The organism is Micromonospora sp. NPDC048843 (assembly GCF_040649965.1).
GTDB lineage: Bacteria > Actinomycetota > Actinomycetes > Mycobacteriales > Micromonosporaceae > Micromonospora > Micromonospora hortensis.
In genome coordinates this window covers 1-57,671 of the sequence record NZ_JBEZGJ010000003.1, presented here as the reverse complement: position 1 = coordinate 57,671, position 57,671 = coordinate 1, and the positions used below count along the sequence as shown (strand labels likewise).

51 protein-coding genes (1 of these 51 running past the window's edge) are annotated in these 57,671 nt (G+C 72.3%); 4 read left to right on the top strand and 47 right to left on the bottom strand.

Features of this window, described 5'->3' with window-relative positions; genetic code table 11:
- The 17 genes from def to pyrR all read right to left on the bottom strand — a co-directional run.
- Positions 1-138, bottom strand: the beginning of a protein-coding gene (gene def, locus AB0C20_RS01440) for a peptide deformylase (protein ID WP_357189739.1). Its footprint begins 420 nt before the window's first position; the window shows 138 of its 558 coding nt (coding positions 1-138); the start codon lies at positions 136-138; its stop codon lies off the left edge, out of view.
- Positions 139-223: 85 nt separating this feature from the next.
- Positions 224-2,707, bottom strand: coding sequence for a tetratricopeptide repeat protein (locus AB0C20_RS01435; protein ID WP_357566989.1), 2,484 nt, complete (start codon positions 2,705-2,707; stop codon positions 224-226).
- Between the two features lie 295 nt (positions 2,708-3,002).
- Complete coding sequence (locus AB0C20_RS01430; RefSeq protein ID WP_357189743.1) at positions 3,003-3,986, bottom strand: AAA family ATPase; 984 nt, start codon at positions 3,984-3,986, stop codon at positions 3,003-3,005.
- 257 nt (positions 3,987-4,243) lie between these two features.
- Positions 4,244-6,154 (bottom strand): primosomal protein N', encoded by a 1,911-nt coding sequence (locus tag AB0C20_RS01425; RefSeq protein WP_357189745.1) that lies wholly within the window; start codon positions 6,152-6,154, stop codon positions 4,244-4,246.
- Positions 6,155-6,213: 59 nt separating this feature from the next.
- Positions 6,214-7,407 carry a methionine adenosyltransferase gene (gene metK, locus AB0C20_RS01420; protein ID WP_091401916.1) on the bottom strand — a complete coding sequence of 398 codons (1,194 nt, stop codon included), beginning with the start codon at positions 7,405-7,407 and terminating at the stop codon, positions 6,214-6,216.
- Positions 7,408-7,494: 87 nt separating this feature from the next.
- Complete coding sequence (gene coaBC / locus AB0C20_RS01415) at positions 7,495-8,703, bottom strand: bifunctional phosphopantothenoylcysteine decarboxylase/phosphopantothenate--cysteine ligase CoaBC (RefSeq protein ID WP_112641759.1); 1,209 nt, start codon at positions 8,701-8,703, stop codon at positions 7,495-7,497.
- 14 nt (positions 8,704-8,717) lie between these two features.
- Positions 8,718-8,981, bottom strand: coding sequence for a DNA-directed RNA polymerase subunit omega (gene rpoZ, locus AB0C20_RS01410; protein WP_030335666.1), 264 nt, complete (start codon positions 8,979-8,981; stop codon positions 8,718-8,720).
- A 64-nt stretch (positions 8,982-9,045) separates the two neighbouring features.
- Positions 9,046-9,579, bottom strand: a complete 534-nt coding sequence (locus AB0C20_RS01405; protein WP_357189748.1) for a guanylate kinase — start codon at positions 9,577-9,579, stop codon at positions 9,046-9,048.
- 25 nt (positions 9,580-9,604) lie between these two features.
- The gene (gene mihF, locus AB0C20_RS01400) at positions 9,605-9,922 is read right to left on the bottom strand and encodes an integration host factor, actinobacterial type (protein ID WP_030335662.1); all 318 of its coding nucleotides are present in this window, start codon (positions 9,920-9,922) and stop codon (positions 9,605-9,607) included.
- 178 nt (positions 9,923-10,100) lie between these two features.
- Complete coding sequence (pyrF, locus tag AB0C20_RS01395; protein WP_357189750.1) at positions 10,101-10,937, bottom strand: orotidine-5'-phosphate decarboxylase; 837 nt, start codon at positions 10,935-10,937, stop codon at positions 10,101-10,103.
- 73 nt (positions 10,938-11,010) lie between these two features.
- Complete coding sequence (locus AB0C20_RS01390; protein WP_357189752.1) at positions 11,011-12,285, bottom strand: adenosylmethionine--8-amino-7-oxononanoate transaminase; 1,275 nt, start codon at positions 12,283-12,285, stop codon at positions 11,011-11,013.
- 247 nt (positions 12,286-12,532) lie between these two features.
- Positions 12,533-13,579 (bottom strand): quinone-dependent dihydroorotate dehydrogenase, encoded by a 1,047-nt coding sequence (locus AB0C20_RS01385; RefSeq protein ID WP_357189754.1) that lies wholly within the window; start codon positions 13,577-13,579, stop codon positions 12,533-12,535.
- On the bottom strand, positions 13,576-16,923 hold the full coding sequence (gene carB, locus AB0C20_RS01380) for a carbamoyl-phosphate synthase large subunit (protein ID WP_357566988.1): 3,348 nt from the start codon (positions 16,921-16,923) through the stop codon (positions 13,576-13,578). The genes AB0C20_RS01385 and carB overlap by 4 nt, the downstream gene beginning before the upstream one ends.
- Entirely contained in the window at positions 16,916-18,079 is a 1,164-nt protein-coding gene (carA, locus tag AB0C20_RS01375; protein ID WP_357189756.1) for a glutamine-hydrolyzing carbamoyl-phosphate synthase small subunit, read from the bottom strand. The genes carB and carA overlap by 8 nt, the downstream gene beginning before the upstream one ends.
- A complete protein-coding gene (locus AB0C20_RS01370; RefSeq protein WP_357566987.1) occupies positions 18,079-19,356 on the bottom strand; it encodes a dihydroorotase in 1,278 nt (425 codons plus the stop codon). Before AB0C20_RS01370 ends, carA begins: the two co-directional genes overlap by 1 nt.
- Positions 19,353-20,279 carry an aspartate carbamoyltransferase catalytic subunit gene (locus AB0C20_RS01365; RefSeq protein WP_238686211.1) on the bottom strand — a complete coding sequence of 309 codons (927 nt, stop codon included), beginning with the start codon at positions 20,277-20,279 and terminating at the stop codon, positions 19,353-19,355. Before AB0C20_RS01365 ends, AB0C20_RS01370 begins: the two co-directional genes overlap by 4 nt.
- A complete protein-coding gene (gene pyrR / locus AB0C20_RS01360) occupies positions 20,276-20,860 on the bottom strand; it encodes a bifunctional pyr operon transcriptional regulator/uracil phosphoribosyltransferase PyrR (RefSeq protein ID WP_357566986.1) in 585 nt (194 codons plus the stop codon). The genes AB0C20_RS01365 and pyrR overlap by 4 nt, the downstream gene beginning before the upstream one ends.
- A 288-nt stretch (positions 20,861-21,148) precedes the next feature.
- Here pyrR and AB0C20_RS01355 point away from each other — a divergent pair, with 288 nt between their 5' ends.
- Positions 21,149-21,637, top strand: coding sequence for a transcriptional regulator (locus AB0C20_RS01355; protein WP_007458348.1), 489 nt, complete (start codon positions 21,149-21,151; stop codon positions 21,635-21,637).
- A 91-nt stretch (positions 21,638-21,728) separates the two neighbouring features.
- On the opposite strand, the gene nusB is transcribed toward AB0C20_RS01355, so the two are convergent.
- The 5 genes from nusB to AB0C20_RS01330 all read right to left on the bottom strand — a co-directional run bounded on the left by nusB (position 21,729) and on the right by AB0C20_RS01330 (position 25,329).
- Positions 21,729-22,139: a transcription antitermination factor NusB gene (nusB, locus tag AB0C20_RS01350; RefSeq protein ID WP_184188983.1), complete on the bottom strand. Its 411-nt coding sequence runs from the start codon at positions 22,137-22,139 to the stop codon at positions 21,729-21,731.
- Between the two features lie 23 nt (positions 22,140-22,162).
- Positions 22,163-22,720 (bottom strand): elongation factor P, encoded by a 558-nt coding sequence (efp, locus tag AB0C20_RS01345; protein ID WP_007458344.1) that lies wholly within the window; start codon positions 22,718-22,720, stop codon positions 22,163-22,165.
- A 98-nt stretch (positions 22,721-22,818) separates the two neighbouring features.
- Complete coding sequence (gene aroQ, locus AB0C20_RS01340) at positions 22,819-23,244, bottom strand: type II 3-dehydroquinate dehydratase (RefSeq protein ID WP_357566985.1); 426 nt, start codon at positions 23,242-23,244, stop codon at positions 22,819-22,821.
- Positions 23,241-24,320, bottom strand: coding sequence for a 3-dehydroquinate synthase (aroB, locus tag AB0C20_RS01335; RefSeq protein WP_357566984.1), 1,080 nt, complete (start codon positions 24,318-24,320; stop codon positions 23,241-23,243). The genes aroQ and aroB overlap by 4 nt, the downstream gene beginning before the upstream one ends.
- A gap of 10 nt (positions 24,321-24,330) precedes the next feature.
- A complete protein-coding gene (locus tag AB0C20_RS01330; protein ID WP_357566983.1) occupies positions 24,331-25,329 on the bottom strand; it encodes a YafY family protein in 999 nt (332 codons plus the stop codon).
- Between the two features lie 79 nt (positions 25,330-25,408).
- Here AB0C20_RS01330 and AB0C20_RS01325 point away from each other — a divergent pair, with 79 nt between their 5' ends.
- The gene (locus AB0C20_RS01325) at positions 25,409-26,137 is read left to right on the top strand and encodes an alpha/beta hydrolase (protein WP_238686216.1); all 729 of its coding nucleotides are present in this window, start codon (positions 25,409-25,411) and stop codon (positions 26,135-26,137) included.
- Between the two features lie 103 nt (positions 26,138-26,240).
- On the opposite strand, the gene AB0C20_RS01320 is transcribed toward AB0C20_RS01325, so the two are convergent.
- From AB0C20_RS01320 to AB0C20_RS01255, 14 genes are all read right to left on the bottom strand, one after another.
- On the bottom strand, positions 26,241-26,744 hold the full coding sequence (locus AB0C20_RS01320) for a shikimate kinase (protein WP_238686217.1): 504 nt from the start codon (positions 26,742-26,744) through the stop codon (positions 26,241-26,243).
- Positions 26,744-27,922, bottom strand: a complete 1,179-nt coding sequence (gene aroC, locus AB0C20_RS01315; protein WP_091401884.1) for a chorismate synthase — start codon at positions 27,920-27,922, stop codon at positions 26,744-26,746. The genes AB0C20_RS01320 and aroC overlap by 1 nt, the downstream gene beginning before the upstream one ends.
- A gap of 94 nt (positions 27,923-28,016) precedes the next feature.
- Positions 28,017-28,940 carry a glycosyltransferase gene (locus AB0C20_RS01310; protein WP_330440866.1) on the bottom strand — a complete coding sequence of 308 codons (924 nt, stop codon included), beginning with the start codon at positions 28,938-28,940 and terminating at the stop codon, positions 28,017-28,019.
- On the bottom strand, positions 28,937-29,611 hold the full coding sequence (locus AB0C20_RS01305; RefSeq protein WP_357566982.1) for a glycosyltransferase: 675 nt from the start codon (positions 29,609-29,611) through the stop codon (positions 28,937-28,939). The genes AB0C20_RS01310 and AB0C20_RS01305 overlap by 4 nt, the downstream gene beginning before the upstream one ends.
- Positions 29,608-30,087 carry a UDP-N-acetylglucosamine--LPS N-acetylglucosamine transferase gene (locus tag AB0C20_RS01300; protein ID WP_124821238.1) on the bottom strand — a complete coding sequence of 160 codons (480 nt, stop codon included), beginning with the start codon at positions 30,085-30,087 and terminating at the stop codon, positions 29,608-29,610. The genes AB0C20_RS01305 and AB0C20_RS01300 overlap by 4 nt, the downstream gene beginning before the upstream one ends.
- A gap of 214 nt (positions 30,088-30,301) precedes the next feature.
- Entirely contained in the window at positions 30,302-31,564 is a 1,263-nt protein-coding gene (locus AB0C20_RS01295; RefSeq protein ID WP_357566981.1) for a hypothetical protein, read from the bottom strand.
- Positions 31,561-32,463 (bottom strand): sulfotransferase domain-containing protein, encoded by a 903-nt coding sequence (locus tag AB0C20_RS01290; protein ID WP_357189803.1) that lies wholly within the window; start codon positions 32,461-32,463, stop codon positions 31,561-31,563. Before AB0C20_RS01290 ends, AB0C20_RS01295 begins: the two co-directional genes overlap by 4 nt.
- Before the next feature lie 8 nt (positions 32,464-32,471).
- Complete coding sequence (locus AB0C20_RS01285; protein WP_357189780.1) at positions 32,472-34,109, bottom strand: lipopolysaccharide biosynthesis protein; 1,638 nt, start codon at positions 34,107-34,109, stop codon at positions 32,472-32,474.
- Positions 34,106-35,401, bottom strand: a complete 1,296-nt coding sequence (locus AB0C20_RS01280) for an O-antigen ligase family protein (protein WP_357189804.1) — start codon at positions 35,399-35,401, stop codon at positions 34,106-34,108. The genes AB0C20_RS01285 and AB0C20_RS01280 overlap by 4 nt, the downstream gene beginning before the upstream one ends.
- A 68-nt stretch (positions 35,402-35,469) precedes the next feature.
- Entirely contained in the window at positions 35,470-37,068 is a 1,599-nt protein-coding gene (locus AB0C20_RS01275) for a lipopolysaccharide biosynthesis protein (protein WP_357189782.1), read from the bottom strand.
- A complete protein-coding gene (locus AB0C20_RS01270) occupies positions 37,061-37,579 on the bottom strand; it encodes a DapH/DapD/GlmU-related protein (RefSeq protein WP_181518689.1) in 519 nt (172 codons plus the stop codon). Before AB0C20_RS01270 ends, AB0C20_RS01275 begins: the two co-directional genes overlap by 8 nt.
- A gap of 128 nt (positions 37,580-37,707) precedes the next feature.
- Positions 37,708-39,645, bottom strand: coding sequence for a hypothetical protein (locus AB0C20_RS01265; protein WP_357189784.1), 1,938 nt, complete (start codon positions 39,643-39,645; stop codon positions 37,708-37,710).
- Positions 39,646-39,867: 222 nt separating this feature from the next.
- Entirely contained in the window at positions 39,868-41,574 is a 1,707-nt protein-coding gene (locus AB0C20_RS01260; protein WP_357189786.1) for a glycosyl hydrolase, read from the bottom strand.
- A 248-nt stretch (positions 41,575-41,822) separates the two neighbouring features.
- A complete protein-coding gene (locus AB0C20_RS01255) occupies positions 41,823-42,650 on the bottom strand; it encodes a shikimate dehydrogenase (protein WP_357189806.1) in 828 nt (275 codons plus the stop codon).
- A 271-nt stretch (positions 42,651-42,921) separates the two neighbouring features.
- Between AB0C20_RS01255 and AB0C20_RS01250 the strand changes: the two genes are divergently transcribed.
- Positions 42,922-43,353 (top strand): hypothetical protein, encoded by a 432-nt coding sequence (locus tag AB0C20_RS01250; protein WP_357189788.1) that lies wholly within the window; start codon positions 42,922-42,924, stop codon positions 43,351-43,353.
- A 112-nt stretch (positions 43,354-43,465) separates the two neighbouring features.
- On the opposite strand, the gene mltG is transcribed toward AB0C20_RS01250, so the two are convergent.
- The 8 genes from mltG to AB0C20_RS01210 all read right to left on the bottom strand — a co-directional run bounded on the left by mltG (position 43,466) and on the right by AB0C20_RS01210 (position 53,837).
- Positions 43,466-44,665 (bottom strand): endolytic transglycosylase MltG, encoded by a 1,200-nt coding sequence (gene mltG / locus AB0C20_RS01245; RefSeq protein WP_357566980.1) that lies wholly within the window; start codon positions 44,663-44,665, stop codon positions 43,466-43,468.
- A complete protein-coding gene (gene ruvX / locus AB0C20_RS01240) occupies positions 44,665-45,123 on the bottom strand; it encodes a Holliday junction resolvase RuvX (RefSeq protein WP_112677948.1) in 459 nt (152 codons plus the stop codon). Before ruvX ends, mltG begins: the two co-directional genes overlap by 1 nt.
- 72 nt (positions 45,124-45,195) lie before the next feature.
- Positions 45,196-47,874, bottom strand: coding sequence for an alanine--tRNA ligase (gene alaS, locus AB0C20_RS01235; RefSeq protein ID WP_357189793.1), 2,679 nt, complete (start codon positions 47,872-47,874; stop codon positions 45,196-45,198).
- Positions 47,871-48,176: a hypothetical protein gene (locus tag AB0C20_RS01230; protein WP_091401860.1), complete on the bottom strand. Its 306-nt coding sequence runs from the start codon at positions 48,174-48,176 to the stop codon at positions 47,871-47,873. Before AB0C20_RS01230 ends, alaS begins: the two co-directional genes overlap by 4 nt.
- Before the next feature lie 30 nt (positions 48,177-48,206).
- The gene (locus AB0C20_RS01225; protein ID WP_091401858.1) at positions 48,207-48,671 is read right to left on the bottom strand and encodes a DUF948 domain-containing protein; all 465 of its coding nucleotides are present in this window, start codon (positions 48,669-48,671) and stop codon (positions 48,207-48,209) included.
- Positions 48,672-48,820: 149 nt separating this feature from the next.
- Positions 48,821-49,516, bottom strand: coding sequence for a hypothetical protein (locus AB0C20_RS01220; protein WP_357189808.1), 696 nt, complete (start codon positions 49,514-49,516; stop codon positions 48,821-48,823).
- Between the two features lie 2,486 nt (positions 49,517-52,002).
- On the bottom strand, positions 52,003-53,541 hold the full coding sequence (locus tag AB0C20_RS01215; protein ID WP_357191765.1) for a replication-associated recombination protein A: 1,539 nt from the start codon (positions 53,539-53,541) through the stop codon (positions 52,003-52,005).
- Between the two features lie 74 nt (positions 53,542-53,615).
- A complete protein-coding gene (locus tag AB0C20_RS01210; protein WP_210784931.1) occupies positions 53,616-53,837 on the bottom strand; it encodes a hypothetical protein in 222 nt (73 codons plus the stop codon).
- 140 nt (positions 53,838-53,977) lie between these two features.
- Between AB0C20_RS01210 and AB0C20_RS01205 the strand changes: the two genes are divergently transcribed.
- Entirely contained in the window at positions 53,978-54,718 is a 741-nt protein-coding gene (locus AB0C20_RS01205; protein ID WP_357191762.1) for a GNAT family N-acetyltransferase, read from the top strand.
- A gap of 39 nt (positions 54,719-54,757) precedes the next feature.
- Here AB0C20_RS01205 and AB0C20_RS01200 read toward each other — a convergent pair whose 3' ends face one another.
- The 3 genes from AB0C20_RS01200 to AB0C20_RS01190 form a co-directional block, all read right to left on the bottom strand.
- Positions 54,758-56,044, bottom strand: coding sequence for an MFS transporter (locus tag AB0C20_RS01200; RefSeq protein ID WP_357191760.1), 1,287 nt, complete (start codon positions 56,042-56,044; stop codon positions 54,758-54,760).
- Positions 56,041-56,649 (bottom strand): helix-turn-helix domain-containing protein, encoded by a 609-nt coding sequence (locus AB0C20_RS01195; RefSeq protein WP_357191758.1) that lies wholly within the window; start codon positions 56,647-56,649, stop codon positions 56,041-56,043. The genes AB0C20_RS01200 and AB0C20_RS01195 overlap by 4 nt, the downstream gene beginning before the upstream one ends.
- A 65-nt stretch (positions 56,650-56,714) precedes the next feature.
- Positions 56,715-57,527, bottom strand: a complete 813-nt coding sequence (locus AB0C20_RS01190) for a sugar nucleotide-binding protein (protein WP_357566979.1) — start codon at positions 57,525-57,527, stop codon at positions 56,715-56,717.
- Between the last annotated feature and the right edge of the window lie 144 nt (positions 57,528-57,671).

Sequence of the window (57,671 nt, the reverse complement as noted above, 5' to 3'; positions counted from 1 at the left end):
GCCGGCGCCGTTCTGCTCACGCATCGTGTCGGTGAGGTCGGCGACGAGCCGACGTAGCTCGGCGTCGAAGTCGACGACCGGATCGGCCGGCGTGCGCAGCACCGGATCCCCAAACAGACGGATGGGCTGGACGGTCACGCGGGACGGCTCCTTCTTCGGGTGGACGAGCGGTGCCGTACCAGTCTACGGAGTGCCCGGCCGGGCGTCGGGCGGCGCACCTCGCTCAACCACCGCGGGTGTGCCCAGGGTCACCGCCGGGCTCCCCGGCAAACAGCTCCCGCACCCGCTCGGCGTCCGGGTGGCCGAGATCGTCGAGGATGACCAGGGCCCGCCGCCAGGTGCGCGCGGCCCCGGCCGTGTCCCCCACCGCCTGCCGGCTCTCGCCGAGCCGGGAGAGGGTGTCCGCCTCGTCGTAGCGGTCGCTGACCCGCCGGTACAGCCCGATCGCCCGCTGGAAACAGCGGATCGCCGCTCGATGGTCGGCCAGTCGGGCGTGGATGAAGCCGAGGCTGTCCCAGGTGTTCGCCTCGCCGTGCCGATCGCCTGTCGTCCTCAGCAGCGCCAACGCCTCCCGGCAGTGCCCGAGCGCGGGCTCGTACCGGCCGAGCTGGGCGTACGCCCACCCCACCGCGTTGCGGGCGCTGGCCTCCCCGGCGACGTGCCCGGCGGCCCGGTACAGCGCCAGGGCCCGCTCGCTCTGCTCCAGCGACTCGGCGTGCCGACCGAGCCCGTCGAGCATCGCCCCGAACGCCCGGTGGGTGCGCGCCTGCCCGGTGTGGTCGCCCAGCTCCGCGAAGATCACCAGGGCTTGCCGGTAGTTCCTCGCCGCCTCGTTCACCCGACCCAGCCGGGACAGCACCCGGGCGAGATCGCGGTGGGCGTTCGCCTGCCCGGGTCGGTCACCGGCCCGCTGTGCCCCGGCCAGGGCGTTGCGCTGGGCCACGGCCAGGTCCGGCCACCGCCCCCGGCGTTGCAGGAAGTCCACCAGTGTCCAGGCCAGCTGCCACGCGTGGCCGTCGAACCCGGCCCGCCTCGCGTGCGCGACCGCCGCCAGCAGCACCGGGTACTCGACACTGAACCAGGCGAGCGCCTGACCGAGGTCGGTGATCTCCTCGGGCAGCACACCCGGCGCGGCGGCGGCGAGGGTGACCGGGTCCCGTCCCGGTTGCAGCAGCAGCGCCGCCGCGTGCGCGGTGTGCAGGTAGTGGTCCAGCCCACGCCGGATCGCGGCCCGCCGGGCCTGCTCCGGTTCGAGACGTTCGACCTGCTCGGCCGCGTACGCCCGCAGCAGGTCGTGAGCACCGAACCGGCCGGGGGTGTGCTCGGTGACGAGGTGCGCGTGGGCCAGCTCAGCCAGCAGTCGGGGCACCTGGGCCGGGGGTAGCCCGGCCAGACTGGCCGCCGCGGCGAACCCGATGTCCGGTCCGGGATGACAGCCGAAGAGCCGGAACAGGCGGGCCGCTGCCGGGGTCAGGTTCCGGTACGACCAGGAGAAGACGGCCTGCACGTCGGTGCCGGCGTCCCCTCCGTCGAACGAGTCGAGTGGTCGCGGCGCCGCCCGCAGTTCGGCCGCGAGGGTGGCCAGCGGGAACGTCGGCTTCTCCGCACCTCTCGCGGCGAGCACGGCCAGCGCCAGCGGCAGCCGCGCACACCGCTCGATGATCTCGTCCACCGCCTGCGGCTCGGCCGCCAGCCGGTCCGCGCCGAGCCGCCGCGCCAACAGTTGCCAGGCCTCAGCGGTGCTGAGCAGGTCGACGCCGATCGGCCGGGCGCCTTCGGCGGCGATCAGCCCGGCGAGCCGACTGCGGCTGGTCACCAGGACCAGGCAGTGCGGGCTGCCGACCAGCAGGGGTCGGATCTGGTCGGCGTTGCGGGCGTTGTCCAGCAGCACCAGCATCCGGCGGCCGGCGAGCAGGCTGCGGTAGAGGCCCACCTGCGCGGGCAGGTGGGTGGGGATGCGTTCGGGCGGTACCTCGAGGGCCTCCAGGAAACCTCGGACCGCCTCGACGGCCGTCACCACAGTCCCGGTGGCGTCGAACCCGCGCAGGTCGACGTAGAGCTGCCCGTCCGGGAAGCGATCGGCGACCCGGTGCGCGAAGGTGACCGCGAGGGTCGTCTTGCCGACCCCGGCCGTACCCGACAACGTCATGACGGTGACCGACGCCACGCCGTCGTCCCCGGGCGCCACGGCGCGAGCGCATTCGGCATCGAGCTGGGCGAGTTGGGCCGCCCGCCCGACGAAGCCGGGCAGCGCCGGGGGCAGTTGGCGGGGTATCGGAAACCGTGGGGACGGGGCGCCGGCGCGTGGGCCGCCGGCCCTGGCCCGCGCCACCACCCGCCCGGTGGTGGCGTGGTCGCGGTTCGGGCGTCGACGTCGCTCCTCGACCCGGTCCCGCGCGGTGGCCAGCACTCCCTGTTCGGCGGGAGTGGCCCCGAGCAGTCGAATGAGGGCGTCGAACCGCTCCGGCGGCGGCAGGATGTTGCCGGCGAAGTACTCCCCGATGATCCCGCGCGACCAGCCGGTCTTCGCAGCCAACTGCCGGTACGTCAGCAGGGTCTCGCCCTGCTGCCGGGCTTCGCGGCGGCGTAGCTGGCGCAGCAACCCGGCCAACTCGGACAGTGTCTGCGCCTCGGTGCCGGCGCGGGCCAGCTCGGGTGACCCGTGTGACGTCTGATGAGTGCCGGAAGGTATCCACTGCTCAGACATGCGACCCCCACCCCGGTCATCCGGCCCCCCGGATGCGCACGGGCAGGGTAATTCCGGCCCCTCGCCGCTCGATAGACGGCTGCCAATGTATGACAGTTCCACGTCGCCCGTACCGGCTACGTGACCACCGGTCGGGTCCGCGCCTGGCGGATGCCCTACGAGGACATCTTCTCCGGCACGGCGGAGTGGGCGCCTCAGGCGTCATCCTCGGCTGAGCCGTTCCGCGACCGCCGTGCGACCCGGTGACCCGGGCCGGCGCGCGTACCCCGCGCGTCGGTCCGGCCGCACGCTGGGTTCAGACGCTGGCGCCCGGGTCCCCCGCGAGCACCGCGTCGCCGCGGAGCAGAGCGGGCTCGGGCAGCGGCAGTTGGATCTTGTGAGCCGCCTCCCAGTCGTAGATCAGACCGGGGCGCACCTGGGCGGCGAAGTAGTCGATAGCTGTCATCCCACCCACTACCGGCTCGTCGACCTCCGCGACCAGCTGGGCGGGGACCATCGAGAACCCGTTCTGCAGGGCGGCGCTGAGGCGACGGTGGCCGTCGACGACGAAGAAGTATTCGCCGGTGAACCCGATCTTCAGCGGTTCGAGGGCCTCGTCGCCGGCCTCGGCCACCCCACCGACGAAGTCGGTGTCCCACAGACCACGCAGGGTGGCGATGTCCTCGGTCGGGTAGACCCGGGCCGGGTCCAGCAGCAGCAGCGGCGGCGCGTCGCGCAGCACCTCGGCGCCGAGCGTGCCCTCGTACGCGGCCACGATGTGCTCGATCACCTCGGTGGCGGACGCCCGGGTGGTGTCGCAGATCAGGTCATAGTTGCGCAGCCGGGCCTTGTCCACCCCGTAACGGATGATGAACCGGCTGCGCTCGCTCGCGCTGCGCTCCCGGAGCTTGGCCTTGGCCTCGTCCAGGGAGGCGTAGCTCTCCGCCGGCCCGGAGGGGCGGGCGAGCACCCGGCGGGCCGCCTCGCCCGGCTCGGTGATCATGTGCACCTTGAGCGCGTCGGTGAAGAAATGCCAGGCCAGCCGGGAGTCCATGATGAGGCGCTCACCGGAGGCGGCGATGTCCCGCTGAAGCTGGTCGACGTAGCCGTCGACGGCCTGGTCGAGCTCGGCGTGCAGGTTGAGCTGCAGCGCGGTCATCTGCCGCTGCTGCGCCATCTCCCGGTAGAGGTCCCCCACGCTGACCCGGCGCATGCCGAGCCGCTTGGCGATCTCGACCGACACGGTGCTCTTGCCACTGCCGAGGTCGCCGTTGAAGACGATCGATTGTCCAACGGTCACGACTGGTCCACCCCTGATCACCGGCTCATTGACATCATCGACCTCGCGCCCGACCGACGCGTTCCCGCCATCGTCGCGCCATCCCGCGACGGCTCCAGCTCGGCGCGGCTGACGCCCCCTCGAAACCTGGAGCCCGTCGTACGCCTTGGCATGACGGGCGATGCTACCACTCGGGCGCCACCGCTTTGCCGGACGCGGTGTGCGAGGGCCCCTGGTAGCGGGCGAGGTCCGTGACGGTCGGCACCGGCCGAAACGCCTCAGAAAAGGCTCAGCGGATCGACCTGGAGACGAACCGGATCGGCGGCCTTGCGAGCGGCCCGGACGCCAGCGGCCGAGTGCAAAGCCTCGGCGAGCGCGGCGGCCCGGGCCCGGGGCACCCGGACCAACATCCGCTCCCGGCCCTCCTCGGCCGGCACCGGCCCGAGCACCTCGGCATCGTCCGGCAGCCGGGCCGCCGCCAGCAGGTCCGCCACCGCCTCGGCCGCCCCGGTGACGCTCGCCATCCGCACTGCGGGCGGGAAGCCCAACTCGCGGCGCTCGGCCAGCTCCCGACCGGCGAACCAGCCGGCGTCCCAGCGCAGCAGCGCCTGCACGGGGGCGAGCGCGCCGTCGGCAACCACCACCACCCGACCGGCCGGCGCCGGGCGGGCCAGCGCCGCAGCCGCCAGCCAGCGGCGCAGCGCCTCCTCGCCGGCGCGCAGGTCGGCCCGGGTCAGCAGGGCCCACGAGTCGAGCAGCAGCACCGCGCCGTAGCCACCCTCGGCGACCGGCTCGGCGCCCGGGGTGGCCACCACCAGGGCCGCGCCGCCGGGAACGTCGGTCAGCACCTCCTCGCGCCCCGAGGTGCGCACCGGCACGTCGGGGAACGCCCGGCCCAGCTCCTCGGCGGTCCGCCGAGCGCCGGTCACCGCGGCCCGCAGCCGCCGCCCACCGCACTCCGGGCAGGCGTACGCGGCCGCCACCCGGGCGCACCACCGGCAGGCCGGGGTACCACCGGCCGAGGGCAGCGCGAGCGGGCCGGCGCAGTGCGCGCAGCGGGCCGGAGTGCGGCACTCGGCGCAGGAGATCGACGGGAGGTAGCCGCGGCGGGGCACCTGCACCAGCACCGGCAGGTCCTGGCGGAGCGCGTCGCGGGCGGCCGTCCAGGCCAGGCTGGGCAGCCGGGCCGTGGCGGCCCCGGGGTCGCGGGCCAGTTGTGGGTCGTCCCCGGTCGGCGCGATGGCCGGGATCCGCGCCCGCACTGTGACCCGGTCGGCGACCACCTCCGGGGCCCAGCCGGTCTCCACCAACAGCTGCGCCTCGGCCGTCCGGGCGTACCCGCCGACGAGCGCGCCGGCCTCGGCGAGGTGGGCGCGGGTGAGCAGCACGTCGCGGGCGTGCGGGTAGGGCGCCCGGGGCTCGGAGTGCAGGTCGTCACCGTCGTCCCAGACGGCGACGAGGCCGAGCCGGGCCACCGGGGCGAACATCGCCGCCCGGGTGCCGATCACCACAGGCACCTGGCCACGGCGAGCGGCGAGGAACGCCCGGTACCGCCGGGCCGGGCCGAGCGCGGCGGAGAGGCTGACGTGCCGCCCCGGGCCGAGCACACCGGTGAGCGCTGCGTCGAGGCGGTCGAGGTCACGCGCGTCGGGCACCACGACCACCGCGCCGCGCCCACCGGCGACGGTGGCCGCCACCGCGTCGGCGTAACGGGCCGCCCAGTCCTCACCGGGCAGCGCCGACCAGACCGCGCGGGGCGCCCGGCCGTCGGCGAGCGCCCGCAGCAGCGCCGGGCCGGTCGGGTAGTCGCGCCACCCGCGCGGGTCGACCGCCCCGGTGGGGGCCGCCGGGGCGGGTGGCTCGTCGTAGGGCTCCTTCTCCACCCGCGCGTGCCGGGGCGGCACGGCGAGCCGGAGTACGTCGGCGAGGCTGCCCGCGTACCGGTCGGCGACCGCCCGGGCCAGCCGGGCGACCTCGGGGGCCAGCACCGGCTCCGGGGAGACCACCTTCTCCAGGTACGCGAGGCGGCCGGTGTGCCCGGAGTCGTCGGCGCGCGACAGCAACCACCCGTCGACGAGTTGCCCGGCGAAGCGCACCTTCACCCGGGTACCGGGCACCGCCACCTCGTCCAGCTCCGCCGGCACCAGGTAGTCGAACGGCCGGTCCAGGTGCGCCAGTGGAACATCCACGCAGACGCGCGCGACCGGCGACCCGTCCGCGGGTCGCCGGTCGCTGCGCTTGGTGGCGGTCAGGCTCCCGCGGCCGACTTGAGGTCGGCGGCCCGGTCGGTGCTCTCCCAGGTCAGGTCCGGCAACTCCCGGCCGAAGTGGCCGTACGCGGCGGTCTGCTGGTAGATCGGGCGGAGCAGGTTGAGGTCCCGGATGATCGCGGCCGGACGCAGGTCGAACACCTCGGTGACGGCCTTCTCGATCGAGGAGACGGGCACGGTCTCGGTGCCGAACGTCTCGATGAACAGGCTCACCGGGTGCGCCTTGCCGATCGCGTAGGCGACCTGCGCCTCGCACCGCTCGGCCAGACCGGCGGCGACCACGTTCTTGGCCACCCAGCGCATCGCGTACGCGGCCGAGCGGTCCACCTTCGACGGGTCCTTACCGGAGAACGCGCCGCCACCGTGGCGGGCGTACCCGCCGTAGGTGTCGACGATGATCTTGCGGCCGGTCAGTCCGGCGTCGCCCATCGGGCCGCCGATCTCGAACCGGCCGGTCGGGTTGACCAGCAGCCGGTAGCCGTCGGTGTCCAGGCCGAGGCTCTCCAGCTCCGGGGCGATCACGTGGTCGCGCACGTCCGGGGTGAGCAGCGAGTCCAGCGAGATGTCGGCGGCGTGCTGGCTCGACACCACAACGGTGTTCAGCCGGACCGGGCGCAGCCCCTCGTACTCGATGGTGACCTGGGTCTTGCCGTCCGGCCGCAGGTACGGGATCGTGCCGTCCTTGCGCACCGCCGAGAGGCGACGGGCCAGCCGGTGCGCGAGCGCGATCGGCAGCGGCATCAGCTCGGGCGTCTCCGAGCAGGCGAAGCCGAACATCATGCCCTGGTCGCCGGCGCCCTGCGCGTCCAGCGCGCTCTCCGATGCCCCGGTGCGCAGCTCGAAGGCGTTGTCCACACCCTGCGCGATGTCCTCGGACTGCGCGCCGATGGAGACGCTGACCCCGCAGGAGGCGCCGTCGAAGCCCTTCTTCGACGAGTCGTAACCGATGTCGAGGATGGTCCGGCGGACGATCGTCGGGATGTCGGCGTACGCCTTGGTGGTCACCTCACCGGCGATGTGCACCTGACCGGTGGTGATCATGGTCTCCACTGCCACGCGGCTGTGGGGATCCTCGGTCAGCAGCGCGTCGAGGATGCCATCGCTGATCTGGTCAGCGATCTTGTCCGGGTGGCCTTCCGTGACCGATTCGGACGTGAAGAGACGGCGTGTCACGGCACTCCTAAGCGTATGAGGTCGTTCCGCGGCAGTCTAATCACCACTGCGGCCGGTGTCGGGATCGGTCGCGCCCTGTTCCACCCGTCAGGAGCGGCCGGGTAGCCGCGCCACGACGAGATCCCAGACGGCGTCGGCCACGGCTTCCTTGGCCTGCTCGGGCAGCCGGCTGACCGAGCCGTCCGCGCCGATGACCGTCACCGTGTTGGTGTCGGCGCCGAAGACCAGGTCCGGACCGACCTCGTTGACAACGATCAGGTCGGCCCGCTTCCGGGCGAGTTTCGCCCGGCCGTTGGCCTCGGCATCGCCGGTCTCGGCGGCGAACACCACCAGCACCTGCCCTGGTCGTTTGCGCTGGCCGAGCTCCGCCGCGATGTCCGGGTTCGTGACGAGCTCGATGGTGGGTGCGACACCGTCGTCCGACTTCTTGATTTTGCCAGTCGCGTACGTCGCGGGCCGGAAATCGGCCGGAGCCGCCGCCATCACCACCGCGTCGGCCTCGACGGCGGCCTTGACTGTCGCCTCCCGCAACTCGGCGGTGGTGCCCACCCGGATCAGGTCGACCCCGGCCGGGTCGGCGAGGCCGACGTTGGCCGAGATGACCGTGACCCGGGCACCCCTGGCGACCGCCGCGCGGGCGAACGCGTACCCCTGCTTGCCCGACGAGCGGTTGCCCAGGAAACGCACCGGGTCGAGGGGCTCGCGGGTGCCACCGGCGGTGACCACCACCCGGCGACCGGCCAGGTCGGCGGGGGCGGAGTCGCCGCGGGCCAGGAGCCGACCGGCGACGGCGAAGATCTCCGCCGGGTCGGGCAGCCGACCCTTGCCGGTGTCGGCGCCGGTGAGCCGGCCGACGGCGGGCTCGATGACCCGGACCCCCCGGGAGCGCAACGTGGCCACGTTGGCCACAGTGGCGGGGTGCTCCCACATCTCGGTGTGCATGGCCGGGGCCAGCAGGACCGGGCAGCGGGCGGTCAGCAGGGTGTTGGTCAGCAGGTCGTCGGCGAGGCCGTGGGCGGCCTTGGCGAGCAGGTCGGTGGTGGTCGGCGCGACCACCACCAGGTCGGCCTGCTTACCGAGCCGGACGTGCGGCACCTCGTGGACGTCGGTCCAGACGTCGTCGGCGACCGGTTGACCGGAGAGCGCGGCCCAGGTCGGCGCTCCAACGAAGCGGAGCGCCGACGCGGTTGGCACGACCCGAACCCGGTGACCCGATTCGGTGAAGAGTCGCAGCAGCTCGCACGCCTTGTAGGCGGCGATGCCGCCACCGACCCCGAGGACGATCGAGGCGGACATCGGCCAGCGGGGGCTTACGGCTGGTCGGTCGGCTCGGCGGTGAGCAGGCCCGAGTTGATCTCGCGCATGGCGATGGAGAGGGGCTTCTCCTGCGGGGTGGTCTCGACGAGCGGGCCGACGTACTCCAGCAGACCCTCACCGAGCTGGCTGTAGTAGGCGTTGACCTGGCGCGCGCGCTTGGCGGCGAAGATGACCAGCGCGTACTTCGACGTCGTCTTCTCGAGGAGCTCGTCGATCGGCGGGTTGGTGATGCCTTCGGGGTTGGCGATGGATCCCACGAATTAACCTCTGCGTCTTTCGAGCCGCGCGGACGCGGTGCTGAGTCTCAACGGCGGCCGGCCGTCAGCCACGCACGCGCGACCAGGCCGGATCCGGATAAGAAGAACCGAGTAAGCCTACCAGCTCCTCGACCACCCGTTCGGTGAGGTCGTGGGTCAGCGTGTGCTCGACGGTGGCGGCCACCGTGGCGTCGGGCGCGTACCCGGGTGGGCTCAGCAACACCAGCCGGGCATCGGGCAGGCGCGCCCGGACCAGTGGGACGCCGCGCAGGTCGAGCGGGAGCAGCACCGGCTGCCCGGCGTCGAGCCGGGCGCGCAACGGTGGGTACGGGGTGCCCCGGCGGTGCGAACCGATCCGGGACCACTCCAGCAGCTCGCCGTCGACGATCCGTCGATCGAACTCGGCGGGGGCGAGGAAGACGCGGTCCACCCCGTCGATCTCCGACTCCCGGCGCGGCCTGGTGGTTGCCGCGACCGGGATCCACACGGACGGAGAACGCGCCCGGACGAGCTCGACGACACTCTCCCTGCCGGAACCCGAAGGTCCAGCCAGGACAGTGAGCCGAGCCGCCGGGCGCGCCTCGTCATCCGTGCTCACTGCTTGTTTCTACACGCTGCCAGGTTCAGTTGGCGGCGAACTCTCCAAGCAGTGCCTTGCGCTGCTGCTCGCCGAGGCCACGCAGGCGACGGCTGTCGGCGATCTTGAGCTTCTCCATGATCTGGGTAGCCCGGATCTTGCCGATGCCCGGCATGGCCTGCAGGACGGCCGACACCTTGAGCTTGCCAACGACGTCGTCGCTCTCGGCCCGCTCGAGGACGGCACCGAGGGTGGTCTTGCCCTGCTTGAGCTGCTCCTTCAGCTGAGCACGGGCCTTGCGGATCTCCGCGGCCTTCTCGAGCGCGGCAGCGCGTTGTTCGGGGGTCAGTGACGGGAGCGGCACCAGTTCTCCTCAGGTCCCTATCGCGGCGGGCGGGGCGCACCGCCGCATCTGTGAAACGTGGTGTCGCTGTGAACCAAGGGGTCCATGGTTCCCAGCGCGGGGAAAACTAGCGGCCAACGGAGCTTTCGGCAACGTGGGGGCCGCATGATCACCGTAGAGTGACCGACCCGTCAGTCAGTCACCGGGCAGGCAGGACGGCCCGACAGTCGACCAACACGCGGTCCGCGGCGGCCCGCAGCGCGGCCACATCAGGGCCTGCCGAGAGCACTTCCCGGGAGTACGACGGGAGCACCGAGGCAAGGCTCGAACCGAAGACGGTACGCAGATCGGCCGCGCCGCCACCCTGCGCGCCGAGCCCCGGAGCGAGCAGTGGGCCGCCCACACCGGAGAGGTCGTGACCGGTGTCACCGATGGTCGCGCCGACCACCAGACCGAAGCTCCCGAGCGGCGACGCACCCCTGTTGAGCTGGGAAATCTCGTCGATAACGGTTTGCGCCACGGTGCGTCCGTCGGCCGTGACGGCCCGCTGGACGGCCGCGCCCTCGGGGTTGGAGGTGAGGGCCAGGACGAACACCCCGCCGCCGTGCTCGGCGGCCAGTTCGAACATCGGCGCCAGCGAACCGACTCCGAGGTAGGGGCTCGCGGTGACCGCGTCGACATACACGGGGCTGGATGGATCAAGGTACGCGGCGGCGTACGCGCTCACCGTCGAGCCGATGTCGCCGCGCTTGACGTCGAGCAGAACGAGCGAGCCGGCATCTCGTAACTGTCGGATAGTTGACTCAAGAATCGCCACACCTCGGGACCCGAACCGCTCGAAAAAGGCCGACTGAGGCTTGACTACCGCAACCCGGTCACCGAGGGCGTCCACAACGGTCCGGCTGAAGCGGTCGAGCCCCTGAACGTCGTCCGGGAGGCCCCACTGGGCCAGCAGACCGGGATGCGGGTCGATGCCCACACAGAGTGGGCCCCGCTCGGTGATCGCCCGGTGCAGCCGGGTACCGAAGCTCTCCATCGGAGTGTTCCCCTCTTCTCGTCCGGGCGGCTGACCCGCCCGGGTAACCCGTCGACCCGGTGGCCGGGCCGACTCAGCCGGCCGCCACCGCCGCCGCCACCCCGGTCGCGATCCGGGCCAGGTCGACGTCGTCGGTGACGTACGGCGGCATCGTGTAGATCAGGTCGCGGAACGGACGCAGCCACACCCCCTGGGCGACAGCGGCCGCGGTCGCCGCGCCGAGGTCGACCTCGTGATCGAGCTGGACCACGCCGATCGCGCCGAGGACCCGTACGTCGGCCACGCCCGGCGTACCGCGCAGGGGCTCCAGACCGGCGCGCAGGCCGGCGCCGACCCTGGCGACCTGGCCGGCCCAGTCTCCGGCCCGCAGCAGCCCGATGGAGGCGTTGGCCACCGCGCAGGCCAACGGGTTGCCCATGAACGTGGGCCCGTGCGCCAGCACGCCGGTCGCCGAGATGCCCCGGGCGACCTCGGCGGTGCACACTGTCGCCGCGAGGGTCAGGTACCCGCCGGTCAACGCCTTGCCCACACAGAGCACGTCCGGCGTCACAGCGGCGTGCTCGGCGGCGAACATCTCGCCGGTACGGCCGAACCCGGTGGCGATCTCGTCGAAGATCAGCAGAATCCCGTGGGCGCGGGTCACCTCGCGCAGCACCCGCAGGTAACCCGGGTGGTGGAAGCGCATCCCGCCGGCGCCCTGGACGACGGGCTCGACGATCACGGCGGCCAACTCGTCGGCGTGCCGCTCGACCGTCTCCACAAGCGCCGCCACGTACGCGTCGTCGGGCGGATCGGTGAAACCGCCCGGCGGCACCGGGGCGAACACCTGCCGGGGCAGCACGTCGCCCCACAGGTGGTGCATCCCGCCCTCCGGGTCGCAGACGCTCATCGGATGGAACGTGTCGCCGTGGTAGCCACCCCGCCAGGTCGCCAGCCGACGCCGCTGGGGCCGCCCGACGGCCCGCTGGTACTGCAGGCACATCTTCACCGCCACCTCGACGCTGACCGAGCCGGAGTCGGCCAGGAACACGTGCTCCAGGCCGTCCGGGGTCAGCTCGACCAGGGTCCGGGCGAGCTGCACCGCCGGCTCGTGGGTGAGCCCGCCGAACATCACGTGGCTCATCCGGCCGAGCTGGTTGGTCACCGCCGCGTCCAGCACCGGGTGCCGGTACCCGTGGATGGCCGCCCACCAGGACGACATCCCGTCCACCAGCTCCCGGCCGTCGGCCAGGGTCAGCCGTACCCCCTCGGCGCCGCGCACCACGTACGGCGGGTTGGCCGGCGGCAGCGCGGCATACGGATGCCAGACGTGCGCCCGGTCGGCGGCCAGGATCTCCTCGGGTGTCACGGGTACTCCTTCCAGACACGGACGGGCCGGGCGGTGGGCGTCGCGCGGCCGAGTCGGGTCATGCGTTCGCGCCCTTTGCTCTGCTTCACCGGACGCAACACCCGGGGTCCGGATATCGGACGCCGGCCGGTGCGTGGGTTGAAGCAGAGCAAAGGGCGCCAGGTGAGGGTGGCGTCCCGGGCTCGGAGCCGATGCGGCGGCGAACCGACGCGGGTCGGCCCACCGCACCGGCCCCGCCCGGGAGCGGTCACCGGCCGGCGACCGCGTCCGGTGCCGCCGTTGTGGCCACCGCGCGGGCGGCGGCGCGGACCAGTGCCGGTCCTCGGTAGATGAAGCCGGTGTAGAGCTGCACCAGGGCGGCGCCGGCATCGAACATCCGCGCCGCGTCGTCCGGGTCCAGCACCCCGCCGACGCCGACGATCGGCAGCCGCCCGCCGGTCTCGGAGTGGACGAAGGCGACCACGTCGCGGGCCCGTCCGGTGAGCGGCCGACCGGAGAGGCCACCGGCCTGCTCGCCACGCTCGACGTCGACGCCCGCGAGGCCGTCCCGGGACAGGGTGGTGTTGGTGGCGATCACCCCGGCGGCGCCCCGGGCCAGGCAGACCTCCAGCAGCTCGGCGATCGCCGCCTCGGTCAGGTCTGGTGCGATCTTGACCAGCACCGGCTTCTCCCCCACCAGCGCGCCGAGCAGCGCGTCCAGGTGGGCACGGTCCTGCAACGACCGCAGACCCGGCGTGTTCGGTGAGGACACGTTCACGGCGAAGTAGTCGCCGTGCCCGCGCAACGCCCGGTACGAGGCGAGGTAGTCCTCGACCGCCTCGTCCAGCGGGGTCACCTTGGACTTGCCCAGCGAGATGCCCAGCGGCACCCCGAGCGGGCGCGGCAGCGCCGCCAACCGGGCGGCCAACGCCGCGGCGCCGGCGTTGTTGAAGCCCATCCGGTTGACCACCGCCTCGCTGGCCGGCAGCCGGAACAGCCGCGGCCGGGGGTTGCCCGGCTGGGCGTGCGCGGTGACGGTGCCGACTTCCACGAAACCGAAGCCGAGCGCCGGCCAGGCCGGCAGCGCCGCGCCGTCCTTGTCCATCCCGGCGGCCAACCCGACCGGGTTGGGGAACCGCACCCCGAACACGGTGCGCGGCGCGTCGACCGCGTAGCGGGCCCGCAGCGCGGCGAGCGCGGCCGGCCGCCGCGACAGGGCCGCCAACCGCCGCAGCGTCCACTCGTGCGCCGCCTCGGCGTCCCCACCCCCGAGCCGGAACAGCAACGGCCGTACCGCCTGCTCGAACACTGTCACTGGGCCGCCCGCAGGATGGCGTGCAGGTCCTGCAGGGGGCGTACCTGCATGTCGCCGCGGATGCGCGCCTCGATGCCCATCACCGCCGCGGCGGCGCCGGGGACCGTGGTGATGCAGGGGATGTCCGCGGTGACGGCGGCGCTGCGGATCTCGTAGCCGTCGGAGCGGGCGCTGGCACCCGAGCCCTGCGGCGTGTTGATCACCAGCGCCACGTGGCCGCCGCCGATCAGCGACACCGCGTCGTCGCCCGCACCGGCCTGGTAGTGCTTACGGATCTGCTCACAGGCGATGCCGTGCCGGCGCAGCACCTCGGCCGTGCCGGCGGTGGCGACGATCTCGAAGCCCAGATCGGCCAGCCGCTTGATCGGGAAGATCATGCCGCGCTTGTCCCGGTTGGCCACCGAGACGAAGATCTTCCCGGCGGTCGGCAGCGACCCGTACGCGGCCGACTGGCTCTTGGCGAAGGCGTGCCCGAAGTTGGTGTCGATGCCCATCACCTCGCCTGTCGACTTCATCTCCGGCCCGAGCAGCGAGTCGATCCCCTTGCCCGCGCGGGTCCGGAAACGCTTGAACGGCAACACCGCCTCCTTGACCGCGACCGGCGCGTCGGCGGGCATCGTGCCCCCGTCCCCCGTCGCCGGAAGCAGGCCCTCGGCGCGCAGCTCGGCGATGCTCGCTCCGAGCGCGATCCGGGCCGCCGCCTTGGCCAGCGGCACCGCCGTGGCCTTGGAGACGAACGGGACGGTCCGCGACGCGCGCGGGTTGGCCTCCAGCACGTAGAGCACGTCGTCCTTGAGGGCGTACTGCACGTTGAGCAGGCCACGGACCCCGACGCCACGCGCGATGGCCTCGGTGTAGCGGCGGACCTCGACCAGGTGCGAGCCCGCGAGGGTGATCGGCGGGAGCGCGCAGGACGAGTCGCCGGAGTGGATGCCCGCCTCCTCGATGTGCTCCATCACGCCGCCGATGTAGACCTCGCCGTCGGCGTCGCACAGCGCGTCCACGTCGATCTCGATGGCGTCGTCGAGGAACCGGTCCACCAGCACCGGGTGGTCCGGGGAGATGTCGGTGGCCCGGCCGATGTAGTCGCGAAGCGTCGGGTCGTCGTAGACGATCTCCATGCCCCGCCCGCCCAGCACGTACGACGGCCGGACCAGCACCGGGTAGCCGATCTCGTCGGCGATCGTCTTCGCCTCGTCGTACGAGGTGGCCATGCCGTGCGCCGGCGCGCGCAGGCCGGCACGGGCCAGCACCGCGCCGAACGCGCCGCGCTCCTCGGCCAGGTGGATCGACTCCGGCGAGGTGCCGACGATCGGCACACCGGCGTTCTTGAGCCGCTGCGCCAGCCCCAGCGGGGTCTGCCCGCCGAGTTGGACGACCACACCGACCACACCCGGCCCGCCGGCCGCCCGACCGGACGAGTCCTCGGCGTGCCAGACCTCAAGGACGTCCTCGAAGGTCAACGGCTCGAAGTAGAGCCGGTCGGCGGTGTCGTAGTCGGTGGAGACCGTCTCCGGGTTGCAGTTGACCATCACGGTCTCGTAACCGGCCGACCGCAACGCCTGCACCGCGTGCACACAGGAGTAGTCGAACTCGATGCCCTGCCCGATCCGGTTCGGGCCGGAGCCCAGGATCAGCACCTTCGGCCGATCCGACGGCACGACCTCGGTCTCCAGGTCGTACGTCGAGTAGTGGTACGGCGTGGTCGCCTCGAACTCGGCCGCGCAGGTGTCCACTGTCTTGTAGACCGGGCGCACGTCCAGTCGGTGGCGCAGGGTCCGTACGCCGTCCTCGGCGGCCAGCTCCGGACGCAGCGCGGCGAGCTGCCGATCGGACAGACCGGCCCGCTTGGCACGACGCAGCAGATCGGCGTCGAGCACCGGCGCGTCGACGATCTCGGCGCGCAGCTCGATCAGCGCGGCGATCTGGTCCAGGAACCACGGGTCGATCCCGCCGGACGCCTCGGCCACCTCGGCGATCGACGCCCCGAGCCGCAGCGCCCGCTCCACCGTGTACAGCCGGCCGTCGTGCGGGATCCGCAGCGCGGCGAGGGTGTCGGCCAGGGTGACGCCCGCCGGGTCCGGCACACTCCAGAAACCGGCCGACTTGGTTTCCATCGAGCGCATCGCCTTGTTCAGCGCCTCGGTGAAGTTGCGCCCGAGGCTCATCGCCTCACCCACCGACTTCATCGTCGTGGTCAGCTCCGGGTCGGCGCCGGGGAACTTCTCGAACGCGAACCGGGGGATCTTCACCACCACGTAGTCGAGGGTCGGCTCGAACGCCGCCGGGGTCTTCAGGGTGATGTCGTTGGGGATCTCGTCGAGGGTGTAGCCGATGGCCAGCTTCGCGGCGATCTTCGCGATCGGGAAGCCGGTCGCCTTGGAGGCCAGCGCCGAGGACCGCGACACCCGGGGGTTCATCTCGATCACGACGATCCGACCGTCGACCGGGTTGACAGCGAACTGGATGTTGCAGCCGCCGGTGTCCACCCCGACCTCGCGCAGCACGGCGATGCCCAGGTCACGCAGGCGCTGGTACTCCCGGTCGGTGAGCGTCATGGCCGGGGCCACTGTGACGCTGTCGCCGGTGTGCACACCCATCGGGTCGATGTTCTCGATCGAGCAGACCACCACCACGTTGTCGTGCCGGTCGCGCATCAGCTCGAGCTCGTACTCCTTCCAGCCGAGCACGCTCTCCTCGATGAGCACCTCGTGCACCGGGCTGGCGGACAGGCCGTCGCCGGCGATACGGGCCAGGTCCTCCGGGGTGTGCGCCATGCCGGAACCCAGGCCACCCATCGTGAACGACGGCCGGATCACCACCGGCAGGCCCAGCTCGGCGACTGTCGCCTCGACCTCGTCCATCGAGTGGCAGACCCGCGAGCGGGGCACCAGCCCGGTCGGGTCGTCGACACCCAGCCGTACGCCGGCCTTCGCCACGATCTCCTTGAACAGCTGCCGGTCCTCGCCCCGGTTGATGGCGTCGATGTTCGCGCCGATCAGCTCCACGCCGTACTTCTCCAGGACGCCGGCCTCGTGCAGGGCGACGGCAGTGTTCAGCGCTGTCTGCCCGCCGAGGGTCGCGAGGATCGCGTCCGGGCGCTCCTTGGCGATGACCAGCTCCACGAACTCCGGGGTGATCGGCTCGACGTAGGTCGCGTCGGCGAACTCCGGGTCCGTCATGATCGTCGCCGGGTTGGAGTTGACCAGGCTGACCCGGATCCCCTCGCTGCGCAGCACCCGGCACGCCTGGGTGCCGGAGTAGTCGAACTCGCAGGCCTGCCCGATGACGATCGGCCCGGAGCCGATCACGAGGATGTGCTTGAGATCGGTCCGCTTAGGCATTGCTGCGCCCCTTGCTGTGGGTCCGGCCCTCGATGAGATCGGCGAATCGGTCGAAGAGGTAGTCCGCGTCGTGCGGACCGGCCGCCGCCTCCGGGTGGTACTGGACGGTGAACGCGGGCAGGTCCACGGCCCGCAACCCCTCGACCACGTTGTCATTGAGGCAGACGTGCGACACCCGTACGCCACCGAAGTCGGTGTCGATCACCTGGTCGGGGACGACAGCGCCGTTGCCCGAGCCGGGGACCTGCACGGCGAAGCCGTGGTTGTGGCTGGTCACCTCGACCTTGCCGGTGACCCGGTCGAGCACCGGCTGGTTGATCCCCCGGTGGCCGTAGCCCAGCTTGTAGGTGCCGAAGCCGAGCGCCCGGCCGAGGATCTGGCTGCCGAAGCAGATGCCGAACAGCGGCACCTCCCGCCGCAGCGCCTCGCGGGCCAGCTCCACCGGGGCGTCGGCGGTGGCCGGGTCGCCCGGGCCGGGTGACAGGAAGATCGCGTCGGCGCCGGTGGCGAGCATCTGGTCGATGCTCGACGACGCCGGCAGCACGTGGGTGGTCACCCCACGGGTGGCCAGCCGACGCGGCACGTTGCGCTTGATGCCCAGGTCCAGCGCGGCCACCGTGAAGCGGTGCTCGCCCAGGGCCTCGACGACGTACGGCTCGGCGGTGCTCACCTCGGCGGACAGGTCCGCGCCGACCATCTGCGGCGTCTGGCGGACCCGGGCCAGCAGGCTCTGCGGGTCGTTGTCGATGCTGGAGATGCCCACCCGCATGGCGCCCCGCTCGCGCAGGTGCCGGGTCAGCGCCCGGGTGTCCACCCCGCTGATGCCCACCACACCCTCGGTGGCGAGGCGGTCCTCCAGACCACCGGTGGCCCGCCAGTTCGAGCCGATCCGGGCCGGGTCGCGCACGACGTAGCCGGCCACCCAGATCCGACCGGACTCGTCGTCCTCGCCGTTGACGCCGGTGTTGCCGATGTGCGGCGCGGTCTGCACCACCACCTGACGGTGGTACGACGGGTCGGTGAGGGTCTCCTGGTAGCCGGTCATGCCGGTGTTGAAGACCGCCTCGCCGAAGGTCTCTCCGACGCTGCCGTACGCCTCGCCGGGGAACGTGCGCCCATCCTCCAGCACCAGGATTGCGGGTCTGCGCTTGACCATTACTTGACAGCCTTTCCGTCCAGGACCGTCGGCTCGCCGCGCAGGAAGGTCGCCACGATGCGACCCGGCAGCGTCATGCGGGCGTACGGGGTGTTGCGACTGCGACTGGCCAGTTCCGTCGGCTCGATGGTGCGACGGACGGCCGGGTCGATCAGGGTCAGGTTCGCCGGGACACCCGGCGCGGGGTCGACGCCGTGTCCGGTGAGGCCGGCGATCCGTGCGGGGGTGCGCGACATCCGCTCGGCGATCAGGTCCCACTCGGGGCCGAGCACGTCCAGCGCGATGGAGAGGGCCGTCTCCAGACCGAGCATCCCCGGTCGGGCGTACGCCCACTCGCACTCCTTGTCCTCCACCGCGTGCGGGGCGTGGTCGGTGGCGATCACGTCGATCACCCCGTCGGCGAGGGCGGCACGCAGCGCGGCGATGTCCGCGGCGGTACGCAGCGGCGGGTTCACCTTGTAGACCGGGTCGTAGGTCTCCGCCCGTTCGTCGGTGAGCAGCAGGTGGTGCGGGGTCACCTCGGCGGTCACGCGTACCCCGCGTGCCTTTGCCTGGCGCAGCACCTCGACGCTGCCCGCGGTGGAGACGTGGCAGACGTGCAGTCGGCCGCCCACGTGCTCGGCGAGCAGCACGTCCCGGGCGATGATCGCCTCCTCGGCGACCGCCGGCCAGCCGATCAGGCCGAGCCGGGTGGAGACCTCGCCCTCGTGCATCTGGGCGCCCTCGGTGAGCCGGGGCTCCTCGGCGTGCTGGGCGATGATCCCGTCGAACGCCTTGACGTACTCCAGGGCTCGGCGCATCAACTTCGGGTCGGCGACGCAGTGCCCGTCGTCGGAGAAGATCCGCACCCGGGCCGCCGAGTCGGCCATCGCGCCCAGTTCGGCCAGCCGCTCGCCGGCCAGCCCGACTGTGACAGCGCCGATCGGTTGCACGTCGACCAGGCCGGCCTCCCGGCCGAGCCGCCAGACCTGCTCGACAACGCCGGCGGTGTCCGCCACCGGGGAGGTGTTGGCCATCGCGCAGACCGCCGTGTAGCCGCCCAGCGCCGCCGCCCGGGAACCGGACTCGACGGTCTCGGCGTCCTCCCGGCCGGGCTCGCGCAGGTGGGTGTGCAGGTCGACGAGGCCGGGCAGGGCGACCAGGCCGGTGCCGTCGACGACTGTGGCGTCCGGCGCGGTCAGGCCGGGACCGACCTCGGCGATCACGCCGTCGCGGATCAGCAGGTCGGTCGGCGCGGCGCCGACGACACTCACGCTGGTGATCAGGTACGCGGTCACCGGTTGTTCCCTCCGAGCAGCAGGTAAAGGACAGCCATCCGCACGGAAACCCCGTTGGTGACCTGTTCGACGATGGTGGAGCGGGGTGAGTCGGCGACCTCGGGGGTGATCTCCATCCCCCGGTTCATCGGGCCGGGGTGCATGACGATCGCGTGCTCGGGCAGCCGGCGCATCCGCGGCCCGTCCAGGCCGTAGCGGCGGGCGTACTCGCGCGCGGAGGGGAAGTAGGAGTCGTTCATCCGCTCCCGCTGCACCCGCAGCATCATCACCACGTCCACGTTCGGCAGGACGGCGTCGAGGTCGTAGGAGACGTCGGTGCCGGGCGCGAGGGCGCCCGCGATGTCGACCGGGATGAGGGTCGGCGGGCCGACCAGGGTGACCTTGGCGCCGAGGGTGGAGAGCAGCAGCACGTTGGAGCGGGCCACCCGGGAGTGCAGCACGTCCCCGACCACAGCGACCGACAGGCCGGCGAGCCGGCCCAGCCGGGCCCGCATGGTGTACGCGTCCAGCAGCGCCTGGGTGGGGTGCTCGTGGGTGCCGTCGCCGGCGTTGACGACCGACCCGTCCACCCAGTTGGCCAGGCGGTGCGGCGCGCCGGAGGCGGGGTGTCGGATGACGACGGCGTCCGCGCCCATGGCCTGCAGGGTCAACGCGGTGTCCTTCAGACTCTCACCCTTGGTGACGCTGGACCCCTTCGCGGAAAAGTTGATCACGTCGGCGCTGAGTCGCTTCGCCGCCGCCTCGAACGAGATCCGGGTACGCGTGGAGTCCTCGTAGAAGAGGTTCACCACCGTCCGTCCGCGCAGCGCGGGAAGCTTCTTGATCTCCCGGCCGGCGACGGTGGCCATCTCGGCGGCGGTGTCCAGGATCTCGGTGGCGGTGTCGGCGTCCAGGTCCCCGCCAGAGAGCAAGTGTTTGATCATGAGGCAGTTCCCCCGTAGAGCTTGACCTCGTCCGTCCCGTCGATCTCGGCGAGCGTCACCTTGACGCTCTCGGCGAGCGAGGTCGGGATGTTCTTCCCGACGTAGTCGGCGCGGATCGGCAACTCCCGGTGGCCCCGGTCGACCAGCACGGCGAGCTGCACCGAGGCCGGGCGGCCCACGTCGTTGAGCGCGTCGAGCGCGGCCCGGACGGTGCGACCGGAGAAGAGCACATCGTCGACCAGGATGACCCGTTTGCCGTCGATCCCGTCGGCGGGAAGCTCGGTCGGACCCACCGCGCGGGTGGCGTGCCGACGGAGGTCGTCGCGGTACAGGGTGATGTCGAGCACACCGACCGGAACGACGACGTCCTCGAAGGTGCTGATCCGGTCCGCGAGCCGCCGGGCGAGGGGGGTGCCCCGGGTGGGAATCCCGAGCAGCACCGTGTTGGCGGCGCCCTGGGTCTTCTCCAGGATCTGGTGGGCGATGCGGTCGACCACGCGTTGCACGTCGGCGCTGGCGAGGATCACCTTCACCGAGGGTTGTTGCGGTGGTGACGAGCGGGCAGCCGGTGGGTATGCCACGGCGGACCTCCTTCCCCGCCTCACGGGACGGGTCGTTAAAGGATGTCGGGCACCTCCGGCCGGACCGCTCAGCAGACCTGGGCCGGGGCTTCCGCCACGTTACCAGTGGTCACCGGGGTGATGGACGGCGGCCGCTGACCACCGGGTCAGGTACCGGAAAAGGGGAAAACTCCCCGGACGCTCCGCAACGGGAGGGGCACGACCACTTGACCACGTGTCGCATTCCCCGTACCGTCACGCTCCGTAGCGATCGACGGGAGAACCCCGAGCAGCACTGGGAGTGTCCGAATGCCCTCTGAATACGCCAAGTCTCTGGGCGCCCGCCTGCGCTCCATCCGCCAGCAGCAGGGTCTTTCCCTGCAGGGTGTGGAGGAGAAGTCGAACGGGCGGTGGAAGGCCGTGGTGGTCGGCTCGTACGAGCGTGGCGACCGGGCCGTGACGGTGTCCCGTCTGGCCGAGTTGGCCGAGTTCTACCGCGTACCCGTCTCGGAGCTGCTGCCTGACGGCAGTGGCGTCCGCCACGAGCCCACCAGCAAGATTGTCCTGGACCTGGAGCGGCTCTACGACGAGGCCTCCGAGGACCTGGCCTACGTCGCCCGCTACGCCCGCGCCATCCAGCAGCAGCGCGGCGACTACAACGGCCGGGTGCTCTCCATCCGCGCCGACGACCTGCGGGCACTCGCGATCGTGTACGACGCCTCACCGTCAGGCCTGATCGAGCGGCTCACCGAGCACGGCGTGCTGGTGGCCGACCCCCGGGCGTTCTTCGCCTCCTGATCTGCCGCTCCACCTGATCTGCCGCTCCACCGAAAGGGCCCGTGCCAACTGGCACGGGCCCTTTTCGGATGTGCGGTGTTCGGTGGGACGCTCAGCGGGTGGCGTACTCGGCGATCCGGCCGAGCACCCCGTTGAGGAAGCGCGGCGAATCGTCAGTCGACATCTGCCGAGCCAGCTCCACTGCCTCGCTGATCGCCACCGCGTCGTCGATCTCGTCGACGTAGAGCAACTCGTAGACGGCGATCCGGGCCAGATTACGGTCGACGACCGGCATCCGCTCCAGCGTCCAACCCTCGGCGTAGCTGGCGATCAGCTCGTCGATCCGGTTGAGATGCTCGGCAACCCCCTCGACCAGGCCCACCGCGTAGCCCAGATGCTCCGGCCGGGGCTGCTCGATGCGCTGCACGTAGCCGGCGAGCACCTCCACCGGAGGCTTGTCCCGAAGGTCGGCCTCGTAAAGGACATCCAGCGCCCGCTTGCGCGCCTTGCGGCGCGCCGGCATCTGCTGCTTGGAACCCTCAGCCATCAGGCGCGGCCGAGGTAACGGCCGTCGCGGGTGTCGACCTTGATCTTCTCGCCGGTGGTGATGAACAGCGGAACCGGCACTGTGGCGCCGGTCTCCACTGTCGCCGGCTTGGTGCCGCCGGTCGAACGGTCGCCCTGCAGGCCCGGCTCGGTGTAGGTGACCTCCAGCACGACGCTGGTGGGCAGCTCGATGTAGAGCGGCACACCCTCGTGCTGGGCGACTGTCGCCTCCGCCTCGGGCAGCAGGTAGTTGGCTGCCTCACCGACGGTGCCACCGGGCACGGTGATCTGGTCGAAGGTCTCCAGATCCATGAAGACGAAGTCCTCACCGTCGGCGTACAGGTACTGCATCGTGCGCTTGTCAACGGTCGCGGTTTCGACCTTGGTGCCCGCGTTGAAGGTCTTGTCGACCACCTTCCCGGACAGCACGTTCTTCAGCGTGGTGCGCACGAAGGCACCACCCTTACCGGGCTTGACGTGCTGGAACTCGACGACGGCCCAGAGCTCGCCGTCCAGGTTGAGTACCAGGCCGTTTTTGAGGTCGTTGGTGGAGGCCATTTCCTGCCTTGATCATCAATTGGCGGACAGACCTGGCAAGTCTACAAGCTGCGTCGAATCGGACGGTCCCCCGTTCGGAGCGCCCGGTCGGTGGGCCCTCAGCGGGTGGCGAGATGCTGCAGAGCGAGACGATAGCCGTCGATACCGAGACCGCAGATCACCCCGGTCGCCACCGCCGAGACCACCGAGTGGTGCCGGAACTCCTCACGGGTGTGGATGTTGGAGATGTGCACCTCCAGCAGCGGCCCCCGCAGCATGGCGCAGGCGTCCCGCACCGCGTACGAGTAGTGCGACCAGGCGGCCGGGTTGAGCACGACAGCGGCGCCCTCGTCGGCCGCCGTGTGCAGCCAGCCGAGCAGCTCGTGCTCCGCGTCGGTCTGCCGCACCGTCACCGCCAGCCCCAACTCCCGACCGGTGCTCTCGCAGAGCGCCACCAGGTCCGCGTAGCTGGTCGCGCCGTACACATCGGGCTCGCGGGTGCCCAGCCGGGCCAGGTTCGGCCCATTCAACACGTAGACCTTCACGCGGTTGCCACCTCGCGGTAGGCGGCCTCCAGCAACGCGTCGTCGGGGCCCTCCAACATCGCCGGGCGGGCCAGCCCGTCGAGCACCACGAAGCGCAGCCGACTGCCCCGGGTCTTCTTGTCCACCCGCATCGCGGCCAACAGCTGCGGCCAGGCGTCGGCCGGGTAGCTCACCGGCAGGCCCAGCGCGCTCAGTGTGACCCGGTGCCGGTCGGCGGTCGGCGCGTCCAGCCGCCCGGCGAGCCGGGCGAGGGTGGCCGCGTACACCAGACCGACGGCGACGGCGTGGCCGTGCCGCCAGCGGTAGCCCTCGTTCTGCTCGATGGCGTGGGCCAGGGTGTGCCCGTAGTTGAGCACCTCCCGCAGGCCCGACTCGCGCAGGTCGCCCGCGACCACGTCGGCCTTGACCCGGATGGCCCGCTCGATCAGCTCCCGGCTCACCGGTCCTCGGGGGTCGGTGGCGACCTCCGGGTCGTCCTCGATGAGATGCAGGATCGTCGGGTCGGCGATGAAACCGCACTTGACGACCTCGGCCAGCCCGGCCGCCAGGTCGACAGCGGGCAGGCTGTCCAGAGTGGCCAGGTCGGCCAACACCCCGACCGGCGGGTGGAACGCGCCCACCAGGTTCTTGCCGGCGGCCGTGTTGATGCCCGTCTTGCCGCCCACCGCGGCGTCGACCATGCCCAGCAGCGAGGTCGCCACCGGCACCCAGCGCACCCCCCGCAACCAGCAGGCCGCGACGAAGCCGGCCAGGTCGGTCACCGCCCCGCCGCCCACCCCGACCACCGCGTCGGTACGGGTGAAGCCGGCCGCTCCGAGCCGGTCCCAGCAGGACGCGGCCACCTCGATGTGCTTTCCCGACTCGGCGTCGGGCACCTCGATCGGCAGTGGCTCGACGCCGGCGGCGCGCAGGCGTTCGCCGAGCGCGTCCGCGAGGGCCTTGAGCGGAGGCGCGTGCAACACCGCGACCCGGGTCGCGCCGGGCAGCAGGCCAGGCAGCGCACCCAGCAGGTCACGTCCCACCAAGACGTCGTACGGCCGCTCGCCGCCGACCGGAATTCGGGTCACCTCGTCCATCGCCGGCAGCCTAGTCCAGCGGGCGGCGCGGCGAGGGCGGCTGTCCACCTGCTGGCCGAGCGGCCCAGTCCGCCAACCGGCGGGCGTGCTCGGCCACCGCAGCGCGCAGCGCGTCCGGATGCCGCACTGTGAACGGACACCCCAGTCCGGCGAGGAGCGCCGCCATCCCGGGCAGGCTCTCCGCTCGGGCCCGCAGGAGCACCCCGTCGGTGGTGGCGGTCAACTCGGCGACGCTGGGCGGGATGCGGCGGCGGGCGGCGACCAGGTCGGTCTCCAGCACGACCTCCACCTCGTGCGTGTACGGCACGCCGGCCAGCGACCGGGTCACCCAGGCCACCGCCTCGAAGCCGTCCGGCACTGTGAACGTCGCCACGCCGGGCGTCACCGTGCCGATCCGGTCCAGTCGGAAGGTGCGGATCTCCCCGCGTCGGTGGTCGTGGCCGGTGACATACCAACGGCCGGAGTGGAAGACCAGCCCGTACGGGTCGAGCTCGCGGTGCGACTGCTCGCCGCGCCAGGAGCGGTAGTCCAGCGCCACCCGCTGTCGGTGCCGGGTGGCCGAGGCCAGCGCGAGCAGGGTGCCCGACGCCGGTCCGCGTTCCGGCTCCGGACGACGCAGGGTGAAGCCCAGGTGCTCCTGGACGGCGGCGAGCCGGTCGGCGAGCGCCGCCGGCAGCACCCGGCGGATCTTCGCCAGGGCGGTGGCGGTGGCGGGCTGTTCGGTGGCGAGCCCGACCCGTTCGGCGACGACGAGGCCGAGCAGCACGGCCACCGCCTCGTCGTCGGTGAGCATCAGTGGGGGCAGCTTGTAGCCGGAGTGCAGCCGGTAGCCGCCGTATCGGCCCCGGTCGGCGGTGACGGGGATGCCCAGTTCGACAAGCGTGGTGGCGTACCGGCGCACGGTCCGCTCGTCCACACCGAGGCGGCCGGCGAGTTCGGCGGCCGTCGACCGGTGCCGGGTCTGCAGCAGTTCGAGCAGGGCCAGCACCCGTCCTGCGGGATGTGACACGGGCCACTCCTCAAAACCGGGCGGATCCTGTCCGGAATAGATCGTACGGTCTGTCGGTAGCCGAGAGAAGGAGCCACAGATGGCGACATTCGTGCTGGTGCCGGGATTCTGGCTGGGTGCCTGGGCGTGGCGGGACGTGACCGTCGCGCTGCGGTCGCAGGGGCACGAGGTCTATCCGATGACGCTGACCGGGGTGGGCGAACGCGACCATCTCGCCGGGCCGGAGGTCAGCCTGGACACGCACACCACCGACATCGTCCGACTGATCGAGGTCGAGGACCTGCGCGACGTACTGCTGGTCGGTCACTCCGGCGGGGGGATGCCGGCCGCCCAGGCGGTGGACCGCATCCCGGACCGGATCGCCCGGATCGTCTACGTGGAGAGCGGGCCGTTGCCGGACGGCACGGCGCAGTTCGACACGCTGCCGCCGGAGGAGCAGCAGCGGCTGCGGGCCGCGATCGGCACCGGACACCTGCTGCCGCCGCCGGCCTGGGATCCGGCCGCCGACCCGACCAACCTGGCCGGCCTGGACGAGCCGACGCTCGCGCTGCTGCGTACCCGGGCCACCCCGCAGCCGCTACGGGCCGCCACCGACCCGGTCCGACGCACCGGTGGGCGCCCGGTGCCGACCGCGCTGGTCGCCAGCACGTTCCCGCTCGACGTGGTGCGGCAGATGATCCAACAGGAGCATCCGTTCTTCACCGGCCTGGCCGACGGCCAGCTGCATGAGCTGCCCACCGGGCACTGGCCGATGCTCAGCGAGCCGAAGGCTCTGGCCGACGTCCTCGACCTGATCGCCCGCAGCTGAGGACCACCCCTCTGCGCCGATCTTGCGGTTCCGGTTGCCGAGATGGGGGGAAACGCCCCCTACGTCGGCACGGTAAGTGCAAGATCGGCGCGACAGGTCCGCGTCAGCGCGGAAGCAGAGCGGCGACGTCGGCGACGACCTGCGCCGGGGCCCGGCCATCGGTGACCACCGTCTCGGTGGCGACCTCGGCGTAGAGCGGCTTGCGCTGGTCCAGCAGGTGCTTGAGGGTCGCCCGTGGGTTGATCGCCAGCAGCGGCCGGCCGGCGCCGAGCCCGACCCGCCGCACCGCGTCGGGCAGCTCGACCGAGAGGTGCACCACCCGGTGCCCGATCAGGGCCGCCCGGGTCTCCTCGGCCAGCACCGCGCCGCCGCCGAGGGCGAGCACGCCCGTGCCGCCAGCCAGCGCCGCGGCCACGGCGGCCCGTTCCAAGGTACGGAAGTGGGCCTCACCCTCGTCGATGAAGATCTCCGGAATCGGCTTGCCGGCCATCTGCTCGATGTCGGTGTCGGTGTCGCGGAACTCCACCCCGAGCGTGGCGGCGAGCGCCCGCCCGACGGTGGTCTTGCCGCACCCGGGCGCGCCGACCAGCACGACGACCGGTGCCATCAGCGGATCACCAACGCGTCGAGGTACCCGGCCAGGTTGCGGCGGATCTCGGCGATCGAGTCTCCACCGAACTTCTCGGTGGCCGCCTCGGCCAGCACCAGCGCCACCATCGCCTCGGCGACCACCGCCGCGGCGGGCACCGCGCAGACGTCGGAGCGCTGGTTGATCGCGGTGGCCGGCTCGCCGGTGGTGACGTCCACGGTGGCCAGCGCCCGGTTCAGCGAGGAGATCGGCTTCATGGCGGCGCGGACCCGCAGCGGCTCACCGGTGGTGATGCCACCCTCCAGGCCGCCGGCCCGGTCGGTGACCCGGCGGACGCCGGTGGCCGACGGGATGATCTCGTCGTGCGCCTCCGAACCGCGGGAGCGGGCCTGCTGCCAGCCGTCGCCGATCTCCACGCCCTTGATCGCCTGAATGGACATCAGCGCGGTGGCCAGCCGGGCGTCGAGCTTGCGGTCCCACTGCACGTGGCTGCCCAGCCCCGGTGGCACCCCGTACGCCAGCACCTCGACCACACCCCCGAGGGTGTCGGCGGCCTTCTTCGCGGCATCAACCTCGGCGACCATCAGGGCGCTGGCCTCCGGGTCGAGGCAGCGCAGCGGGTCGGCGTCGATCCGGGCCGTGTCGGACGGCGTGGGACGCAGGCCGGGCTTCGCGGCCACCGGGCCCAGCTCGACGACGTGCGAGACGATCTCGATACCGAGCGCCTGACGGATCAGCGCCTTGGCGACAGTGCCGACGGCCACCCGCGCGGCGGTCTCCCGTGCGCTGGCGCGCTCCAGGATCGGCCGAGCGTCGGTGTGGCCGTACTTCTGCATGCCGGCCAGGTCCGCGTGGCCGGGCCGGGGGCGGGTCAGCGGGGCGTTGCGGGCCTGCCGGGCCAGCTCGTCGGGGTCGACCGGGTCGGCGGCCATCACGGTCTGCCACTTCGGCCACTCGGAGTTGCCGACCCGGATCGCCACCGGGCTGCCCAGGGTCACGCCGTGCCGCAGGCCGCCGAGCAGCTCGACCTCGTCGCGCTCGAACGACATCCGGGCACCCCGCCCGTAGCCCAGCCGTCGACGGGCCAGCTCGTCGGCGATCTCGGTGGTGGTCACCTCGATGCCGGCCGGCACCCCCTCCAACATCGCGACGAGGGCGGGACCGTGCGATTCACCTGCAGTCAGCCAGCGCAACACAGCGGTCAGTCTGTCACGGCGGGCCACCGCCGCGGCGCGCTCCCCGTCGCGTCCCGCCCAGCGGACGCCGCCGCCCGCTCACGCGGGCGGCGGCTCAGATCCCCCGACCGCGCTTGTGCAGGGTGCGCAGCACCGCGTCGGCCCGGACCACCCGACCGGCGACGGCGAGGGCCAGGTAGGCGCGCGGCTCGCGGGGGTTGCTCCGCAGGGTGCGCCGGGCCCAGCGCAGCGCGCCCCGGCGGTCGCCGGAGGCGGCCTGGGCGAACGCGATCTGCCCAGCCACCCGGGCCTCGCCGGCCGGTTGACTGGCGAACTCCGGGTAGCGCCGCAGCAACCACTGCAACGCCTCCGAGATGGTGTCCCAACGCTGCGCGAAGTACGAGCGCTTGTGCCAGCGGACCAGCACCGACGGCGTCCGCAGGTTGATCAGCGGCGCGCTGCGCGCGGCCCGCAGCAGGAACTCGTAGTCCTCCGCGTAGCTTCCCGGGATCTCCTCGTCCACCAGCCCGAACCCGTTGCGCAACGCGGTGGCGCGGATCAGGAAGGTCGACGGGTGCAGCTCCGTCATCCGGTCGCGAAGCAGGTCGTCCAGGGTGATCCGGTCCTTGTCGAGCACCCGGTCGACGGTGTGCCCGTCGTAGTTGACCCGGATGCCGCAGCAGACGAACTCGGCGGCCGGGTCGCCGACCAGCGCGTCGACCTGGGCGGCCAGCTTGCCGGGCAGCCACTCGTCGTCGTCGTCGCAGAACGCGACCAGCTCGCCCTCCGCCGCGAGGGTGCCGCTGTTGCGCGCACCGGCCAACCCGGGGGTACGCGCGTTGCGGATCACCCGCACCACGCGGGCCGGGCCGCTCCCCAGCTCGGTCAGCGACTCGTCCGGCGCGGACTGGTCGAACACCACGACGACCTCGATCAGGGCCGGGTAGTCCTGTGCCAGGATCGCGCGCACCGCGGCCCGCAGCAGCTCGGGGCGGTCCCGGGTGGGCACCACGACGCTGACTGTCGGCTGCTGGGTCATCGAATCTCCTTCGTACCCGGGCGCGGCCGGGACCAGGCCCGCCACCGGGGTGGGCGCGCTGTCGAACGGGCCACCAGGTCGTCGACGATCTGCCCGACCCGGGCCACCGCCGCCCGTCGTGCCTCGTGTGCCTCCGGGTCGGCGGCCACCGCGTACCGGGACGGGTCGGCCACCCCGGCGGCCAACGCGTCGTGCAGGGCCTCCCGGGTCTCGCAGAGCGCCACCAGCCCGGCGGCGCCGAGCCGACGGGCGAAGAGGAGCTGGTGGTTGTCGACGTGCTCACCGCGAGCCGGATCGCGGGGCACCACGATGGGCAGGTGACCGTGCCGGCGGGCCTCCAGGATGGTCGCCGGGCCACCGTGGCAGACCACCAGGTCCGCATCGATCATCGCCTGTTGCAACGCGTCGTGGCCGAGGAACGGCACCGCGCCGCTCAGCTGGGGCGCTGCGGTATGCCCGTGCTGCATGGTCAGCCCGATCGGGCCGGAGGCATGCGCGTGCCATTGCGCCAACCAGTCGACGAGCCTGTCGAAAGGGTGCTTGTCGGTGCCCACCGCGACCAGCAGCCGGAGCTGGGCGACGGCCGAGCTGTCGCGCTGGCGCGGCAGGCGGGCCGCCTCGGTGACCGGCCGGGGTTGCGGACGCCGGGCGGTGCCCGTCTCCCCCGTCACAGCAGCGTCCCGACGACTGTCGCCTCGGGATACTGCCGGCGCTGCTCGTCCCACTGCACGAGCATCGCGGACAGGAAGGGCCGGCAGAGCCGAGCGGTCAACGTCGGGGTGTCGATCCGGTCGTACACCTCGATGTAGACGGTTGGGATGCGCCGCAGCCGGGCCAGCACCACGAACGGCACCGCCACACCGGCACCGGTGGTGACCACGGCGGCCACCCGCCGCGCCCGCAGCACCCGCCAGGCCAGCAGCGCGTTGCGCAGCAGGTTCGGCACGTTGCGGGTGGTCGGGTGGTGCGCCGGTACCAGATCCTCGCCGGCCAGCAGTGACACCGCCTCCGGGGTGTCGAAGGTGACCCAGCAGCGCCGCCACTGTTCGTACCAGGGCCGCAGGGCCAGTAGTTGGGCCAGATGGCCGCCGCTGGAGCCGACCAGCAGCAGCACCGGCGCCCCACTGTCGTCGTTGTTCGTGTCCACGCGACTCCCCACAAGTTCGCTTGGAATTTCAGTTCACGCCAGGCAGAAGCAGATCACACGATCCCCGGTCGTTGAATAGCGCGACCGGCCGAGATGACGATCTCCACAGCGGGCGGTGCGGTACACCGAACGTCCGAGGTCCATCGATCGTCATCACCACCTGCGATTATGTCGTCACTCTGCGGCGCACCGTCGTCGCCGCGATTCCTCCAGATCAGCCGCTATGTCTTTTCTCGATGACGTCCAAGAGTGCGGGATGCAGGGCGCCGTTCCAGCCCGCGCCCGCGTCGGCCAGCCGCCACGTCCGCAACCACATCTCCACCAGGTACGCGTCGGCGACGAGCCGGCGCTGCGCGGCGTCGAGGCCGAGCCGCTCACCGTGCCGGCTCAGATATCCGTCCACTGCCGAGGCGGCGGCGTCGGCCGGCTCCCCGCGCAGGACGAGGGCCCGCTGGAACGCGTCGTGCGCCAGGTCGAAGCCGACCGGCACGTCCGGCCCGCTGTGCTCCCAGTCCCAGGCGACCAACCGGCCGGCGTGCCAGCCCAGGTTCCACGGCACCCAGTCACCATGCCAGTGACCGAACTCGACGCTGGTGTCGCCATGCCGGCGGGCCAACGCCGAAACCGCGGCGACCGCCCGCGCACCGGCCGGCTCGGTCGCGGCGGCCCGGCCGGCCTGATCGGCCAGCCGGCGCAGGAAGGCCGAGTCGACCAGCGGTCGGGGTGTGCCCGCCGGGCCGCCCCGCCGGGCGACAGCGAGCAGCGCCGCGATCCGGGGCGGGTCGTCCACCGGCACACCGCGTACCGCCGGGGGCAACGGCTCGATCACCGCGACCACCTGGCCCGCCCACGACGTCTCGGTGAGCAGCCGAGGCGGCGTCGGATGGTCGGCGACGCCGACCACCTCGCGCAACGCGCGCAACGCCGCCGCCTCCGCGCTGACCAGCGCGCGGGTCGCGTCGTTCCAGCCGATCTTCGCATAGCCACGCGGACGCCCGTCGGCACTGAAGAGTTGCAGTGTGGGCTTGCCGTTCGGGTCGGGTGGACGGACCCCGAACGCGGCCAGCAGCGGCGTGTCACCCAGGTCGGCGGAGAGCCGCTCGCTCAGCAGCAGCTCCGCGGCCGGCACCCCGGCCGGCACCGAGACTGTCAACGTCGGAAAGGGCGCGAGCCCCACCCGACCGAACCGGGCCAGCCCACCGAGCACCGCCCGCAGCGCGCGCACCTTCGGTGGCCGCAGGGCGTTGTACGCCAACAGGGACGCCGCCCCGGCCCGGGGCGCGCCCAACGGCACCAGGAACCGGGCCCGGGCGACCGACGGCACCACCGCGTACCGGGCCACCGTCTGGTGACCGGCCGGCGGGGCGCCGGCCACTGTCAGACCGACCCGGTCGTCCGGGAAGACCGCGCGGCTCACCCACCCCAGGCCGTCCACCCGTGAACGCGGGTCGGTCGCCGGGCCCACCCGGGTCGTCACGCCGCCCGGTCCGCCCAGTCGAGGTCCAGCCCGAGCCGTTGACGCAACGCGTCGTTGTACGGCCGGTAGTAGTCGGTCAGCTCAGCGCGCACGCTCGGCTCCAGCGGTGCCGAGCGACGATCGTTGTAGACCTTGAAGTTGGGCAGGTCGTACGCCGGCAGACCGAGGAAGTCCAGGGTCCGTCGGTAGGTCGCCCGCGAGTCGCGGTACAGGTCCTCGCTGGGCAGGAAGAGGATCTGCTCCCGGGCGAAGCGCTCCAGCCACGGCTCCAGATGCTCCAGGTAACGCCCCCGGGCCCGGTACGTGTACCAGTCGTACGGCTCGCTGAACGACTCCGGCTCGGCGATCAACCGCTCCCGCTCCCCCGCCGTGCGTTCCGGCTCGGCCGCCAGCGCGGCGGCGAAGTCCAGTGGTTCGATGCCGTGGGTGCGGCGTTCCTTCCAGTGCGAGTACGCCCGCTCCACCGGGTCCCGTAGCAGCACGATGAGCTTCACCGACGGCATCAGCGCGGCGACCCGCTCCGCGGCGAGCGGGTGGAACATGTACAGCGGGGCGGCCTCACCGACCCGGACCGGCCCACCGTGCCGCTTGGCCAGGGCCTCGCGCTGCCGATCGGTCGGGAAATGCGAGCGGTACCAGGCTTCGCCGCGGCCCCAGTGCTCCTCGAAGTAGTGCGCCGACTTGGTGTTCCACGCGGGAAAGAGCCGGGGCACCAACGGGTGCTGGATGAGGTAGTTCCACAGGGATGTGGTGCCACCCCGTTTGGTCCCGATGATCAGGAAGTCCGGCAACGGCCGGCGGTCGCTGGTGCGAACGCCGTAGTCGACGAGCGACTCCCTCACCCGGGTGGTCACCTGGGTCGGAACCAACTGCTTGACCCGGTCACGGATGGACACCACGACGAACCTCACCTGCCTCTCGTCGATGCCGAGGTGGGCTCGGCGGCCGTGGCCGCGTCGTCCCCTCCACGGATCTGCCTCATGGTCCCCCGGATGCCGGCGCGCACCCGGGGCAACGTCAACATGCCGACGCAGCCGGTCAGCAGCACCGCCAACGCCACAGCGAGGCCGGGCAGGCCGCGACCGCCCACCAGCACGCCGGCCCCGGCGGCCAGGCCCACGCCGGCGATCGTGGCCGCCGCGGCACGCACCATCGCGGCGTCGAACAGCGGCTCCCGAACCACCGACCGGGCGAACCCGGCGGCGGTGAGGTTCTCGGTGGCGATGCCGGCCGCCCAGGCCACCGCCGCGCCCGTCGCGCCATAGCGCGGGATCAGCCAGAGACCCAGCGAGACGGTCACCGTCAACCCGGCCACTGTGGCGACCAGGTGCAGCCCGCTGCGCCCGCCCATCAGGAGCAGGCTCTGCACGTTGCCCACTCCGGTGTTGACCAGCATCGCCAGCGCGAGCACCGTCATCGCCGGCACACCGGCGGTGAACTCCGGCCCGAACAGCTGGAGGAAGGCCAGCGCGAAGACCGCCAGCAGCAGGTACACCGGCCAGGACAGCACCAGCCCCCAGGTGGTCAACTGCCTGTGCACGGCCGCCGCCGCGGCCCGCTCGCCCCGCCCGAGCAGCCGGGACAGCTGCGGCGACACCGCCACCCGCAGCCCCTGCATGGCCAACTGACCGGCCAGCACGTACCGGCCGACGGCGCCGAACACACCGGCGTCCGCCGGCCCGGCCAGCACCGAGGTGAGCAGCACACCCACCCACATGCTGCCGGCGTCGATGGCCGCCGAGGCGGCCCGGGGCAACGCGAATCGCCAGAACGTGGACCAGTCGGCGCGGTGCGGACGCAGCGCCGCGCCCCGGCCCAGCCCGAGCGGGCCGGCGACGAGTGTGAGGCAGGCCAGCAGCGCCAAGGCCGCCGGCACCAACCACCCGGTCATGCCGGCGAGCAGACCACCACCCGCCAGGGCGGCCGCGCCGACCAGCACCGGGCGGGCGACCGGCAGCAGCAGGAACTGCACCCCGACGTACGCCCGGATGGGCCGTACGCAGCGCAGCGTGGCCAGCAGCAGGGTCATCGCGACCACCACCGGCACCGCGGCGAACGTGACGGTGAGCAGAGCGTCGCCGCTCGCGCCGGAGCCGCGCAGCAGCCGGGGCGCAAGGGCGTCGGCGGCCAACACGCCCACGCCGGCGACCAGCAGACCGGTCAACAGCGGCGGGATCAGCGCCACCGGGAGCACCCGGGCGGCGTCACCGCGCACGCCGGCGCTGCGGCGGGGCAGCGCCCACATCAGACCGGTCTCCGCGCCGAGCGTGCAGATCGCGGTGGCCACAGTGACGACCCCGATCGCGGCGAAGAACGCGCCGGCGCCGGCCGGGCCGTAGCCCCGGGTGATCACGACCGCCAGCACGAACCCGAACAGGCCGCTGGTGGCCGCGCCGAGCAGCCCGGCCACGCCGCTGCGCGCGCTGCGGCGCGTCTCGGCCGAGCCGCCGTCCTCGGCGGGCGACGGCCTGGCCTGATCCTCGGCGGGCGTGGACGTCGGCCGGCCCTCGTCGGCACCGGCCGACGGTCGGGTCGCGGCGGTCACGCGGGCACCGGCGCGGTCCGCGCGGGCGTCGGCGACGCCCCGGCCAACCGGGTCGACCGTTCGCGTTCGGTCAGCGCCATCGCGAAGGCGACAGCGAAGAACGCGACAGCGAGATTCTGGTTGGCCATGCCGTAGAACGGGACCTGCACGAGGCAGACCACCGGCACCACCGCCAGCCACTGCCCGGCCGCCGAGGTCGCCCGCGCGCAGATCACCGCAGCGGCGACGAACCACGCCAGAAAACAGATGAGCGCGGGTACGCCATGGCTGAACAGCACCATCCACAGCTGCCCCTGGGTGCCGATCGGCGCGGCCGCCGACACCGTGTCGACGTTCACCGGAGCGCCGTAGCCCAACCAGGGCGACTCCTGCACCCGGCGGATCACCTCGGTGTAGAGCGAGAGCCGGTCGGTGTTGGTGTCACTGGAGTCGACCCGCCTGCTGATCAGCTCGGTGATCGGGATGAACAGCGTGGCCAACCCGCCGATCACCACCACCCCGACGATGGACGCGGCCACCCGGACGTTGCCGCGCAGGCTGGCCCGCACCCCGAGCACCGCCAGCCCGGCGCCGAGGCTGAGGAACATCGCCCGGTTGAGGGTGAGGAACGCCGGCGCCAGCGACAGCGGCAGCGACGCCAGAAGCGCCCAGCGCAGCAGCCCCTGCCGGCGCAGCATCGCGAAGGCCACCACGCAGGGCAGGGTCATCGCGTACGCGCTGCCGTAGTTGTTTGTGTACGCGAACGGCGCGGCCGGTCGATAGATCGGGTTGAGCGAACGGGCGCTGTACTCAGCGGTGGTGAGGTGCACCATGTCCTGGATGAACGGGGTGCCGGCCACCCCGCCGGGCAGCAGCATCTCCATCGGCGTCGTCATGGCCAGCCGGGGCACCAGCACGCCGAGCCAACCCAGCGCCACCAGCCCGAACCAGAACGCGCAGAGCGGGGTGAGCACCGCCACCAGGCTGGCGCGCTCCCGGGCGGCCGCGTAGACGTAGACACCGACCACCAGCGCGGTCAGGTAGAAGGCCAGCCGCAGGGCGAACGTGAGCAGCGAGGCGGGCGACGACAACTGGGTGGCGCTGACCACCACGATGGCGAGGAAGAGCAGCCAGATGCCGGCAGCCGGCGGCAGCGGCACGCGCCCCCGGGTGAGCAGCAACGCGAACAGCAGCGCACCCAGCAGCGGCCAGCCGAGGTAGAACGCACCGAACAGCCACCAGAGCGGCACCAGGCCGAACATCATCGACAGCGGCCAGAGCGGCAGTTGCGGCGGCGCGGACGGCGGCAGCACCGGCGCGGCCTCCTGCGGAGCGCCTCCGGGTGGTGGTTCGGTCGCCGGGGCGCGGGTCACCGACACGCTCAGGCCCGACCGTTTCGGGTGAGCACGAAGCCCAGTGGGGTGACCCCGGCGGCGCGCAGCCGCTCCACCAGGCGTCGCAGATCACTCTGCCGGGTGCGGTCGCGCTCCACGACCACCACAGCGCTGCCCTGCCGGGCCACGGCCACGCCACGCTCGTCGGATTCGGCCGGCGGGGCGTTGAACAGGACCAGGCCGTGGTCGGCGCCCTGCCGCCAGGTGCCGAACCGGACACTGCCCACACCCACGACAACCTCGTCGGGGGTGACGACGCGACTGTTCTCCGGGCGGGCGGACGACACCCTCGGCAGTGTCAGGGTGGCATCGGGGTCGGTCGACGGCCGGGCACCGGGCGGGTGCGGGGAGGGCCGACGGGCGGGCGTGCTCTCCGTGGCGGCAGCGGCGGCCGGTGTGCTGCCGGCCGGCCGGGGCTTGGGCACCAGCGGCCGGGACGGGTCGATGGGCAGCCGCCCCCGGTCGGCGAGAACGATGGTCCGTAGCCGCTCGATCCGTCCGCTGTCGTCGGCGACGAAGACCTCCCGGCCGTCCACGGCGAGCGCCACGGCGAGCCCGGCGGTGAGCACTGTGGCGTCCTCCCGGGCGGTGACCAGCGCGACCCGGGCCGGCTGCCGGACCCGCTCGGCGACAGCCATCGCCACGTACCGGACGTCGGCGTCGACCGCCCTGGGGCTGCCCCGGAACGCCGGCCGGCGTACGGTGCCGAGCAGTGGAAGGCCGGAGGCCTCCCGGCCGTCGGCGACCGAGCGGACCCGCCGGTCGGTCGACTCCCAGAGGTACGCCAGCACGATGCCGATCAGCGCGCCACCGAGCAGACCGGCGACCAGGTAGAGCGGCCGGTGCCCGGCGGAGGTGACCAGCGCCTTCTCGGCGGTCTGGGTGACCCAGCCGGGGTTGACGTCCACAGCCGCGATCTCGGTACGGGCGGCGTTGAGCTGGGTGAGCTGGTTGTTGATCCCGGCCAGCTCGGCCACCAGCGCGTCACCGGCGGCGGTGTCCTTGGCGGTGTTCGCCCGCTTCTGCAACGCGGTCTGCTGGGCGGCGACCTTGGTGATGCTGGCGTCGTAGGAGCGCAGCATCTCGGCGCGCTGCTGCTCGTACATGCCCCGGCGCACGCTCAGGTAGGCCTCGGCGGCCATGTTGGCGCTCTGCACGGCCCGGTGCGCCTCGCGCGCCTGGTAGGTGAAGCGCAGGATCTGCCCACCGGTGGGCACCTCGACCTCGAGCGCGTCGCGGATGTCGCGCGGGTCGCCGCCGGCCGAGTCGGCGAGGCGCTGCACCACCTCGGTGCCGGTGGCGATGCCGCTCTCCACGTTCATGTTGACGGCGCGGTCGGCGCCCGCGCCGCTGGGGGTGAAGGCGTCGGTCACCACCGGCCGGACCGCGACCACGGCGCTCGCCGACAGCGCCGCCGGCACCAGCAGCACGTAGCCGAGCGCGGCGAGCAGACCGACCATGGCGACCGCCGCCACCAACCGCAACCGGTGCATCGGCACCCGCAGCAGGTCGGTCAGTGTCACGGCACGCGAGGTGCCGGAGGACGGGCCGTCCGTGGGCCAGGGGGCGGGCGCTGCATCAGTCATGGAACTTCTTCACCGTCTGTTGAGGATTACCGACGACCACGACGCCGGGTGGTACGTCAGTGCGGACCACCGTCGCCGCGCCGACGACGCTGTCCCGACCGACCCGCACGCCCTTCAGGACCAGGGCGTGCGCACCGACCCAGACGTTGTCCTCGAGAACGATCGGGGCACGGGTGAGCGGGCCGGGCGGCGCGTGCCGCTGCTCGGGGGGCAGGTTGTGGAAGTCGTTGTCGAGCAACTCGCAGTCCGACAGGAGGCACCGGTCCCCCACGGTGACCGACGTCCAGGTGCCGATCCAGGTGGCGTTGAGCAGACAGTCCGCGCCGACGCGCACCTCGCCGGGACCGGCGAAGCGGACGAGTTTGTTCAAGCGGGTGCGGTCGCCGATGGTCACCCGCACACCGCGTCGCAACCGGATCCGGCCACGGATCTCCACGTCCCGACCGAGTGTCAACCGTCGGTAACGGAGCTGATACCAGCCGCGTTTGACCGCGAAGACCAGACGCACCACGCGTCTCGTTCGGATGCCAGCGGCGCCGAGCAACGACCCTCCCCCACCGTCGCGGGCCGGCGGCGGTGGGTACCGCCACCGGCCCAACGTGAACAATCTACCGATGCTCCGTTACGAACGGTTGACCCTTACTGTACGGAGAAGAATGTCGATGGAGTAGACCAGGACAACTCGGGCGTCGCGCTGCTGACGACTGTCGCCGTCGTGCCGTCGACAGCGGCGCTCGGCGCGGCCGTCGGGTCGAACGGCACGCTCCGCAGCGCGCCGTCGGTGGAGCCGTAGACGATCCGACCGCCCACCCAGGCCATGCCCCGCACCGCGGACCAGGTCACGCCAGTCGTCGGCAGGGCGAACTCGGTGGCGCCCAGGTAGTTGCCGTCGATCTCGAAGTAGCGGTAGTAGAGGCTGTTCGCCCCGGTGCGGGTGTAGTAGAGCCGGCCGTCGAGGAAGAAGGCGCCGGTCAGCAACGCCGGGTTGTACCAGTCGTTGTAGCCGGACGCCTCCCACGGCGAGCCGATCGCGCCTCCGTTGAAGAGCGAGATGTCGATCCGACTGCCGGTGGGCGTGCCGGCCACCGCGTGCGACCAGTAGATCCGGTCGTCCACCCGCCAGGTCGCGCCGGCCGCCGTGTAGGCGGGCTGGCTGACAGTGGTCGCGGTGCCCAGCGCGGTGCCGTTGAACGGCACCTTCGCCACGGTGCCCGAGGCGGTGCCGAGGTAGAGGTTGCCGGTGGTGGCCGACGGCGGGTTCTTCGGGGTGAAGGTGCGTCCGCCGGCGAGCGGGAACATGCCGAGCCGGCCGTGGTACTCCTCGCCCATGCCATCGGAGTTGTGCCCGAAGTAGAGGCCGTCCGAGCCGCGCCAGAGCACCGGCACCGACGAACCCCAGTTGCTGGTGCCCGACGGCATCGAGGCGCTGCCGCTACGGCGCGGGTTCCAGTTCACCGGCATGCCGGTCGCCGGAGTGACGGCGGCGATGCCGAGCCGGTCGACAGCACCCGGACCGGCGTTGTCGCTGGCGTTCGGGTTGTTGACCCAGCGGAAGTGCCCGCCCAGGTAGATGACGTTGTCCGCCACCTCGACCGAGGTGATGGTGTCGTTACCGGTGTAGTCGACCCAGGTGGCGAGCAGGCCAGTGCCCCGCGCGGCGGTCTCGAAGCGGACCAGGGCGTCGCAGTACGCGGCCGGCCAGCCGGCGCCGCCGTTGGTGCCGACCACGAACCAGCTGCCGTCGCCACCGAACTTCACGTCCTGCACGTAGTGCACGAAGGTCGTCGGCGAGGCGCACGGCGCAACGAACTTGTCGGTGCTCCAGTCGAGCAGCGTGGGAGTCCCGGAGACGTCCACCAACGCCATCTGGTTGCGCGGCAGGTCGTTGACGAGCGTGAAGTTGCCGCCGACGACAAGGGTGTCGCCGTCCGGCGCGACGTCGATGGTCCAGACGTACGACGTGGTGCCGTGCCGTCCCACTGTGGCGTCGATGCTGAAGCTCGGGTCGATCGCGCCGGTGGTCGCGTTGAGCCGGCCCAGACCCGCGTGCGCGGTGCCGTTGAGCCAGTTGAACGCGCCGGCCACGTACAGCCAGTTGCCGTGCAGCGCCAGGTCACGGACCGTGCCGCCGTCGGAACGCCCGACCCAGCTGTCGATGATCGCGCCGGTCGACGGGTTGAGCGCCACCAGGTTCTTCCGGGAGACGCCGTTGACGTTCTTGAAGGTGCCGCCGACGATCAGCGTGCCGCCGGGGCCGGCGAGGAGCGTGTTGACCGCGCCGTCGAGCACCGGCAGGAAGGTGGTCGACATGGTGCCGGTGGTCCGGTCGTACGCGAAGAGATAGCGCTGCGTGACCCACGCGGAACTGGCGGTCTGCCGGAGCTGGGTGAAGCTGCCGCCGACGAAGACCGTGTTGCCCACCTGCGCGAAGGCACGGGTCTCACCGTCTCGGGCGTGCGGGGTCGCGTCGGCGGGGTTCGCCGACACCAGGGTCGCCGTGGCCGGGACCGGCACCACAGCGGCCGACGCGGTAGTGGGCACGCCCAGAGCTGCGGCGATGATCGCCAACGCGACCATCCCCGCCCGAGTACGACGTCGTCCTGCAAAACGCCACAAGTGCGAGAGTTTGGGCACGCTGCGCCTCCAGATTGGATGAGAACCCGAGGTAGCGTGCCTCGTCCAGCCTGGTTAACAAAATCCGCCGATTGGGCGGTGCATGAATCCGCAAGCCGACAGAACGCCGGAGGATCGGATGTCCGACCCCCCGACGAACGCCGTCCGGTCAGCCCGTTTCGAACGTCAGCGCTTACCTCCGGTGGGTTGCCGCAGGTAGGGGTCCTGTCCGGCCTGCGCGAAGCCGGCCACCGCCGAGGCGTCGTGATTCATCGTCATGTCGCAGGTCGACGTGCGGCTGGTCATACCGGCCGAGTTGAAGTAGATCGCCGCCTTGATCTTCGGGTGCGCCTTCAGCGCCGCCGGGAACTCCTGGAACCAGCGTTGCTTGGCACCCAGGTCGGCGGAGTTGAAGTTGGTGCCGAACTCGGCGAGCATCCGGGGCTTGCCCGCACCGATGCCGTTGTCGTCCAACCACCGGTAGAAGCCACCGACAGTCGTGCTCGGGCTCTTCCACACGGTGCTGCCGTTGCAGACGTGGAAGTTGTACGGGTCGTAGGCCACCCAGTCGACGTACTGGTCACCGGGGTACAGGCCGGCGTACCGGGAGTAGTGCCCGGACCAACCCATCATCGTCCAGACCCAGACCGCGTTTGTCGCACCGGCGTTGGCGAACCGCTCGTGGACGTAGCGCCAGGCCCGGACGAAGTCGGCGTCGCTGCCCTTGTTCGGCTCGTCCTCCGGCTCGTGGTCGAAGCCGATGAAGACCGGCACACCCGCGGCACGGATCCGGCCCGCGACCGCGTCGATGGTGTCGTCCTGCTTACCGCCGTAGACATCCGACCACTTGAGGGTGGTGCCGGCGGAGAAGTCACGCGACTCCCAGGCGAAGAACATCAACCGGCCTTCGCGCATCTGCTGCGACTCGTACATGTCGGGGAAGGCGCCGTTGCTGCCGGCGTTGGAGAAGTCGTGGTATCGGTGCACGATGTCGAACTTGCGCCCGACCTGCGTCTCCACGTCGGTGACGGCCTTGCCGTGATCCCAGCCGCCGGCCGCTCCGGCGGGCGAGTACATGCCCCACCAGGCGCCACAGGACGGGACGAGCTTGTCCGAGACGGACCCACACTTGCCGGACGGGAGGGTGCCGCTGGCGCTCGGGGTCGCCGTCCGGGTCGGGGCGATTGTCGGCGACGGCTTCGGCGCGGCGGTGGTCGGCGACGCGCTCGGCGACGGCGGCGGCGCCGGCCGGGTGGGCGTCCCCGGCGACGGCCGGGACCCGAGGTCGTAGCTGATCAGCAGGCTGGGTCGCAGATCCGGGTTGCGGTTCTCGACCGACGCCCAGTAGATCCGGCTCTCCAGGCCGCTCTGCGCCAACGAGACCGTCCAGGTGCCGTTGCCGGTGACCAACTTGGAGACGTCCCACTCGTTGAAGCCCTTGGACACGCTGGTCACGCTGTCCAGTGCGGCACCGGCCGACGTCAGCGGCGGCCGCGACTCGCGGGCACTCAGCGGCGAGGCGTGCGCCGTCACCGTGGCGGCGAACTGCTGCCAGGCGTGCACCCGCAGCGTCGCCCGGATGTTGACAGCGGTGGACGGCACCGTGGTCACCGCGAACTCGATGACCGCCTCGCGGCCACCGCGCGGGTTGCCGTCGCAGCGCGTCGCGCAGGTGGCCAGCGTCGACTTGGCCGCGTTGTCACCGTCCTGCGACACCGCGGTGGCGGTGGTGTCGGCCGCCGCCCGGATCGACAGGTCGTCGCTGGCCAGCAGCGGCATCATGGTCGCCACGATGCCGGCCACCACCGAACCGCCGACCACGCCGATGGCAATCGCCTTACGCCGGGGTCCAGAACGGAACCGGGTGATGCGGTGCAGTCCGTGCCTGGTCAAGGAAACTCCCTGTGTCTGCGTCCGTAACGGTGAGCAGCGTATCGATGACCAGGACATGTGGCAGGTAGGACAGTTTCCCGTAAGCGCGTCTTAACCGTCAGCTAAGAAACCGCCTCGGGGCTCTGGCCGCCGAAGCCCGCCACACACCTTGCCCGGGGATCACGCGCGGAGTCAACGGGCGCATCGCCAGCGCTTCCGGAACGGGTGGCGACCATCGGCGACCCCGGCCGGACCGCCTGTTCGGTCCGTCAGCCGGCGCGAGCGGCAGTCAGCGCGGCGGCCATCGCCGCCCTCGGCGCGGTCACGCCGGTGAACTGCTCGAACTGCCCGATGGCCTGGGCCAGCAGCAGATCCAGCCCGGAGACGATCCGGCGACCGGCCACGTTCGCGGCCGTCGCCAACGGGGTCGGCCACGGGTCGTAGAGCGCGTCGAAGAACACCGCACCCGGCCGCCAGGCCACCGCGCCGGCCAGCGGGTCGGCGACCCCCTTCGGCACCGTGGAGACGACCACGTCGGCGCCGGCGATCCGCCGGGGTGCGTCGCCCCATGGCGCGGGCGTCAGCGCGACACCCAGCGCCTCCGCCACCGGGCGCAACTCGTCGACCGCCTCGGGTCGGCGGGCCACCACGGTCACCGACGAGCACGCGAGCTGCGCGGCGGCGGCGAGCGCGGCGCGGGCCGTTCCGCCGGCGCCGAGCACCGTCACTGCGGCACCGGCGGTCACACCGGCGTCGGTGAGCACCCGCACCATGCCGGCGACGTCGGTGTTGTCCGCGTACCAGGAGCCGTCCGTGCGGCGTACCAACGTGTTGGCCGCGCCGACGGCGGCGGCGACCGGCGACGCGGCGTCGGCCACGGCGAGCGCCGCCTCCTTGCCCGGCATGGTCACCGACAACCCGGCCCACTCCGGGCCCAGCCCGGCGACCAGATCCGGCAGCTCCGCCGCCGCGCACTCGATCCGGGTGTACGACCACCCGGTCAGCCCTGCTGCGACATAACCCGCGGTGTGGATCACCGGCGAGAGGGAGTGCGCGATCGGCTTGCCCAGCACCGCGGCCCTACGGGTCGACACGATCACCGCCGGTCGCCGCCGGTGGCCCGGTCACAGTCGACATCATTTCCCCGCTCTCCCGCACACGTCGGAATCGACAGTACCCAGCACCCCGTCCCGGGCACCAGGGAACCGGCTCCGCAGCCACCCTGCGCGACCGGGTTATCGCTTGACCCACATCGACGTTGGTGAAAGCATTCCGGGGACGGAAGCGCCGATCGAAAAAGGGGAAACCTTGAACAAAAGCATTCTCCGTGCCCTTATCGCGATTGCCGCGGTTTTCAGCCTTTCGCTGATGACCGCCGCACCCGCGCGGGCGGACGCCGCTGCGGGCAGCTGGTCCGACAACCACCAGCTGTGCCAGTCCAGCTCCTGCGTCCGGAGCGGCAACATCGTGCGGCTCTGGCAGGCCATCGTCTGGGCCGACGACCTGAGCGGCAACGTCGGCACCAGCTTCATCGACGGGGAGTTCGGCTCCAACACCGCCGCCAAGACCAGGACCTGGCAGGACGTGATGAACGTCGGCATCGACGGCTCGGTCGGGCCGGAGACCTGGGGTGAGGCGTACGGCGCTGTCAACCGCAACACCGGGTTCGACACGAGCACCCAGACCGGGTACTTCTACTACGGCTACAACCGCACGTTCGGTCTGCGCAAGCAGAACAGCAACGGCGTGTGGACGTTCCTCAACCCGCGCACCGGCACGTGGACCGGAACGAGCCACTGACAATGGCGCATTAATTGCGCGTCACGGCTGAACCGTAAAAGGCTCCCTTCCCGACAGCGACCATAAATGCGGTCGCAATGGGAAGGGAGCCTTTATGGCGTGACCCGGCCGGTCAGATGATGCCGGCCTCCCGAGCCTTGGCCTCGTTGCGCTGGTGCTGCTCGTACGTATCGGCGAACGCGGAGTGACCCTTGTCGTCGATGGCCACGAAGTAGAGCCACTTGCCGGTCGGCGTGTCCATCGCCCCTTCCAGGGCCTGCTTACCCGGGTTGTTGATCGGGGTGGGGATCATGCCCCGCAGCTTGCGGTTGTACGGGTTCTTCTGGTCGTCCAGCTCGGCCGCCGTCATCTGCTTGGACGACTTGGTCGGCTTACCGATCGACTCCAGGTAGTAGTTGACAGTGACGTCCATCTCCAGGCAGTTGCAGTCGAACTCGCCGTACGCGCGGTTGTAGGCCACCCTGGCGACCTTGCCCAGGTCGTCCTTGTTGCCCGCCTCGGCCTGGGCCAGCGACGCGACGATCAGCGCCTCGTACGGGCTGACCTTGCGTTCCTCCTGCACCCGGTCGGCGAACTTCATCTCCCCCGTCACCGAGAGGAAGCGGTTCACCATCAGCTTGAGGACGCTCTCGGCGGTGGACTTCGGCGGGATCTCGTAGGTGTCCGGGAAGAGGAAGCCCTCGATGGACTTGACGCTCTTCTTGCCGTCGCCGCGCTTGAACCACCAGTCCGGGACGCCGAGCCCCTCCGGGTCCTTCGCGGCGGCCTGGAAGTCCTTGACCGGGATCTTGGTCTTCTCGGAGAGCAGCTTGTAGATGTTGAAGCTCGTGCGGCCCTCGGGGATGGTCAGCCCGTTGACGATCTTGTTCTTCAGGTCGAGCATCGCTGTCACGGCGTTCGCGCCGCTCATCTGCTTGCGCAGCTTGTACGTGCCCGGCTGGATGTTCTTGCTGCGCGAGTTGGCGTCGGCCGCCTCGATGAGCGCCTTCTGGCTCTTCACCACGTCGGCCGCCACCAGGGCGTCGGCCATGTCGGCGAGCAGCGCGCCGTTCTTGATCTCGACGGTGATCTCACCGGTCCCGCTGCCGTCGTAGTCGGGGGTGACGAAGTAGTTCTGGATACGGTCGAAGCCGTAGAACGCACCGCCGCCGATGGTGCCCAACAGGAGCAGGGCCATCAGCAGAGCCAGGAACGTCTTGCCCCGGCCGCCGCCGGACCCGCCCTTGCCCTTGCCCTTGCGGAAGCCGCGCCGGTGCCGACCCTTCTCCCCCCGCTCCGGCTCGTCGAACCCAAGATCCAGATCGTCGATCATTACGTCCGCCTCCGCTGCGCGTCCAGCCAGCTCTGCAGGATCTCCACCGCGGCTGCCTGATCGACAACCGCACGTTGACGTTTACCTCGGACGCCACGCTCGGCAAGCCTACGAGAAGCGACCACCGTCGACATCCTCTCGTCAGTGAGCGTTACCGGGACAGGCGCTATCACATCGACCAGTCGGTCAGCGTACGCCTTCACATGGACGGCCGCAGGACCGTGCTTGCCGGCGAGATTGACCGGAAGACCGACGACAACCCCGACGGCCTCGTGCTCGGCCACCAACGCGGCCAGCTCGGCGAGGTCGCTCGGCACCGCGTCCGGCGCCGCCGTGAGATCGCGGGCCAGGGTGACCAGCGGCGTTGCCAAGATCCCGTCCGGATCCGAGCGGGAGACGCCCACCCGCACCTGACCGACATCCACGCCGATCCGCACACCGCGCGTCAGCTCAGCCACCGACGGTCACCACCGGCCGGGTACGAACCAGGGCGGACCAATCGGCCCGCCCTGACTCACAGTGATGATCTATCACGCCTCAGTGATCGCCTTCTCGACGGTGAGCAGCAGGTTCGGCGCCTCGGCCGCAGGCAGTCCGCCGCCCTGGGCCAGGTCGGGGCTGCCTCCCCCGCGCCCGGAGAACGCCGCCTTCACCAGATCCGACGCGGCCAGGCCCCGGCTGCGCGCCGCAGCGTTGACCGCCACCACCAGTGACGCCTTGCCGTTCGACCGCGCCGCCACCGCCACGACCGCCGGCCGCGCCGGGTCGATCTTGCCGCGGATCTCCTGAGCCAGAGTCCGCACATCGTTGCCGGCCGCGCCCTCCGGCGCCTCGGTGCCCACGTACGCCACCCCGCGCACGTCCTTGGCCTGCGCCGCGAGCGCCGCCGCACCACCCAGCACCAGCTGGGCCCGCAGCTTCTCCAGCTCCTTCTCGGCGTCGCGAAGCTGGGTGACCGTCTGCTCCACCCGATCGGCGACCTGATCGTTTGGCACCCGGTACAGCTCGGCCAGCCGGGAGACCAACAGGTGCTCCTTGGCCAGGAAGCCGAAGGCGTCCATGCCGACCAGCGCCTCGACCCGGCGGACACCGGAGCCGATCGACGACTCGGAGAGGATCTTCACGAGGCCGAGCTGGGCCGAGCGGGCAACGTGCGTGCCGCCGCACAACTCCCGGGCGTAGTCCCCCACCTCGACGACCCGCACCTCCTCGCCGTACTTCTCGCCGAAGAGCGCCATCGCGCCGATGCGCCGCGCCTCCTCCAACGAGGTGATGAAGGCGTGCACCTCCAGGTCGGCCAGGAGCACCTCGTTCACCTGCTGCTCCACGTCGCGCAGGACGCTCGGCGACACCCCGGTCGGGGTGTTGAAGTCGAACCGGAGCCGACCGGGGGCGTTCAGCGACCCCGCCTGCGTGGCCGACTCACCGAGGAAGTTGCGCATGGTCTGGTGCACCAGGTGCGTGGCGGTGTGCGACCGGGAGATGGCCCGACGTCGCGTCGTGTCGATCTCGGCGAAGCCGGCCTCACCGGCGCGTACCTCACCCCGGATCACCCGGGCGCGGTGCACGATCAGACCGGGCACCGGCTGCTGCACGTCGAGGACCTCGACCTGCCCGCCACCAACCGTGATCATGCCCTGGTCGGGCTGCTGCCCACCGCCCTCGGCGTAGAACGGGGTGGTGTCCAGCACCAGCTCGATGGTGTCGCCCTCGGTCGCCGCCTGACGCGGGCCGTCGGCGCCGAGCAGCGCCCGCACCGTCGACTCGCGGGACACCTCGCTGTACCCGGTGAACGTCACCGGACCACCCGCGTCGAGCACCGACCGGTACGCCGACAGGTCGACGTGCCCCGTCTTGCGGGCCTGCGCGTCCGCCTTCGCCCGGGTCCGCTGGTCGGCCATCAGCCGCCGGAACCCCTCGTCGTCGACAGTGAGGCCCTGCTCCGCGGCGATCTCCAGGGTCAGATCGATCGGGAAGCCGTAGGTGTCGTGCAGCTGGAACGCCTTCGCCCCGGACAGCGCCGAGCCGCCCGCCGTGCGGGTCTCCGCGATCGCGGTGTCCAGGATCGTGGTGCCGGCCCGAAGGGTGGACAGGAACGCCTCCTCCTCCGCGTACGCGTAATCCGCGATCCGGTCGAAGTCGGTCGCCAGCTCCGGGTACGACGGCGCCATGCAGTCCCGGGCCACCGGCAGCAGCTCGGGCAGCGCCCGGTCCTGCCAGCCCAGCAGCCGGATCGACCGGATCGCCCGGCGCATGATCCGGCGCAGCACGTACCCGCGACCCTCGTTGGACGGGGTCACCCCGTCGCCGATCAGCATCAGCGCGGTCCGCACGTGATCCGCGATCACCCGCAGCCGGACGTCGTCCGGGTGCGACTCGCTGGCCACATGCCCGGAGTGGGCGCCGTACCGCTTACCGGTCAGCTCGGCCGCCCGGGCGAGGATCGGCCGGACCTCGTCGATCTCGTACAGGTTGTCGACACCCTGCAGGATCGAGGCCATCCGCTCCAGGCCCATGCCGGTGTCGATGTTCTTCGCCGGCAGGTCACCCAGGATCGGGTAGTCCTCCTTGGTAGTGCCCGGACCCCGCTCGAACTGCATGAAGACGAGGTTCCAGTACTCCATGTACCGGTCCTCGTCGACCGCCGGGCCGCCCTCACGGCCGTACTCCGGGCCCCGGTCGTAGAACAGCTCCGACGACGGACCGCACGGCCCGGGAATGCCCATCGACCAGAAGTTGTCCGCCTTGCCCCGGCGCACGATCCGCTCGGCCGGCACCCCCACCGACCGCCAGATCTCGTACGCCTCGTCGTCGTCGAGGTAGACAGTCGGCCAGATCCGCTCCGGATCCAGCCCGTAACCACCCTCGGCGATCGGCTTCGTGGACAACTCCCAGGCCAGCGGAATCGCGCCGGCCTTGAAGTAGTCACCGAAGGAGAAGTTGCCGTTCATCTGGAAGAACGTGCCGTGCCGGCTGGTCTTACCGACCTCGTCGATGTCCGGGGTACGGATGCACTTCTGCACGCTGACCGCCCGCTGGTACGCGGGCGTCTGCTGGCCCAGGAAGTACGGGACGAACTGCACCATGCCGGCGTTGACGAACAGCAGGTTCGGGTCGCTGATGGCGGGCAGCGGAGCGGACGGCACCACGGTGTGGCCATTCGCCTCGAAGTGCGCGAGGTACCGCCGCTTGATCTCCGCCGTCTTCATCGCTGGTGTTCCTCCGGAAAGATTTCTCGATCGCCGATTCGCGGGTCTTCCCGCAGGTCGGCGAACTTGTCGTCGAACGCCTCGCCCTGGGCGAACGCGTGGTGGATCTCCTGCTCGCGTTCGGCCATCCCGACCCGGACGTCCTCCACGAAACTACGCAGCGACTCGACGAGCCCGCCAGCGGATTCCGTCAGCGAGCTGGCGATCCCCGCCGGCGTGTACGCCTGCGCGGTCCGGGTCGCCTTGCGGACCACGATCACACCGACGGCCACCCCGATGCCGAGCCAGAACAAGCGCCTCATGTCCCGCTACCTCCTGGTGCGCCGGGTCGATCAGCTGTTGCCGCGTCGCGCGGCCCGTCGCTGCTGCTTGATGGTGTCGCGTACCTCGCGCTCGGTCTCGGCGTGCCGGCGGCCGGCGGCGGCCTTACGCACGCCGTAGCCGAACGCGGCCACCTTGACCAGGGGGTTCGCGGCCGCGGCGGAGACGACGGTGGCCAGGTTGGCGACGTTGGCGGTGACGTTCTGCGCGTGGCTGGTCATGGTGTCGACCTTCGCCAGCTGGAGGTTCACACCGTCGAGCGAGGTCTGCACCTGCTCCAGCGCGGTGTTGACGTTCTTCACAGTGGTGTTCACGTCACCGAGCAGCGGCGCGGTCCGATCGTTCAGGTCGTTGATCATGCGGGTGGTGGCGTCAACCGTGTGCCGCAGCCGCAGGATGGGCAGCGTCAGGATGAGCACCAGCACCGCGAACGCGGATGCCGCGATCAGCGCCGCGATCGCTCCAAAGTCGCCCACGCCTGTCCTCCTCAAGCAGAGTTCCGCAGGACCCGACGTCCCCGGAACGCACAACCATGCCACCCGTACCGGCCGCCGAGCCGTCGGCGGTCACCGGCAGCGGGCGCGCCCGCCAGCCCCAGACCCTACCGTCCGTGATGGAGACCGGCTCAGGACGGTGAGGGTGTCGGCTCACCCAGCGGATCCGCACTGACAGTTGGGAACGGATCCTCACCGGTCAGTGACGGGTCGGTGGTCGGCTGCGGCCTGGTCCGCTCGTCGTCGATCGCATTGCGCACCTTCACCGACACCAACGAGCCGGTGCAGTCGGTCGCAGCGGCCGACGGGTCGCCGGACGGCACGACAGCCGGCTCGCCGTCCACCGGCGGGGGCACACAGGTCGGCTCGCGTACCCACAGGTCGAGGGTCAACTCGTCGCGACGCCAGCAGGTGTAGGTGCCCTTCGTCTGCTGTTCCGGGCAGCGGCTCACCTTCCACGGCTGCCACCCGTCCCGGCGCAGCGCGTCCTCGTAGACCTGCGCCGTCTCCTTGGGCGCCTTCTCCGAGGTCACGGTGCGCTCACGCAGCCGGCAGTCGAGCAGGCACCAGCGACTGCCGCTGACGTCGTCGACAGTCTTCGCGGCCGCCCAGGCGGGCACGCCGAGCTGGTCCAGGTTGTCGAAGACCGGGTCACGGCTCAGCGTCCGGATCCCGAAGAAGAGCGGCACCGCGCCGAGCAGCACGACGCTGACCAGCACCAACACCGCCGCGCGCAGGCGACGTCGTTCACGGGTCTGCCGGCGTTCCTCGGAACGGGCACCCGGTGCGGCGTCGTCGTCCGGCGCGTCCTGGCCGGCCGAGCGCAGCGCCGGCCCGTCGGAGGGCTCCGGTTCCGGCCGGTCCACCGGGCCGGACACCGCGGGAACCACGGCGGCGGCGCGGGCCACGCCGACGGGTTCGCCGGCGCGTCCGGGCGGCGGCACGGGCGCGACACCGCTCGGCTCGGCACGACCGGGCTCCCGATTCGGAGGCAGGGCACGTCCGGCGGCACGGTCGGCCGGCGCGGGTCGCCCGGCCGGTACGGCACCACGGGTCGGCCCTGGCTCACCGGTCGTCCGGTCGTCGGTTGGCGGCTGCCCGCCGGGTGGGCGGACGGCGGCACGAGCCGGACCGTCCGGACGCGAACGCGGCGGACCATCCACGCCAGAACGCGGCGGACCATCCACACCAGGCGGCACCGCCGCGCGGGCCGGACCGTCCGGACGGGTCGCGTCCCGGGGTGCCGCCTCGCCACCCGGGCCGGGACGCAGTGGGCCGTCAGCGCCACGACGCCCGGTGCCGGGTGCCGGCGCGTCGCCCGGGATGGGGCGGGCCCGGCCGGGTGGGACGGAGCGGGCCGCGCCCCGAGCAGCGGGACCGGCGCCGGGTCGACCACCGGCATAGGGGTCGTCGCCGTGGTCGCTCGCGGGCCCCTGTCGACCGGGGGCAGCCGGACCGCCGGGGCCGGGCTCGGCCGGTCCGCGCCGTCGCCGGGCGGTCGGATCCGTGGCGGGCGGTGCGTCCGGGCCGTGCCCCGCCACGGCACGGCCGCGCTGGCCGGTGGGGTCCGGAGTGGGCACCGCCGCAGCGCCGCGCCCACGGGCGGGCCGGTCACCGGGCGGCGGGGGGTAGGTCAGGGCCTGCTCTCCGGTGGATCCCGACGCGTCGGGCCGGACGCCACGACGACCGGTCGGTGCGTCCGCGCCCGGGTCGACCGGCGGGCCGGCGGGCCGGCGGGCGGCGGTGCGTTCCGCGACCGGGTCGGGCACGGCGAGCCGACCGGACGCCTGGTCGGTGAGGTCTCCCGACCCGGTGGGCGGGCCCGGACGACGACCCCCGGCCGGCGGACCGCCGTCTCGGCGGTTGACCACCGGCAGGCCGGGGTCGGTGTGTGGCAGGCGGCCGGCCTGGCGGAGCCAGTCCGCGGGCCGCTCCGGGCGGTCCGGCCGCTCCGGGCGGGGTTCGCCGCCGGGCGGGGTTCGGCGTTCCTGTTCGTCGGAGACGACCCGGCGGCGAACGGTGCCGTCGGCGGGGCCGGTGGTGGGCAGGGCGCCGCTGTGCGCTCCGGTCGCCTCGGGCACCGACGACGCGTTGCCCGAGCGGGGCACCGACGGCGCGTTGCCCGAGCCGGGCACCGGTGGTGCGTTGCCCGAGCGGGGCACCACCGGCTCGTCGGGTTCCGCGGCGCGGCGACGCCCGCCGGTTGTCGGACGGGGCCCCTCGGACGCGCGCCCGGCGGGCTCGGGCGCACCGGGGTCGGCCGGTCCCGGACGACGCCGGGCGGTACGCGGGTCACGGTCGATGGCGGGGTCGGGCCGCAGGCCGTCCGCGGGCGGCGGCACGACGCCACCCGGCGCGCCGTCGAAGCGGGCCGGCCCGGGGGCGGCGGGTGCTCCGGGGGCGCGCGCCGGGTCGGGTGCCGAGCTGGCGGCGCGGCGACCGGCGGGCGTGCCGTCGGCGGGCGGCCGGGCACGGCCGGGTTCGACAGGTTGCTCCGGGCCGGGTCGGCGGACCGGCGGACCAGCATCCGGACGGCGTAGCGGCGGCATGGCGTCGGGATGACCGCCGGGTGCGGCGGGCTCCTGATGACGGCCCGGCGGAACAGCGGCGTCCGGACGTCGGGCCGGCGAAGCGGGGGCGTCCGGGCGACGACCGGCCGGGGGGCCTGAGGTCGGTGGGCCCACGGGTGGGCCGGGAGGGGCTGCCGCACCACGCGGACGGGCGGGCGCGTCGGGTGCCGGACGAGGCCCCTGCGGGCCGGCCGGGTCACCCCCGCCCGGGCGAGCGGCGGGTGGCGACTGTGGAACGGCGGCGCGGGCGCCGGGCACCGGCTGCACGCCGCGGCGCGGCGGCTGCCCGGGTGCGGGGCCGGCGGCGGGTGGTCGGTTGTCCGGGCGACGACCCGCTGGCGGCGTCTCTCCGGGCCAGGGCCCGTCGACCGGTCGACGGGCGGCGGCACCGCCCGGTTCACTCTGGCGCGGGGCCGGCGGCGCCGAGGACTCCGGCGCACTGCCGCGTGCACCGGCCGGCTCTCCCGGCGTAGGCGGGGTGGGTTGTGCCGGCGGCCCGGCCGGGTCTGCCGGCGGCATGCCCCCACGGGGCCGGTTCGGCTCCGCGGGTGCGCCGTCCGGGCCCAGCTCGGTACGTTGTTGCTTGGCCGAGCGCAGGTCGTCGATCCAGCCGAACTCCTCGCCGGCGACCGGCTCCTCCGGCTCGGGCTCAGCCGGCCGGCCGCGACCCCAACGGCGGGTCTTGGCGCGGGGATCGCGCCGCTCGTCCGGGCCCTCGTCCGGGCGGTCCCCACCACGCGATCTCACTGTTGACCCTCTCCTGCGGCGTCGGTGCCGCTGTCCTGCATCGTGCCGGAGGCATCCGTGCCCGTCGTCGGACGGGCGGCCCCCGGGGATAGCGCTGGCGCGGTCTGCGCCGTTACGGACGGCTCGGATGTCGGCGTCTGCGGGCGCGCGGCCGGAGCCGGCAGACCACGCACGATCCGGCGCAGCAGCGGCAACCGGCTGGCCACCGACCGCTCCGCACCGTGCGGGCTGGGCTGGTAGTAGTCGGTGCCGACCAGGTCGTCCGGGACGTACTGCTGGGTGACCACGCCGCGCTGGTCGTCGTGCGGGTAGCGGTAGCCGGTCCCGTGGCCCAACCCTCGGGCGCCGGCGTAGTGCGCGTCGCGCAGACCTCGCGGCACCGAGCCACCGCGCCCGGCCCGGACGTCGGCGATGGCGGCGCCGATGGCGGTGGTGGCCGAGTTCGACTTGGGCGCGGTGGCCAGGTGGATCACCGCCTGGGCGAGGTTGAGCTGCGCTTCGGGCAACCCGACGTACTCGACCGCGTGCGCGGCGGCGGTCGCCACGCTCAGCGCCCCGGGATCGGCCATGCCCACGTCCTCGCTGGCGAAGATGACCAGACGGCGGGCGATGAACCGGGCGTCCTCACCGGCGACCAGCATGCGGGCCAGCCAGTGCACCGCCGCGTCCACGTCCGAGCCGCGCATGCTCTTGATGAAGGCGCTGACCACGTCGTAGTGGGCGTCGCCGTCTCGGTCGTAGCGCACCGCCGCCACGTCGACGGCCTGCTCGGCGGTGGCGAGGTCGATCCGCCCACCACCCAGGGCAGTGGCGGAGGCCGCCGCCGCCTCCAGGGCGGTGAGTGCCTTACGGACGTCACCGGCGGCCAGCCGGACCAGGTGGTCCTCGGCCTCGGTGGTCAGGGCCAGTGCGCCGTCCAGGCCACGCTTGTCGACGACCGCGCGGCGCAGCAGGCCCCGCACCGCCTCGTCGTCCAACGGTTGCAGGGTGAGCAGCACGCACCGCGACAGCAGCGGTGAGATGACCGAGAAGTACGGGTTCTCGGTGGTCGCCGCCAGCAGGGTGACAGTGCGGTCCTCGACGGCGGCGAGCAGCGAATCCTGTTGGGTCTTGCTGAAGCGGTGCACCTCGTCAATGAAGAGCACTGTCTGCGGGCCGCCGGAACGGCGTTGGCGGCGCGCCGCCTCGATCACCGCCCGGACGTCCTTCACGCCGGCGGAGAGCGCCGACATGGCGACGAATCGACGGTCGGTGGCTCCGGCCACCAGGTGCGCGATGGTGGTCTTGCCGCTGCCCGGCGGGCCCCAGAGGATCACCGACATCGGAGCCCCGCCGGAGACCAGTTGCCGCAGGGGTGCGCCGGGAGCCAGCAGGTGCTCCTGCCCGACCAGCTCGTCGAGGGTCACCGGGCGCATCCGGACGGGCAGGGGCGAATCGTCGGCCACCGCGGTGAAGCCGTCGACACCGGCGGGACCGTCGGGCGCGCTGCGCGACCCGGCGGGTTCACCGAGGGAGAAGAGGGCGTCGGACTCCATCACGAAGACAGTACCGGGCCGGGCCCACGACGCCGGAATCGCGCCGCGGGCCCGCCACCGGTGATCGGTTCCGGTCAGCCACGCCCGGGGCGACGGCCCCGGTACCAGCGGCCACCGCCACCGCCGCCGCCGCCGCGCGGGCCGCTGCCCACGCCGGCCAGGTAGAGCGAGAGCAGAAGCAACCCGATGAGTACGAGGGTGTTCCAGTTGAACAGGTCGGGTGCGCCGAAGTCGGTGCCGAGCAGGTCGAGCAGCAGGGCAAAGCCAAAAACGATGGCCGCGAGAATGGCGAGCATGTCGGTCCTCCGGTGGGGGTTCCCAGTAGGTCGGCGCGTGATGTACCCAATCGGTCGACTCGCCAATCTCCACGGTGGAGACGGCCACGCCGCGACGGCCCGGCTGAGGCGTGCGACACCCGGCTCCTAGGCTTGACCGCATGATCATCGACGACCGGGTGCTCCAGGACCGGAGCGCCGTCCTGGCCGCCGTCGGCCATCACCCGTTCGCCCGACACGCGCTCGGGCGGGCCACACCGGCGCGCGCGTACCGGCGTGATGGCGCCGTCCTGTGGCTGGTCCCGCCCGAGTACGGCCCGGCCGGTTGCGCGATCGGCCCGGCCGAACCGGCGCTGGAGATCTGTGTCGCGCTCGCCGCCGACGGAATGCTCCAGCCCGGACAGCGGCTGCACCTGCCTCGACACGACCGCGCACTGCTGGCCGACAGGCTGGCGGTGGCCGACCACAGCGACTGGGACTTCCACTGGACCGACACGGTGCCACCGACGCAGCCGGACGAGCAGCCGGTGGTACGCCTCACCGAGGCCGACCAGCCGGCGCTGGCGGCGCTGGTCGAGGAGTCGTTCCCCAGCAGCACCTCCCGGCCGGGCGACCCACGGGTGGTCGACTGGTACGGCATCCGGGCCGGCGACCGGTTGGTGGCGTGCGGCGCGGACCGCAGCCAGGGCGACGTCGGCTTCGTCGCCGGCCTGACCGTCGCCCCCGACCAACGAGGTCGAGGGCTGGGTGCCTCCCTGACCGCAGGGATGACCCGGGCGCTACTGGCGCGCCACGACACGGTGGGGCTGGGCGTCTATACGCACAACGTCGGCGCGGGGCGGCTCTACCGCCGGCTCGGCTACACCAACACGCTCCCGCTCAGCTCGATCCGCCTCGCCTGACCGGTGGAAGGGGCCCCTTGCGGACAAGGGGCCCCTCGCTCAACTGTGGGCGGCGGGTACCGGACCCGCTGTCGGCTCGGCGGCCGGGGCGGCCCGACGGCCGGCCAGCCAGGCGGGCAGGTAGAGCGGGGCGGCGACGGCCAACACCACACCGCCGACCACCATCGCGGCGCTGACGCTGGTGGCGGCGGCGAGCGCGGTGAGCACCACCCCGCCGAGCGCGCCGGCCGGCTGCGCCATCATCGAGTTCAGCGAGAGCACGCTGGTCCGGTACGGTCCGTCGACCTGCCGGTGCAGCAGCCCGTTGTGCAGTGGGTTGGACGCGCCGTGCACGGCGTAGCAGGCCAGGTAGGCCACCAGCACGCCGACCGGCCCGGCGAACAACCCCATCCCGACCACCGTCACGCCCTGGAGGATGCGCAGCACTGCCGCACCCGGGGCGGCGCCGAACCAGCGCAGCAGCAGTGGGGTCAGTGCCGCGCCGGCGGCCGAGGCGAGCCAGGCGGCCGAGTTCGCCGGCCCGAGCAGCACCGCGGCGCGTTCCGGATTGCCGATCACCTCGGCGAGCCGCACCGGCAGCAGCGACTCGAAGGTGACCATGCCGAAGCCCCAGAACAACTCGACGGCCACCAACGCCAGCAGCACCCGGGAACGACGCAGCAGGCCGACGGCTTGGCCGATCATCCGGGGCGCCTGGACCACCGAGGCCCGCAGCGCCGCGAACCCCGTGGCCGGCCGCTCTTCGACAAGCAGCACGACAAGCGCGACGAGCGCCGCCGCCTGCGCGACGATGGCGGCCAACACGGGCACCGTGAGCGCGGTGACCGGCCCGATCGGGCCGAGCGCGATGAGACCACCGCTGAGCAGCGCGCCACCGCCGATGGCTCCACCGACGACGGTGCCGGCGTAGCCGAGACCGCGCTCGTACTCGGCCTGCGGGTCGGTGGCCAGGGTGGCGTCGACGTACCAGGACTCCAACGGGCCGCTGTCCAACGCCCGGTAGACGCCCTGCAAGGCCCAGACCACGAAGAACAGCCAGAACGAGTCGGCCACCGCGAACAGCGCCAGCGAGGCGAGATTCAGCACACCGGCGGCGAGCAGCACCGGTCGACGACCGAGGGCGTCGGCGAGCCCGCCGGTGGGCAACTCCAGCGCCAGCACCAGCAGCCCCTGCGCCGTGGAGACCAGGCCGATCTGCGGCAGCGACAGGCCGCGCTCCTGCATCAGCAGGATCATCACCGGGATCATCAGACCCGTGGGCAGCCAGCGCAGACCGTAGAGCGTGAGGTAACGACGCCGAACCTGGCGTACGGTCAGCGCGCTCATGCCGGACCCTCGCGCAACGGGTAGGCCGCCATGAACACCTGTACCGGCTTGGCCTCCGGGTCGACGGCGTCGGTGGAGTCGGCCTCGCGGTGGTAGCGCTCCAGCAACTGCCACATCTCCGTCTTGAGTTCCTCCAGCCGGGCCGGCGGGATGGTCATGAAGATGTCGCTCATGCCGAAGCCGTCCCGCCAGGCCGAGGACCACTCGTGCTGGGTCGCGAACCAGCGCTCGGCGGTCTCGACGAGGAGCCGCACCTGGTCGCCCTGGATCCACTCGATCGCGGCCCGTGCGTCGGGGTCGTCGTCGAAGTCGGTCGGCTCCCAGTTGGTGACGTCGTGAGCCGCCTGCCACCAGCGCTGCCGCCCACCGCCCCGGTCGGGATCCTCGATGACCAGCCCGACCTCGGCGAGTTGCCGCAGGTGGTAACTGGTCGCACCGGTGTTGGTGCCGAGCAGTTCGGCGAGGGTGGTGGCGGTGGCCGGCCCCTTCACACGCAGGGCGCCCACCAGCCGCATCCGTAGCGGGTGTGCCAGCACCCGGACCTGCCGCTTGTCGATCCGCACCTCGCGGGGTGCCGGCCGCGGGGTCGCCTCATCGTTCGCCATGACCGCACACTATCTCTGCACACTTTCTATGCACAAGAGTTGTGCATAGAAAGTGTGCATGATTCTCAGGGTGCCAGGACTTCGCGTACCCCCCGCAGTCGGGTGCGCAGCAGGGCGGCGGCGCGCGCGGAATCCAGGCGTACGTCCAGGGGACGGACCAGACCGGTGGCCGCGCTGGTGGTGGTCCTCAGCCCGGCCGGGTCCAGGCCGTACCGCTCGGCGACCAGCAGCCCCAGCTCGGCCCGGCTGACCGCGTCCGGGCCGGCCACGTTGAGCACACCGGCGTACATCGAGGCGACCAGCTCCAGCACGGCGTCAGCCAGGTCGGTGACGTCGATCGGGCAGCGCAGTTCGTCGCTGAACAGGGTGGCCCGGCCGGCGAGCGCCTCCCGGCAGAGCTGAATCTGCTTACTGCCCTCCCCCACGATGAGGGAGGTCCGTACCAGTGCCGCGCCCGGGTCGATCGCCCGTACTGCGGTCTCGGCCGCCGCCTTCGCGGCACCGTACGCGTGCACCGGCGTGGGTGGTTCGTCGTCGGCGTACGGCACGGGTCGTCCGGCGTGCAGCGCGTCGCTGGACACGTGCACCAGCCGGGCACCCACCTCGGCGGCGGCGAGCGCCACGTGCGCCGCCCCGTCGGCGGTGACCGCCCAGTCCCCGTACCGATAGGGGGTCCCGACCACGGCGTCCGGCCGCACCTCGGCGACCAGCCCACGCACGGCGGCCCGGTCGGTCACATCCAGCCGGCGCGCCGCGACACCCGGCACGGCGATCTCACCGGAGTGGAACGTCCCTACAACCGACCACCCGGCCCCGAGGCCCCGCCGACAGACCGACCGCCCGAGTAACCCGCTACCCCCGACAACAAGCACCCGCATCCCAGCCCACTCCCCCACTGACGACCAAGAGGTTTGCGTCATCTCGCGGTAACGGGTGTCGGAGACCCGGAGCTGGCCGATGGCAGATCCAGGCGATGAGTGCGCGACCGCAGCATCGCCTTCCAGCCGCGGGCGGGCATCGTC

Bases quoted from the DNA above. Each gene is read 5' to 3' on its own strand.
- AB0C20_RS01310 (WP_330440866.1), bottom strand. From the start codon at position 28,940: ATGACCCAGCAGCCGACAGTCAGCGTCGTGGTGCCCACCCGGGACCGC.
- AB0C20_RS01265 (WP_357189784.1), bottom strand. From the start codon at position 39,645: ATGGTCGCGTTGGCGATCATCGCCGCAGCTCTGGGCGTGCCCACTACC.
- mltG (WP_357566980.1), bottom strand. From the start codon at position 44,665: ATGATCGACGATCTGGATCTTGGGTTCGACGAGCCGGAGCGGGGGGAG.
- efp (WP_007458344.1), bottom strand. From the start codon at position 22,720: ATGGCCTCCACCAACGACCTCAAAAACGGCCTGGTACTCAACCTGGAC.
- nusB (WP_184188983.1), bottom strand. From the start codon at position 22,139: ATGCCGGCGCGCCGCAAGGCGCGCAAGCGGGCGCTGGATGTCCTTTAC.
- coaBC (WP_112641759.1), bottom strand. From the start codon at position 8,703: ATGTCCGCCTCGATCGTCCTCGGGGTCGGTGGCGGCATCGCCGCCTAC.
- AB0C20_RS01205 (WP_357191762.1), top strand. From the start codon at position 53,978: ATGATCATCGACGACCGGGTGCTCCAGGACCGGAGCGCCGTCCTGGCC.
- AB0C20_RS01365 (WP_238686211.1), bottom strand. From the start codon at position 20,279: ATGATCAAACACTTGCTCTCTGGCGGGGACCTGGACGCCGACACCGCC.
- AB0C20_RS01230 (WP_091401860.1), bottom strand. From the start codon at position 48,176: ATGAGGCGCTTGTTCTGGCTCGGCATCGGGGTGGCCGTCGGTGTGATC.
- AB0C20_RS01210 (WP_210784931.1), bottom strand. From the start codon at position 53,837: ATGCTCGCCATTCTCGCGGCCATCGTTTTTGGCTTTGCCCTGCTGCTC.
- AB0C20_RS01190 (WP_357566979.1), bottom strand. From the start codon at position 57,527: ATGCGGGTGCTTGTTGTCGGGGGTAGCGGGTTACTCGGGCGGTCGGTC.
- alaS (WP_357189793.1), bottom strand. From the start codon at position 47,874: ATGAAGACGGCGGAGATCAAGCGGCGGTACCTCGCGCACTTCGAGGCG.
- carB (WP_357566988.1), bottom strand. From the start codon at position 16,923: ATGCCTAAGCGGACCGATCTCAAGCACATCCTCGTGATCGGCTCCGGG.
- aroB (WP_357566984.1), bottom strand. From the start codon at position 24,320: ATGGACGAGGTGACCCGAATTCCGGTCGGCGGCGAGCGGCCGTACGAC.
- AB0C20_RS01215 (WP_357191765.1), bottom strand. From the start codon at position 53,541: ATGGAGTCCGACGCCCTCTTCTCCCTCGGTGAACCCGCCGGGTCGCGC.
- AB0C20_RS01195 (WP_357191758.1), bottom strand. From the start codon at position 56,649: ATGGCGAACGATGAGGCGACCCCGCGGCCGGCACCCCGCGAGGTGCGG.
- AB0C20_RS01325 (WP_238686216.1), top strand. From the start codon at position 25,409: ATGGCGACATTCGTGCTGGTGCCGGGATTCTGGCTGGGTGCCTGGGCG.
- carA (WP_357189756.1), bottom strand. From the start codon at position 18,079: ATGGTCAAGCGCAGACCCGCAATCCTGGTGCTGGAGGATGGGCGCACG.
- AB0C20_RS01320 (WP_238686217.1), bottom strand. From the start codon at position 26,744: ATGGCACCGGTCGTCGTGCTGGTCGGCGCGCCCGGGTGCGGCAAGACC.
- AB0C20_RS01355 (WP_007458348.1), top strand. From the start codon at position 21,149: ATGCCCTCTGAATACGCCAAGTCTCTGGGCGCCCGCCTGCGCTCCATC.
- AB0C20_RS01200 (WP_357191760.1), bottom strand. From the start codon at position 56,044: ATGAGCGCGCTGACCGTACGCCAGGTTCGGCGTCGTTACCTCACGCTC.
- AB0C20_RS01435 (WP_357566989.1), bottom strand. From the start codon at position 2,707: ATGTCTGAGCAGTGGATACCTTCCGGCACTCATCAGACGTCACACGGG.
- AB0C20_RS01275 (WP_357189782.1), bottom strand. From the start codon at position 37,068: ATGACTGATGCAGCGCCCGCCCCCTGGCCCACGGACGGCCCGTCCTCC.
- AB0C20_RS01250 (WP_357189788.1), top strand. From the start codon at position 42,922: ATGACCGCCGCACCCGCGCGGGCGGACGCCGCTGCGGGCAGCTGGTCC.
- pyrF (WP_357189750.1), bottom strand. From the start codon at position 10,937: ATGGAGAGCTTCGGTACCCGGCTGCACCGGGCGATCACCGAGCGGGGC.